38 protein-coding genes and 1 pseudogene are annotated in these 57671 nt (G+C 44.5%); 18 read left to right on the top strand and 21 right to left on the bottom strand.

Annotated features, from left to right (window positions below):
• Nucleotides 1–238: 238 nt before the first annotated feature.
• The 3 genes from HMPREF9999_RS00705 to ruvC all read right to left on the bottom strand — a co-directional run bounded on the left by HMPREF9999_RS00705 (nucleotide 239) and on the right by ruvC (nucleotide 3463).
• Nucleotides 239–1756 carry an OmpP1/FadL family transporter gene (locus tag HMPREF9999_RS00705; protein ID WP_009436331.1) on the bottom strand — a complete coding sequence of 506 codons (1518 nt, stop codon included), beginning with the start codon at nucleotides 1754–1756 and terminating at the stop codon, nucleotides 239–241.
• Nucleotides 1757–2132: 376 nt separating this feature from the next.
• Complete coding sequence (locus HMPREF9999_RS00710; RefSeq protein WP_009436332.1) at nucleotides 2133–2690, bottom strand: hypothetical protein; 558 nt, start codon at nucleotides 2688–2690, stop codon at nucleotides 2133–2135.
• 149 nt (nucleotides 2691–2839) lie between these two features.
• The gene (gene ruvC / locus HMPREF9999_RS00715) at nucleotides 2840–3463 is read right to left on the bottom strand and encodes a crossover junction endodeoxyribonuclease RuvC (protein WP_044062826.1); all 624 of its coding nucleotides are present in this window, start codon (nucleotides 3461–3463) and stop codon (nucleotides 2840–2842) included.
• Between the two features lie 137 nt (nucleotides 3464–3600).
• On the opposite strand from ruvC, the gene HMPREF9999_RS00720 reads away from it, so the two are divergent.
• The 3 genes from HMPREF9999_RS00720 to HMPREF9999_RS00730 all read left to right on the top strand — a co-directional run bounded on the left by HMPREF9999_RS00720 (nucleotide 3601) and on the right by HMPREF9999_RS00730 (nucleotide 6816).
• Nucleotides 3601–3990, top strand: coding sequence for a DUF1573 domain-containing protein (locus HMPREF9999_RS00720; protein WP_009436334.1), 390 nt, complete (start codon nucleotides 3601–3603; stop codon nucleotides 3988–3990).
• A gap of 64 nt (nucleotides 3991–4054) precedes the next feature.
• A complete protein-coding gene (locus HMPREF9999_RS00725) occupies nucleotides 4055–5116 on the top strand; it encodes a mannose-1-phosphate guanylyltransferase (RefSeq protein WP_044062805.1) in 1062 nt (353 codons plus the stop codon).
• Nucleotides 5117–5220: 104 nt separating this feature from the next.
• Complete coding sequence (locus tag HMPREF9999_RS00730) at nucleotides 5221–6816, top strand: sulfatase-like hydrolase/transferase (protein WP_044062806.1); 1596 nt, start codon at nucleotides 5221–5223, stop codon at nucleotides 6814–6816.
• A 647-nt stretch (nucleotides 6817–7463) separates the two neighbouring features.
• On the opposite strand, the gene HMPREF9999_RS00735 is transcribed toward HMPREF9999_RS00730, so the two are convergent.
• The 5 genes from HMPREF9999_RS00735 to HMPREF9999_RS09775 form a co-directional block, all read right to left on the bottom strand.
• Nucleotides 7464–7913, bottom strand: a complete 450-nt coding sequence (locus tag HMPREF9999_RS00735; protein WP_009436337.1) for a MarR family winged helix-turn-helix transcriptional regulator — start codon at nucleotides 7911–7913, stop codon at nucleotides 7464–7466.
• 286 nt (nucleotides 7914–8199) lie between these two features.
• On the bottom strand, nucleotides 8200–8748 hold the full coding sequence (locus HMPREF9999_RS00740) for a glutathione peroxidase (RefSeq protein WP_044062827.1): 549 nt from the start codon (nucleotides 8746–8748) through the stop codon (nucleotides 8200–8202).
• Between the two features lie 283 nt (nucleotides 8749–9031).
• Nucleotides 9032–9616: a uracil-DNA glycosylase family protein gene (locus HMPREF9999_RS00745; protein ID WP_009436340.1), complete on the bottom strand. Its 585-nt coding sequence runs from the start codon at nucleotides 9614–9616 to the stop codon at nucleotides 9032–9034.
• 157 nt (nucleotides 9617–9773) lie between these two features.
• Nucleotides 9774–10820 carry an alpha/beta hydrolase gene (locus HMPREF9999_RS00750; RefSeq protein WP_009436341.1) on the bottom strand — a complete coding sequence of 349 codons (1047 nt, stop codon included), beginning with the start codon at nucleotides 10818–10820 and terminating at the stop codon, nucleotides 9774–9776.
• 202 nt (nucleotides 10821–11022) lie between these two features.
• Nucleotides 11023–11421 (bottom strand): hypothetical protein, encoded by a 399-nt coding sequence (locus HMPREF9999_RS09775; protein ID WP_009436342.1) that lies wholly within the window; start codon nucleotides 11419–11421, stop codon nucleotides 11023–11025.
• Nucleotides 11422–11880: 459 nt separating this feature from the next.
• Here HMPREF9999_RS09775 and HMPREF9999_RS00760 point away from each other — a divergent pair, with 459 nt between their 5' ends.
• A complete protein-coding gene (locus tag HMPREF9999_RS00760) occupies nucleotides 11881–12420 on the top strand; it encodes a TIGR00730 family Rossman fold protein (RefSeq protein ID WP_009436344.1) in 540 nt (179 codons plus the stop codon).
• 150 nt (nucleotides 12421–12570) lie between these two features.
• Nucleotides 12571–13758 (top strand): A/G-specific adenine glycosylase, encoded by a 1188-nt coding sequence (gene mutY / locus HMPREF9999_RS10555; protein ID WP_009436345.1) that lies wholly within the window; start codon nucleotides 12571–12573, stop codon nucleotides 13756–13758.
• Between the two features lie 90 nt (nucleotides 13759–13848).
• On the opposite strand, the gene HMPREF9999_RS00770 is transcribed toward mutY, so the two are convergent.
• From HMPREF9999_RS00770 to HMPREF9999_RS00795, 6 genes are all read right to left on the bottom strand, one after another.
• On the bottom strand, nucleotides 13849–14367 hold the full coding sequence (locus HMPREF9999_RS00770; RefSeq protein ID WP_009436346.1) for a nitroreductase family protein: 519 nt from the start codon (nucleotides 14365–14367) through the stop codon (nucleotides 13849–13851).
• Nucleotides 14368–14381: 14 nt separating this feature from the next.
• Nucleotides 14382–14951: a GNAT family N-acetyltransferase gene (locus HMPREF9999_RS09780; RefSeq protein WP_009436347.1), complete on the bottom strand. Its 570-nt coding sequence runs from the start codon at nucleotides 14949–14951 to the stop codon at nucleotides 14382–14384.
• Nucleotides 14952–15431: 480 nt separating this feature from the next.
• A complete protein-coding gene (locus HMPREF9999_RS00780; RefSeq protein ID WP_009436349.1) occupies nucleotides 15432–15896 on the bottom strand; it encodes a type I restriction enzyme HsdR N-terminal domain-containing protein in 465 nt (154 codons plus the stop codon).
• 378 nt (nucleotides 15897–16274) lie between these two features.
• Nucleotides 16275–16898: a helix-turn-helix domain-containing protein gene (locus HMPREF9999_RS00785; RefSeq protein ID WP_009436351.1), complete on the bottom strand. Its 624-nt coding sequence runs from the start codon at nucleotides 16896–16898 to the stop codon at nucleotides 16275–16277.
• 1850 nt (nucleotides 16899–18748) lie between these two features.
• The gene (holA, locus tag HMPREF9999_RS00790; protein WP_009436352.1) at nucleotides 18749–19774 is read right to left on the bottom strand and encodes a DNA polymerase III subunit delta; all 1026 of its coding nucleotides are present in this window, start codon (nucleotides 19772–19774) and stop codon (nucleotides 18749–18751) included.
• A 240-nt stretch (nucleotides 19775–20014) separates the two neighbouring features.
• Nucleotides 20015–20788, bottom strand: a complete 774-nt coding sequence (locus HMPREF9999_RS00795) for an AMP nucleosidase (protein ID WP_009436353.1) — start codon at nucleotides 20786–20788, stop codon at nucleotides 20015–20017.
• Nucleotides 20789–20918: 130 nt separating this feature from the next.
• Between HMPREF9999_RS00795 and HMPREF9999_RS00800 the strand changes: the two genes are divergently transcribed.
• The 4 genes from HMPREF9999_RS00800 (at nucleotide 20919) to HMPREF9999_RS00815 (ending at nucleotide 24994) form a co-directional block, all read left to right on the top strand.
• On the top strand, nucleotides 20919–21704 hold the full coding sequence (locus HMPREF9999_RS00800) for a Nif3-like dinuclear metal center hexameric protein (RefSeq protein ID WP_009436354.1): 786 nt from the start codon (nucleotides 20919–20921) through the stop codon (nucleotides 21702–21704).
• Between the two features lie 166 nt (nucleotides 21705–21870).
• Nucleotides 21871–22701, top strand: a complete 831-nt coding sequence (locus HMPREF9999_RS00805) for a zinc ribbon domain-containing protein (protein ID WP_009436355.1) — start codon at nucleotides 21871–21873, stop codon at nucleotides 22699–22701.
• A gap of 529 nt (nucleotides 22702–23230) precedes the next feature.
• Complete coding sequence (rlmH, locus tag HMPREF9999_RS00810; protein WP_009436357.1) at nucleotides 23231–23704, top strand: 23S rRNA (pseudouridine(1915)-N(3))-methyltransferase RlmH; 474 nt, start codon at nucleotides 23231–23233, stop codon at nucleotides 23702–23704.
• Between the two features lie 234 nt (nucleotides 23705–23938).
• Complete coding sequence (locus HMPREF9999_RS00815; RefSeq protein ID WP_009436358.1) at nucleotides 23939–24994, top strand: endonuclease/exonuclease/phosphatase family protein; 1056 nt, start codon at nucleotides 23939–23941, stop codon at nucleotides 24992–24994.
• A 210-nt stretch (nucleotides 24995–25204) separates the two neighbouring features.
• Here the strand turns inward: HMPREF9999_RS00815 and HMPREF9999_RS00820 are convergent, their stop codons facing one another.
• Entirely contained in the window at nucleotides 25205–26377 is a 1173-nt protein-coding gene (locus tag HMPREF9999_RS00820; protein ID WP_009436359.1) for an FprA family A-type flavoprotein, read from the bottom strand.
• A gap of 124 nt (nucleotides 26378–26501) precedes the next feature.
• Nucleotides 26502–27425, bottom strand: a complete 924-nt coding sequence (locus tag HMPREF9999_RS00825; protein ID WP_009436360.1) for a tRNA dihydrouridine synthase — start codon at nucleotides 27423–27425, stop codon at nucleotides 26502–26504.
• An 85-nt stretch (nucleotides 27426–27510) separates the two neighbouring features.
• Here HMPREF9999_RS00825 and HMPREF9999_RS00830 point away from each other — a divergent pair, with 85 nt between their 5' ends.
• The 6 genes from HMPREF9999_RS00830 (at nucleotide 27511) to HMPREF9999_RS00855 (ending at nucleotide 39928) form a co-directional block, all read left to right on the top strand.
• Nucleotides 27511–28503, top strand: coding sequence for a DMT family transporter (locus HMPREF9999_RS00830; RefSeq protein ID WP_052316445.1), 993 nt, complete (start codon nucleotides 27511–27513; stop codon nucleotides 28501–28503).
• 73 nt (nucleotides 28504–28576) lie between these two features.
• Nucleotides 28577–29902, top strand: a complete 1326-nt coding sequence (locus HMPREF9999_RS00835) for a hypothetical protein (RefSeq protein ID WP_009436362.1) — start codon at nucleotides 28577–28579, stop codon at nucleotides 29900–29902.
• A 6-nt stretch (nucleotides 29903–29908) separates the two neighbouring features.
• On the top strand, nucleotides 29909–31153 hold the full coding sequence (locus HMPREF9999_RS09785; protein WP_052316446.1) for a GSCFA domain-containing protein: 1245 nt from the start codon (nucleotides 29909–29911) through the stop codon (nucleotides 31151–31153).
• A gap of 420 nt (nucleotides 31154–31573) precedes the next feature.
• On the top strand, nucleotides 31574–34969 hold the full coding sequence (locus tag HMPREF9999_RS00845; RefSeq protein ID WP_009436365.1) for a SusC/RagA family TonB-linked outer membrane protein: 3396 nt from the start codon (nucleotides 31574–31576) through the stop codon (nucleotides 34967–34969).
• A gap of 12 nt (nucleotides 34970–34981) precedes the next feature.
• Nucleotides 34982–36772 (top strand): SusD/RagB family nutrient-binding outer membrane lipoprotein, encoded by a 1791-nt coding sequence (locus HMPREF9999_RS00850; RefSeq protein WP_009436366.1) that lies wholly within the window; start codon nucleotides 34982–34984, stop codon nucleotides 36770–36772.
• A gap of 129 nt (nucleotides 36773–36901) precedes the next feature.
• Nucleotides 36902–39928, top strand: coding sequence for an endo-beta-N-acetylglucosaminidase (locus HMPREF9999_RS00855; RefSeq protein ID WP_009436367.1), 3027 nt, complete (start codon nucleotides 36902–36904; stop codon nucleotides 39926–39928).
• Nucleotides 39929–40848: 920 nt separating this feature from the next.
• On the opposite strand, the gene HMPREF9999_RS00860 is transcribed toward HMPREF9999_RS00855, so the two are convergent.
• The 5 genes and pseudogenes from HMPREF9999_RS00860 to dnaK all read right to left on the bottom strand — a co-directional run bounded on the left by HMPREF9999_RS00860 (nucleotide 40849) and on the right by dnaK (nucleotide 51251).
• Nucleotides 40849–44151 (bottom strand): hypothetical protein, encoded by a 3303-nt coding sequence (locus HMPREF9999_RS00860; protein WP_232301265.1) that lies wholly within the window; start codon nucleotides 44149–44151, stop codon nucleotides 40849–40851.
• 139 nt (nucleotides 44152–44290) lie between these two features.
• Nucleotides 44291–48586, bottom strand: a complete 4296-nt coding sequence (locus HMPREF9999_RS00865; protein WP_009436370.1) for an AAA family ATPase — start codon at nucleotides 48584–48586, stop codon at nucleotides 44291–44293.
• Nucleotides 48587–48630: 44 nt separating this feature from the next.
• A complete protein-coding gene (locus HMPREF9999_RS00870) occupies nucleotides 48631–48813 on the bottom strand; it encodes a helix-turn-helix domain-containing protein (RefSeq protein WP_044062836.1) in 183 nt (60 codons plus the stop codon).
• 150 nt (nucleotides 48814–48963) lie between these two features.
• Nucleotides 48964–49197 (bottom strand): annotated as a pseudogene (locus HMPREF9999_RS10130) (hypothetical protein); the annotation flags it as partial.
• A gap of 149 nt (nucleotides 49198–49346) precedes the next feature.
• Nucleotides 49347–51251 carry a molecular chaperone DnaK gene (gene dnaK, locus HMPREF9999_RS00875; protein WP_009436372.1) on the bottom strand — a complete coding sequence of 635 codons (1905 nt, stop codon included), beginning with the start codon at nucleotides 51249–51251 and terminating at the stop codon, nucleotides 49347–49349.
• A 561-nt stretch (nucleotides 51252–51812) separates the two neighbouring features.
• On the opposite strand from dnaK, the gene HMPREF9999_RS00880 reads away from it, so the two are divergent.
• From HMPREF9999_RS00880 to HMPREF9999_RS00890, 3 genes are all read left to right on the top strand, one after another.
• A complete protein-coding gene (locus HMPREF9999_RS00880) occupies nucleotides 51813–54356 on the top strand; it encodes a bifunctional UDP-N-acetylmuramoyl-tripeptide:D-alanyl-D-alanine ligase/alanine racemase (protein ID WP_009436375.1) in 2544 nt (847 codons plus the stop codon).
• 252 nt (nucleotides 54357–54608) lie between these two features.
• Nucleotides 54609–56057, top strand: coding sequence for an MBOAT family O-acyltransferase (locus HMPREF9999_RS00885; protein WP_009436376.1), 1449 nt, complete (start codon nucleotides 54609–54611; stop codon nucleotides 56055–56057).
• A gap of 39 nt (nucleotides 56058–56096) precedes the next feature.
• Nucleotides 56097–57575: a DHHW family protein gene (locus HMPREF9999_RS00890; RefSeq protein WP_009436377.1), complete on the top strand. Its 1479-nt coding sequence runs from the start codon at nucleotides 56097–56099 to the stop codon at nucleotides 57573–57575.
• The last annotated feature ends 96 nt before the right edge of the window (nucleotides 57576–57671 follow it).

Raw genomic sequence — 57671 nt, forward strand, 5'->3', positions numbered from 1 at the left:
GCCTTTCTATTCTACATAAGGAGTGCTTCACCTTATAGACTAATTAAACGTCGAGACAACATAAGAGTTCTTCACCAATCATCCAAAAACCCTCGCACGTCTCACGACGTACGAGGGTAAAGAGATATAGAAAACCTATTAACATTTTTGAGTTGAAGCTGCTCCTCTAGGTTAAGTTGCAAAATGATGAGGAGGATACTCACCCAATGCCCCTAAAGAGGAAGCAGGACATCACGAATTAGAAAGTGAGTTCCACGCCGAGACCAAACACTTGGTTGGTACGAGTGAAATCGTCAGATCCTTTAACAACACCAGATTCTACCAACTGCTTAGCACGCTCTGCACCTTCTGCCACTCCGATAATGTTGGCCGCGTTGTTGTAGTTCTGAGAGTCCTTGTGGTAAGTGTCGTAGAAAGTCTTGAAGTATCCAGCGTTGATCTTCACCATGTCGTTCACTTGATAACCAACACCCAATCCGAGGCTGGTGGAGTTGGCAGTAAACGTGAGATCATTCATGTAGGCATCAGTATTAGGATAGAGGGTACGTTGTACACCTGCGCTGATTTCCCATTGCTTCGTCAAATCATACTCCGCACCGAAGAGATATTCAATAGTACCACCTTTGAGCAAATCGTTGCGGTATGCGCCTTTCAAGCCAGACTTAGCCTGTTTGTCAAAGTAGTGGTGGTAGCCCAAGTTGAGACGAAGGCCTTCTACTGGACGAACTTGTGCACCAACGGTGAGCAATGCTGGAATGTCGCTGCGCACTTGAGCATCATCCTTGTAGGCTGCAAGGGAAGTTAGATTGTTTGCACTTGCACTATTGGCCGACTCGTTCTCGAAAGCGATGCGTGTGCGGAACTCATATTTAGCAGCTAAATCAATGTATTTGCTGTGGAAGTGAGCACCTACGATAGGGGCAAAGCCAAAACCGCTCTGATCTGTATTAAGAGTTACGTCTTGTGTCGCAGCAGCGAGTACGCCCAACTGACGGAGACGGGGTGCCAAAGCAGGATTGGCAGCAACAGCTGGCTGAAGTGACTTAGCAGCCTGCGCGAAGAAAGCAGGAGCAGACACAAAGTTATTGCCACTTCCTGGATTGATTTGGATGTTCTTCAGATATCCATAGTAATGAGCTGTAGCATAAACGCCACGAAGTCCGCCATATACGGAGAAATTGTCGTTGATGCGATAGCTAGTACCGAGTGTTGTACCAAAATAGTACTGCTTTCCGTGCATGTAAGCATCAACTTTATACTTGTTGAAGCCTAGAGCAGGCATAATGGCTGCCATACGCTGACCCACCAGTCCGAGAAGTGCTACTTGACTCTCGAAAGAACCCATGCCTTGCTCAAACTCAGCCTTTCCACCTCCACCGACGAGGGCAAAATTAAATTGGAATGCCCAGCGATCCTTCACCCAAGCGGCTTGCACTGATGGGATGATGGGGGCAGAAGCAGTGGCTTTGAAGAGCTTTGTATCACTTGTATTGTTGGCACCAAAGGCAAAGGGAGCAAACTTTGACGTCACTTCGCGTGTTTGGAAGGCTGCTTGCCAGTTGAGACCTACGTGGAATCCTTGCTTCATAAAGGAGACACCAGCAGGATTGGAGTAGACACCATTGAGGTTAATCGCTGCGTCCTGTGCTGGGTTACGCAAGAAAGCTACACTTTGATTGGTGTTTGTAAGATAACCACCCGCAGTAGCGGTCAAAGCTGCACCCAAAAGGGCTACAGACATCACGATTTTTTTCATATACTTCCGTTCGATTGTTTAATTTCACCGACAAAGGAAAGACATCTTTTGCACAAAAGCAAGAAATATGTGCAGATATATTGATTTTACAAGCCAGAAACACAGTATTTGCAACCTTTATCTAGCAATCCAATAGGATAAATCAACTGATTCTCACAAAAGGTGGAATAGAACAAACCAGAAGTAATAATGTAACAATAACTACAAAAACAGCACGAGATCCTTAAGTTCGAACTTATTTCATGGAAATCCCTACTACATAAACGCCTCCGTCGCTGTATCTTCATGGTGAGACACAGCGACGGAGGCGAAGAAAAGGGTTTGAAAATACACTGATATTCAGAAAGTACTACAAGTTGTCTACGAGTAACCTTGATTAGTCCTCATTGGAACAACTAAGTTTCTTCCGAATATCTTGATACTGCTCAACTATCCATTTGTATTTGCTTTCTAAAAGCTCATTTTGGATTTTTTGATAAGCCTTTGGCCAATCCGTATCTAAGGAGAACGGCGTAATCTTACTCTCTTCAGGGAGCACGAATTGCAGTGTAATACCCTCATTAGCATCGTAGAAGCAGGGTGTACTTAGGGAGACATCCCTAAAAATCAGCCGCAACACTTCATAATCTTCCCCTGTGAGCGTATCATTCACAAAGCTCATGTAATAAAGACTCAAAAAATCGGCCATATTCAAGGCTTGAGTGTCTAGCCAATGGAGGTTGATACGCATCGTGTCTCGAGTATTTTGCTGTTTCTCGCGAAGATAAAGCAAAGCCACCTCTTGAAACTGAGCAAACTGCACTGAGATATAATTAGCTCTTCCGCTTCGCAGCGTGCGCTGTGCGCATTCTAGCTCCAACTCAAACACAGATTCCCCCCGTGATATGGTAGGAAGTGCCAATAACAACAGGAAGATAAAGAAAAACTTCTTCATGACCTTTGAATATAAATAAGCTAGTGACTAATTGAAGAACTGCAATATATCCTTCTTTAGATGAGCAACTCCTCGATGCTAGATGAGCAACTCATGTAAAAGAAGAGGGATAATTATATAACTAACTTGCCTAATATCTACTCACAAGACTAAGAGCGAATGCGGTGCGCATTGAGCTTCACAAAGTCATCCCACGAAGCCGACCTGCCACTAGTGGAAGATCTCTTCGCTTTCTGCTGCGCGGGGAGCAATCCCTTCACACCATGCTGCGTAGTATTCACAAAATGACAGTAGGCAGCCGCTAGCGCATCCGTAGCATCTAGGTAAGGCAGCATCCGTTCATCCGAGATTTTGAAAGTGCGCTGCATAATGCTGGCCACTTGCTCCTTAGAAGCTGCCCCATTGCCCACAATAGCCTGTTTAATCTGCATAGGCGCATATTCGTGTATAGGAATCTGCCGCGCTATAGCTGCGGCAATTACCACCCCTTGTGCACGTCCAAGTTTAAGCATCGACTGAACATTCTTGCCGAAAAAGGGAGCTTCAATGGCCAATTCATCAGGATGAAAGGCATCAATTACCCCCATCACACGCTCATAAATGCGACCAAGCTTCAGATACACGTCAGACACCTTGCGCAAATCTATGACTCCCATGGCGAGCATTTGTGTTTCCTTGCCCGTCACAGCCACAAGACCATAGCCCAATACGTTGGTGCCAGGGTCAATGCCCAAGATGATTCTATCGTGCTGCGTGAGAGATGCCTTATTCATGAAGCAAAAATACATCATTAACGACAAAACTAGAAGAAATCACTATTAAAGATTACTATTCCAAGCATTTTCTTACCATATACCACGGATAAGTGTTATATTTGCAGTCACATTTCATTGAACAAAATCACAACATTATGATTAAACGTCTTTTTTCTACGCTCGTGTGTGGCCTCGTTTTGGGCATCACCACTGTTGCTGCACAAGCCGTAATCACTTTCAAGCACACAGAACACAACTTTGGCAAGTTCAAAGAAAGCAAGGAGCAAACTTTTACCTTCAAGTTTAAGAACACTGGCGACAAGCCTCTTGTCATCGAACAGGCTGTAGCTTCTTGTGGTTGCACCATTCCCACCTACACTCAAGCCCCTATTGCTCCTGGCAAAAGTGGAGAAATCAAGGTGGTTTACAATGGTAAGGGCAAAAGTGCTGGTGAATTCAAGAAGGTAATTACCGTGCGTTCTAATGCTTCCAATGAATTAGTGCGTCTTTACATCATGGGCGACATGGAAGCAGCTAATCCCTAACTTTAGTTTACTGCGCTTCTCTCCCTTCTTCATTCGGATTATCCACCTTTAGGACTCTCTCACTATGACCTCACATCAACACCTTGTCATCATGGCGGGCGGTATTGGTAGCCGCTTTTGGCCAATGAGCAGCGTGGAGCGTCCCAAGCAATTCCTTGACATCTTGGGATGCGGTCGCACCATGCTCCAGCTCACCGTAGATCGCTTTGAGGGCATTGTGCCAGCCTCTAATATATGGGTGGTAACCTCCGAACATTATGCCGACATCGTGCGCGAACAGCTCCCTGATGTCCCAGCAGACAATGTGCTTCTCGAGCCTTGCATGCGTGGCACTGCGCCTTGTATCTGTTATGCTTCGTGGAAAATCAAAAAACGCGACCCAAGAGCTACTATAGTTGTCGCACCTTCCGACCATAACATCAAAGATGTCAGCCACTTTGGCCAATGCATCGGCGAATGTCTCGAATTTGCAGCAGAGACAGATGCGATAGTCACTCTTGGCATCAAGCCCAACTTTCCGGCTACTGGCTATGGCTATATCAAAGCCGACCTTTCTTACTCCTCTTCTCGCAAGCGAAATATTTACGCTGTCGATAGTTTTAAGGAAAAACCTGAGTTGGCCGTGGCGCAACAATACGTGGCGCAACCCAACTTCTTCTGGAATGCAGGGATTTTCGTGTGGAGCGTGACCACCATTGTAAATGCTTTCCGCGTATACGCCCCTAAAATCTCGAGCATCTTCGAAGGTTTGCTCCCCTATTACGACACTCCCGAAGAAAAAAGTAAGATTGCCGAGCTATTTCCTCAGTGCGAAACAATCTCCGTGGACTACGCCATCATGGAACATGCTGAAGATGTGTTCGTGCGCCCGGCAGATTTTGGTTGGAACGACCTTGGCACGTGGAGATCACTCCATGGAGAACTACCACACGACGCATATAATAATGCCGTAGTCGGAGAAGGTGTAAAGCTTTTCGAGAGCAGTGACTGCATGATACACGTTGCTCCTGGCCGAAAAGTCATCGTTCAAGGCTTAGAAGGCTACATCGTAGTGGAGAAAGAGGATGCTTTGCTCATCTGCAAAATGAGCGAAGAGCAGCGCATTGGCCTCTTCCAAAAGAACTAAACACAACATTACAAGCACTTCTTCTCTATTGTCAAAGGTGAAGAAGTGCTTTTTTTTTAGTATCCTCCTCTCATTGGGGGCTTTCATTCCCTTAAGTTGCATTCATGAATCCTTCCCGCCTCATCTGTTCTATGGCCGCGTTAGTCAGTGCTGCGGCTGCTCAGGCGCAAACCTCCAAGCCCAACGTCATTGTCATCATGACCGACGATGTGGGCTATGGCGATTTCTCCTGCTATGGTGCCACTCGTATGAGCACTCCTCACATAGACCAACTCGCAGCTCGCGGCACTCGCTTCACCGATGCCCACGCTTCGGCCTCCACTAGCACTCCTTCACGTTACGCCTTCCTAACAGGAGAATACCCCTTCCGTAGATTAGGCACAGACGTGGCTGCAGGCAATGCAGGAATGATCATTAAACCCGAACAGTTCACCCTAGCCGACCTCTTCAAACGTGCTGGATATGCCACAGCAGCCATAGGAAAATGGCACTTAGGTCTAGGAAGCAAGACAGCTCAACAAGACTGGAACGGCCAACTTGACCAAACACCTGCCGATTTAGGCTTCGATTACAGTTGCATCATGGCTGCTACGGCCGACCGAGTGCCTTGCGTGTTCATAGAAAACGACCATGTCAAAAACTATGACCCATCCGCTCCCATACAAGTGAGCTATCGCCAGAACTTCGAAGGCGAACCCACCGGAAAATCTAACCCAGAACTCTTGCAACTTCAGCCTTCGCATGGTCACGACATGAGCATTGTCAATGGCATTTCGCGCATAGGCTATATGAAAGGTGGCGGAAAAGCCCTATGGAAAGACGAAGATATTGCCGATTCTATCGCCTCTTATGCTATCAACTGGATAGAAGAGCGTGTGAACATGGCTAAAAATGCCCCCCACTGCCGTAAGGGAGAATGTGATCACACTAGACGCAGTGAAGCTAACCTGCCCTTCTTTATGTATCTCTGCACCAATGACATTCACGTACCGCGTTGGCCACACGCTCGTTTCGCAGGAAAGAGCCCTATGGGCTCGAGAGGTGATGCCATTCTTCAGTTGGACTGGACAGTAGGTCAAATCACAGCTGCGCTCCAACGCATGGGCATCGCAGACAACACCCTCATCATCCTCACGAGTGACAATGGGCCCGTCTTGGACGATGGATATGCAGACCGCGCAGAGGAACTTGCAGGCTCGCATCGTCCCGCAGGACACTGGCGCGGCGGTAAATATAGTGCATTCGAAGCCGGAAGTGCCGTGCCCTTCATAGTGAGTTGGCCAGCTGGTAAGGTACCGCAAGGCAAAACTAGCCGAGCTTTGGTGAGTCAAATTGATGCTATGCGCTCTCTGGCTGCAGTCGTAGGTGAGCAATTAGCCGACAGTTTAGGCATTGATAGCAGAGACCACCACCGCACCTGGTTAGGACTATCTTCTAAACCCCGTAATTATGTGGTGTCAATGGCCTACAACCGTTCGGTGTCAATCCGAACTCCTCAGTGGAAATACATCGTTCCAACCAAAGGCCCTGCCATGGTGCCATGGGGGCCTCACATCGAAACAGGATTTACCTCTACAGCACAGCTCTATAACATGCGTGGAAAGCAAGGAGAAACGACCAATATGGCTGAGAAACATCCCAAGATTGTGAAGCAACTTGACGAACAACTCAAAAAGGAATTGGAATCTCCGCAGCGATAAACCCCAATGATTGGTGCCGATGTCCTAGGCGCACACAATTCTTTGGTACAAAACAACATAGGTGGAAGACTAGTTGATCTAGTCCTCCACCTATTTTTCATGGTGTCTCACCGACATTTTAACTCAAAATTAAGAAAACTCCGCGCAAAATGCCCTATGGTTTAACACTATATTCGCAAAGAGCAGAGGGGATGCACTTGGAATTGGCGCAACCACTATTACATAGACTCTCATCATTTCGCCAGAGTCATCAGTCCATCTACCTATCGTTCTGTCACTTTTTCCTTTCATACTGCACTATATTTCGGTATTCCATCCCATAAGTTCCAAAGCTTACAGGCTAATAGCAGAGAAATGCAGAAATATGCGTCTTCTATCAAAGGATTTTCTCCTAGTTTCTAGCCCATTATCTCGGAGGAATATGAAAAGTTCTCAGAGATTTTCTACAAACTCTCGGAGATTTCCTATTATACTCTTGAAACGCACCGCAGTAAAAGCCAAAGAAGGGCAAAGTCTTCTCCTAGATTGAAGAAAACTCTGCCCAAATTCCATTTTCAATTTTAACAGTTCACCTGCCGAACTGCTTCACCTTTCAAGAAAGAAATATGCAGCCTTTACGGACTGCTAGCTCAGCATACTAAACTGGGCTACTCTACCTTCTTCTTCAAGCTCGCAATTAGTTCGTCGAGCAAGGGGAGAATCTCAGAAATAGATTGCTCAGGCACACCATTATTGCAGAGAAGGTCTAGCATACAATTGGGAATGCCGACAGCTTGCTCGCGGAGTCCACGGCCATGCTCGGTGAGGGCCACTATGGTTTGGCGAGTGTCCACCTTACCCTTGGTACGCGTCACGATACCTTCGCGCTCCATGCGCTGAATTAACGGAGTTACGGTGTTAGTCTCCAAAGAAAGTTTCTTGGCGATGTCGTTTACGGGCAAGGAATCCGTCTCCCAAAGCACCATCAACACGAGATACTGCGGATAAGTCACGCCCAATCTGTCTAGATGTGGGCGATAAGCCTGCGTAATCAAGCGACTTGCCGCATAAAGTCGGAAGCAGAGCTGGTTGTCAAGTTTGAGTTTATCGTAATTCATGAGTGTAGCTTTCAAACTAAAATAGGGGATTCCGTATCGCCACTACCTCGCAGTCTCTGACTTCTGAGGATACTAGCACAGCACATCGCGATTATTCTGGCACTCTTCACAAAACCTTCCTTGCTAGAAAAGGGAACAGCCAGATGATGATTTGCTAATGCAGTGCACTCGCTTGGTTGTGCTGTGCACAATATATCGGAGTGCGCGGGGCATTGAAACGGAAGAAGCCGACACGGAAAATGCATGATCCGTGTCGGTCTTAAGGATTTTCTTGAATCTTAATGACTTAGAAGAGCTTTTCAATCTGCTTTTCGATGTCTTTAATGTCGTGTGTGGGCTCGAAGCGCGCCACAACTTTACCTTCACGATCCACGAGGAATTTGGTGAAATTCCACTTTACATCGCTAGATTCGCGCCAACCAGGGAGATTCTTGTCGAGGATGTCTTCGAGAATGGGCGTGAGTTTGTGGTTCTTGTCAAAACCCTTGAAAGGTTGCTCAGATTTGAGCCAGGTGTAGAGGGGGAGTTCGTTGGCCCCATTCACCTCTGCCTTGCGAAACTGAGGGAAGTCTACACCGAACTTCAAAGAGCAGAATTCGCTGATTTCGGCATCAGAACCAGGAGCTTGTCCACCAAATTGGTTGCAAGGCACATCGAGAATCTCAAGACCTTGGGCCTTGTGCGCACGATAGAGGGCTTCGAGTTCTTCGTACTGAGGAGTGAAACCGCATTCTGTGGCTGAGTTCACAATGAGCAATACCTTGCCTTTGTAGTCTGCTAGGCTTACTTCGTTGCCTTTCTTGTCGGCAAGTTTAAAATCATATACTGTTGCCATAGTCTTTTGCTTGTTTTGAACCTGTGCGTCCCAAAGGAGTGTTCGCTCCATTGTGTTTTCTACAGGAACACAAGGCGTGGGAGTCGCTACCATGTTGTTGTGTTGAAATAATATTGTTGTAGTCTATGTCCGAGAGATGGCTTCTTCGAGAGCTACACTCGGATGTTGTTAGTGCAAAGATACGATTTTCCTCATCTGTCGCAAGCGATAGTCGGAAGAATCTCACTATCATTTTACACTTTTTGGGATTGACTTCTACAAAAGGCCTCTTTTTAAAGCCTCATCACTCAAAGAGGCGTGCATAGTATTCGGCTTTCTTCTCCAATTTCAGAGGATAAGCCCGTGAACTACTGGGCATGCGCCAGAAAATAATGTCACGCCCGAGGCTGTGTTGTGCTTGAGGACAAAACACAAACTCGCCAATCTTTGGAAGTTGCTCTACTCCCAACATGCGACAAAGCGTTTCGCCAGCTAATCCGCCCGTGGTGATGATGTTTTTGCAGGAGGGCATTGCTGCTAGAAGGGAGCCAACGTCGGTGGGCTCTATGATTTCTAAGAAAGCATCTGAGGCGTTCCCTTTCAACCGCCTTACTTTGGTGGCTGTGTCAAAGAAAGCAAAACCTTTGTCGCGAGCAAAGGCCTCTATAGCTGATTGATCGAAACGCTTTTCTCCTTGCACCACAAAATACTCTCGGTCATCAAAGAAAAGATACCCCATGATGCGCCAAAAATCATTGATAAAATTAGGGTAAAAGAAAAGCATACTCCAGCGCGCCTGCGGAGGGGGAAAACTTCCAAGGAAGAGCCATTGCGCATGCTCTGGGAGAAAGGGCTGAAGAGGATGTGTTTCGATGGGAAGTTCGGACATAGTTGTGGATTAACACGACGATAGATAGGAAAAATAAAAATCTATATTCTAATGGTAGTTGGCCTGTTACTTATGCAAAACGAGGAGTAACACGCGGCCACTTTCAACAAAGAGGGTGGAAGTTTGCACCCTGACTATAGGGTTTTCCCCTTTCAGCTCACCAATAAGGTGCAAGGAAGGAGGCAACTCTTTGGGTGTATTCCACTCGATGATCATGATAACTGTCGGCATGCCCAGAATGCGGAGCAACCCAAATAGATTTTGGCTGAGGTTTAGCTGCATACAACTTATAAACCATCGCGGTGGGTACAAAGGTGTCTACGCCACCATGAATGAAAAGCATGGGTTGTCGGCAACGGCTCACAGACTTCTGGGCATCGGCTTCGCGAAACGACCAGCCGTAATGCCATTTGCTGAGCACACTTGTGATGTGCATCAGCGGAAAAGCAGGGAGATGATAGCGATGCGCTAGTTCGCTCTGGAATATGTCCCACGCAGAAGTATAACCGCAATCTTCGACATAAGCGCAAATAGGAGGAAGACTGTCTGTGCCACTTAGCATCATCGTTGTGGCAGCTCCCATGGAGATGCCATGCACCACCAAGTGAGGAGAAGGACTCTGAGAGGGTTTAGAAGAGGTGAGCGCAGAAAGTGAGGCAGAAGAGTCTGATTTCAAACCATTACCAAAGATTTCTGACACCTTCCAAGCCCATTGTCGCACATCCAATCGGTCGTTCCACCCCATACCAATGCTTTTTCCAGCAGTCTTGCCATGATAGCGCAAATCGGGCATCACCACATTCGCCCCCAAATCGTGGTGATAAAGATAGGCTATGTGGAGCATACGCAAGGCTGCATCCTGATAGCCGTGGACCAACAAGGCTACACGCTGAGTGGGCTTTGCGGCAGGAAGATAATAACCATGTAGCTGTGTGCCATCGGGTGCGAGAACTACAGTGTCACGCAGGGCATGATGAGCCTGCAAACTGTCTACCCACGGCCGAATATGCGGATAAAGACGGAGCATTGTGTCAAGAGCCACCTGTGTCTCACGATAAGAACTTGGCACGGGACGCAGAGATGTTTTGAGCATAAACTCACCTACACCCCACAAAAGCACAAGAAGGCTCAAAACACCCCCTATTATCAATTTCCAAGCTCGCAAGGTGGTCACCTTGTATGGCTGTGATTTAGATGAAATCATGGCAAACAGACGTAAGAAACCAGAAAGAGTTAGTACGATCCTCAGAGAGGACTATAAAGAGGCTCCCTCCCCTGAAAAGTGTTTTCAAGAGAGGGAGATAAAGAAGTGGCCATTCACATATCATCATCTGCATAGCTATAAATCACCAAATGGTCTTAAGCTACAGAGACATGGTAAAGGCTCGAAAATTCTTGGGCAAGAATTACTTGCGCTTGAGGTCGTACTTCAAGCCAGAAGCGGAAGGTGCGAGGGTAGAGTCTGCAGATGCAGAAAGAACGCTGTCACCATTGTTAGCGAAGAAACGCACGTCATTCTCAGAAATGATGAGCTTGTAACCCTTCTTTTCACCAGCGGTTACTTCTTCGTACATACCAGTAGATACAGTGCTGTCCTCAGCGAGAGTGAAACCCTTGGTGCTATCTTGAGCAAGAGCAAGCTTCACAGCCATTTCACCACCATCAGCGTTGGGGAATTGACCTTCGAACACGAGTGAATCAGCAGTTTGTGCAGTGAGAGAGTCACCAGCTTGCTCAGATTGAGCCTTGTTGCCGCAAGCCATCAATGAGAGGCAAGCAGCTGCGAAAAAGAGAACTTTTTTCATTGTAAGTGATTGTATTGAGTATTTTGTGTGATGTTCTTGTCACTGCTCCTCAGAAAATGGGCTTCTTTCTTGGAAGAAAGATGCCTCGACGTATACTGAGATTTCTAAACAGCAGGAAAAAACGAGAAATAGCTGTGTTGTTTGCGAGCAAAGGTATACACTTTTATAGACTCCATGCACATACATAATCTTAAAAATACCAAACAACACGATAAAATGAGCATTATCCCTTCTTTTAGGTCTGAGAAATCCAACTAGACACGGCAGATTCCTCAGATTTCTTTGTATCTTTGCTCTATGTTTTGCCAAATGCTTAGGATTTTAGACGGAAACTCTCCTATATTTTTACCACCTTCTTCCTGGAGTGCTCCCATAGTATAAAACCTATAGCTCTAAAAATCAAGGAGCAACCACTGAAGCTAGCGTGCAAAACATACCTCATTCTCATATCTATTCTCTATGCAATATATTGGAGTCTTCCTATCTTCTCATGATAATGTGCCTACGTCTTTCCGTAACGCGACGGAAGAGGTGGGAAAATGGATTGGCCAATCTGGACGAACCCTCATTTATGGTGGTTCGGGGATTGGCATGATGGAGGTGCTTGCTCAGAGTGCCAAACAAGCAGGTGCTAAAATCTATGGCATCGTTCCCCAATTTGTAGTGAACCGCAATGTGGTCAGCGACACCCTTGACGTGGAAATCCGCACTGCTGGCCTAGCCGACCGCAAAACAATCCTTATCGAACGTAGTGATCTCATGATAGCACTGCCTGGAGGTGTGGGAACACTCGACGAAATCTTCACTCTTTTGGCCGAAATCACCACTGATGGCACCCGCAAACACCTTGCTCTATATAATGTAGATGGATGTTGGGACATGCTTGTGGCTATGCTTGATCAAATGGTAGAGACCAACTTGGTAGACCTCTCGGTACGTAACAAAGTCCACGTAGTAGAAACTACTGAAGCTCTCGAATCGCTCTGTCAGTCACTTTAACAACCCTCTATGTTTCTCTGGAGGTAGTGGCCAAACTTTACAAAATACGAGCCTGCCACTCTGAGAAAACGCAGACTGAAAATGCTCCATAGCGTGAAGAATAGTCTGATTCCTACATCTATTCCTACACAAAAACAACGATAAACTACGGTGACAGAACACGAAAAGACGCTTCCTCCCCACCCTTTCTCACAACGCCTTCTAGATTGGTATGATGAATTCGGTCGCGAACTGCCTTGGCGCAACACTCGCGACCCTTATCGCATCTGGATCTCGGAGATTATTCTCCAGCAGACTCGCGTAGCACAAGGATATGACTACTATCTGCGCTTCATCGAACGCTTTCCCACCGTAGAAATTCTCGCAGCCGCATCGCAAGATGAGGTGATGCGCCAATGGGAAGGGCTTGGATATTATTCGCGCGCTCGCAATCTTCACACTGCCGCCCAGCAGATTGTGGAGCAAGGTGGCTTTCCCACGGACTATGAAGGGGTGAGAAACCTGAAAGGGGTAGGTGACTATACTGCAGCTGCCATCTGCTCTTTTGCCTATGATCTCCCAACGGCTGTGGTCGATGGCAATGTTTATCGCGTGCTTTCGCGAGTTTTTGACATAGACACTCCCATCGATAGTACCGCAGGGAAGAAAGAGTTTGGTGCGCTAGCTCAAGAACTTATGGTTTCTCAACGAGCAGCCGACTACAACCAAGCAATTATGGATTTCGGAGCCTTGCAGTGCACCCCGCGCAGTCCGCAGTGTTTGCTCTGTCCTATGAACGAAGACTGTGCTGCCCTCGCAGAAGGTACAGTGGAATCACTGCCTCTAAAAGCAAAAAAAATAGCGATTTCTCATCGCTACTTTGTCTACATTTGGCTATTGGAAGGAGAAGCCAATGAGAATGATGGAGACACAAAAGCAGCTCTAGACTCATCACACTTGACTACAGGCTGTGCAACTCATCACTCTCCGACTTTTGTTCATCCTCTTCACACTTGGATTCACCGCCGAGGGAAGGGCGACATATGGCAAGGGCTTTACGAACCACTTTTATTGGAGTTTCCCACGCCTCCCACTATAGCAGAAGTGCTGCAACATCCGACTTTGCAGCCGTTCCTTTCGGAACAGTCTACGCTACAATCGGTGGTGACCGGTTTGACACACCAACTGACCCACCGCAAACTCCACGCTGATGGTTACATACTACGGGGGGATTTCGCAAATGCCTTCGACACTCACCCCGAACTCACAGATGATTTCATCCGTATCTCATGGACAGAGCGTGAAAACTACGCATTCCCTCGTCTCGTACATCTAATAATGGAGCGTTTCCCAGCTTGAAAAGTTAGGAAACGCTCCATTTCTTCATTTAATATCAGAGGACGTGAGATTCTTCACTTAGGATTTTCTCTCCTTAAATCTACGCTCACACTATACCAAATCTACAAAAATTTCCTCCGTAGTCTTACGTTTTCGGCCTGTATCTTGGTGTTTCTCTCCAGGATAACCTATAGGAGTCATCGCTACTGGCTGCCATTCCTCAGACAAGTTCAAGAGTTCAGCACAGGCTTTTGTATCAAAGTTGCAAATCCAGCAAGTACCGAGACCTTCTTCTGCGGCAGCCAAGCACAAATGCTCCACTGCGATGGCCAAATCAATGTCGCCATGAGCATGATTATCGGCAGGGCGCACCCAGTTTTCTGCCACATTCTTCACAGCAACAAAGAGAGCTGGGGCAGTGGATAGCCAAGGACGAGGATAAGTTTGGAAGAGCTGTGACAACAGCTCTGGATTAGTGACATAAAAGAACCGCCATGGCTGCTTGTTACAGGCAGAAGGCGCAAGTCGAACGGCTTCTTTGATGCGATCTATGGCTTCTGCTGTGGGAAGTGTGGGCAGATAATCACGCACCGACGCACGTGTATTGCAAAGCATTAGAAAGTTATTCATGACTCGTCAAAAAATTAAATGTGTTCCATGCGATAAAAGTTCACTCCAAAAGCATTAACACGCCCTTCGGCACGGAAACCGCTACGTTCATATAAGGCTTTTGCTCTAGGATTCTCAGGATCAACCAAGAGGGTGGCCAACATCTGCTGATCTTTGGCACGATTTACCACTCGCTCCAAAAGACTCTGAGCAATGCCGCGCCCACGATAGTCTGGATGCACAGCAAGAGAGTCAATGTAAAGTTCACCAGCTCTCGTCTCGTCCTCCATAGCTGCTATTTCTTCTGGCGTGAAAAAAGGCAATTGATTGAAGGTGCGCTCACGAAATTCTCGAAAGTTCTCCCCTTCATAACTGAGTAGCATGGCCACAGGGTGGCCGTTATGCTCTGCAATCTCAGCATGTTGGTAACTATATAACACTCTGGTTTGTTGCACCACGGGCACTACTACATCGACCGACTGCTGCTGTTCGGCTGTAAGAGGTTGTTCCAGATCTATTATGTGGAAGGCTGCCATTACAAATCTGGCTATAAAATCTGCATCTTCAAGATTTGCAGGACGGAATGTAATATTTACTGTAGACATTGATGGATGATTTATGACGGAAAACGACTGATAAAAATGAGAAGACTAGGGATAAAAAGAGAATCAAGGAGAGAACATACTTCATGACACAGCCGAATAATAAAGAATGTGTTCTCCCTTATTGCTATAATGATGATAGAGCTTCAGAAAAGGTTTATTGGAAGAACCAATGGGAAAAACACACGATACACAACTATTTTCTCTGTAGAAATGGCGGCATCGGTGGAGAACTATCTTCAAGCTCTCCCTAAGTTGTAAACAATATCTCAGAGATTTCTCAGAAAAACTCGGACTTTTTCTAAATTATCTCCGAGTTTTTCCAGACACTCTCAGAGAGCTTTGGAGAAATCTCCAAGAAATCTATTGATACGCCAGAGATTTGCCTCTTAAACATCAATTCGCATCCTTGAAAATCCTATACAACGGACTACAACTCCTCTATCTTAACTACACATTACGCACAGACTGCTAAAACTCTCCTTACAAATCTTCGTAACGAGGGATTTCAGAGAGAAACTCCACGCGATGGTTTACATAATCTATTCGACAACAGAAATGCTGTAAACCATTGCTCACAATGAGATAATCGGCACGGAGCACACTATTGTAGCTTTGCACTTGAGTGAACACAGCCTCGGTGATTGCTACCTGTGGAGCTTTGTATTCAACAATAAGACGGGGCATGCCACCTTCTCGAGCGTAGAGCACTGTATCGCAACGTCTAGACACACCTCCTACGTTTATTCCAATCTCATTAGCGAGAAGACCTTGAGGATACCCTCTTTCAGCCACTAAAAAAGCCACGAAATGCTGGCGCACCCATTCTTCGGCTGTAAGTGTCACAAAGCGTTTCCGCAATTCGTCATAGACTTGCGGTCTGCCATCGGCACTCTTGCGCAAACGCAAAGCTGGAGTGGGGAGGTTTAAGGGAGGAAAAGAAAGCATCAAGACTCTAATTATGTCGAAGGTGTAGAAGTATCCTATCAAGAAGTTGGCAAAGCTAATAGATGAAAACAAGCCACTCCCATCACATTAATAGTAAATTAAAGACATTGGCTTACTTTACCTATTATATAAGCTTACGATACTATTATAGTTCTATGCTACTTAAGCAACCATAATCATAGGCTACTCGAGCTACAACTATGAAGGCCACGTTGCATTGCTCAGGGGGCTTTTACTAATGCGACTAAAGATTCACACTATTTCCAACTGATACAACTACAAAGATACGCATTTCTCTAGGAATTACTCCTTCAAACCGAACGGGAGAAATGGTTTTTACCTCCCAGCATTCTTCTTTCATCTGCATGAAGAACCGATTTATTTGCTAGAAGGGGAGAAAACTTCAAACGTGCCATCGTCATAAAACACGCGAATCTCCTTAATCTTACGTATCTTTTTGTCCATTAAATTCGCGGCTTCTAACATTCCCCCATATTGTTGGGCTAGAACAGATCCTTCTCTGCGTATTCCGCGGGCGTTTCCCCCCATCATAGAGGCATGCATTCCAGCATTCCCAGCTGTTACTCCTACACTAACACCAGGCATCTCCTCGCCAAAGAGAGTTGTTTCAGGGAGTAGAGTCGCAGATTTACCATTTCCTTCTACGTCCTCCACCGTTTCCTCCCTTTTTCCATCGAGTGATAGCAGCATTTCTCCCTCCCCAAACATCAACCAATTGGTATCTATCTCGGGAAAAGCTTTATGAATGGCTTGAACATGCTTATTGGTCGGGTTAGTACGCCCAGTAAAAATACTAGATATTGTGGCAGGCGCAACTCCTAACTGAGCTGCAAAGTTTTGTTGACTCAGACCATAGTGGTCCATAATTTGACGTATTCTTTCTTGCATTACGATAGTCTGAAAAGTAGTTCCTAAGGAACAATGAAAGAAGGCAAAAACAGCGATATAAAATCGCATGTATTTCAGCTCGTAAAAGAGCATTTTCTGACTCTATAATAAGAAAACTCTAAGAGAAACACTAATGAGCAATTGGTACAACTCAACGAAGTAAGAGAGACTGTAGGACTGTCATTACACATGCACTTAACCTTGTTCGACAAAGAGTCAACAAAGAGTAAGATTTCTCCTATGTCTGCTTCTTTCCTTGAGGGACTCGTACAGAGGATGTCACAGCTGCTTCACCGAGTATAGGAAATATACAACTCAATATACACAAATCCTTCCGAAAGACGAGCTTAAGAAAACAGATTACTTGCGACTGAATCGCAACTTACAGACTATTGAATTCAAGCATTTCAGGGATGGTTGATCTCCTTGTCTGAACAGCACAGAAGAAGTCACCAACACGTTTGCTTCCTCTCTTAGAGCTTTTACTTAGCCACTACAAAGGTAGTGATAAAAAATCAGACAAACAACATTCTAAATACAAATATCAAAATCAAAACACCATCACATTTCAAAACACAAATATAAATATCCAAATCAACAGTACATGAAAAGCTCTTCACATTTACATATCACAGTCTAAAAGAACTATTGTACATCTATAAAAAACAATAGTACACAACCGCATAAACACTGGCTTTCAAACAGATATAAGAAGATCTAACGACTTTACAGCTACATACGACAAACATCTACCTACACACAGCCAACAAACAAGGACAACACACCAACAAACACAACATAGAAATCTGGTTTACAACGAATTAAAAGACAAAAAGTTGGATTGCATAATAATAGATTTAGATTTCACAATTCAAGAAGTAAGACTACAAACACAAACTCAACAAAGGGTTTACAGGATGTAAATCATGCCTAATAAGAGAACTATGAGATACATTTTTAAATCACATTGTAACACACCACAAAACTCAAGCAATAAAATAGAATGCAAACAAAACCCAACTCTAAATCTCGAAATATTGAGAAAAGGCCATTTGTACGAATTTTAGCTCATTCCCACACCTTATCCTAATTATCGGAATTTACGCGATTCTCAGAGCTTACAAATCCATCTATTCTACTATAAAACAAAAGGTTATACACATTTTCTGTATCTCAATCCAAGAACGTTCTAGCACAAAAAACAAGGTTTTTCACTCCCTAAAACGTGATTTTTCACCTCAACATCCTGGTTTTACTCGTAAAAATAGGAACTTTGAAGGCAAATTTACGCTAGATCATGCTATTTCTACTACATTTTCACCACTCTCCCCCATTCTCACTACATCCCCTCCATATTTCTCTTTACTTTTCCACAGTCTTCAGAGTACTAAATCGGAAATTCGCAAACAGAAGCCCAAAAGGTCTCGCAAAAAATCACACCTACTAGAAAATACCTTCAAGAACAGTTTATACACTTTTCTAGTTGCTTCTTTAAAACAGGAAGAATGAAGGGCTCTCTTCCTAAAGATACAAAGACACCCTCTAAGACTCCGAATAATTCTTGCAAGGGGAACACCCATCAACCGGAAAAACACGCACCACTCTCCTACCCTACAACAACTCACTCCCAAGAGAGAAATGAAAACTCTAAGAAAACTCAGCCACTCTAGGAAGCGAGTTTGTTCATCTCCTAGATTATAACATCAACCTCCATGACATCACTTCTAAAGCCATTAGTTTTCACATTTACACAAAGCCCAAAAAAATACTTCTCCCTACCATCCTTAAGACAGCAGGGAGAAGTATGCAGCAATACTCCAAAGAGAACAAAGCTAAAGATAAAGATCCTGGAGAGTTTTCTTAGACAACCTAAGACAGCCCCTTAAGAACTACCAGACGAAATCATAGACTTCAGCAGGTAGAGTAAACGCGATGCAAACAAATCAATGGAGAATAAAAAAGAGCAATTCCTTCATCAGATCACCCGACTCAATGGCAGGGTTGTCTACCCCCTTACTTTTGGCATCCGTACGGCGAATTTGCCCTATTATATCCATTACCTTACGACCAGAATACAGGCGCATTGCAGGAAGGATATTGCGCTCTGCTTGCCAATCGCTCACGCCTACCCATGATGCAATCTCGCGGGGGCTTTTTGTTCCGGGCGTATAATAAGCGAGCATCAACTGAGAGAAGAAACGAAACAAGGCAGGAAGCACCATCTGAATAGGGTTTTTCTTCGGATTTTTATCAAAGTAGTTCGCGATTCTATTGACTTTTACGACATCTTTTTTGCCCAGTGCATCCAGCAGTTCAAAAATATTGAACTCCTTACTCACTCCAATATGCTCTTGAACCAACCCAAGACTGATGATAGAAAGTTTAGCAGAGAGTAGCAATTTATCGATTTCTCCCGAAAGACGACTGAGATCAGCCCCGACAAAGTCGGCAAGCATCTCAGCGGCTTGGGGTTCGATGGTAGCCTTTTTGCGTTGCACATAGTTTTTCACCCAAGTGGCCAATTGATAATCGCGGAGCTTCGCGCTCTCCATTAAGACACCATGCTTCTCCAATAGCTTCACCACGCCCTTACGTCGGTCGAGCACCCCATTCTTATGGCAAAGAATGAGCACCGAAGTAGGCTGCGGCTGTTTGAGGTACGCCTCAAGCGGAGCAAGATCTTTGAGGTTCTGCGCTTCTTTCACCATGACCACCATTCGTTCTGCTCCCATAGGAAAACCCATAGCAGCTTGCACCACTGCCGTTGCATCAGTTTCGGCTCCAAAAAGTGTGATGAGATTAAAGTCGCGCTCCTCAGGACGGAGTAGACTATCAAGGAGAAAGTCAGCCACATGGTCGATGTAATAACTTTCTTCTCCCATGAGATAGTAAACAGGCGCAATATTTCCAGCCCGCACATCAGCAACAATCGTCTCGTGTGTTGCACCCGTAGGATTTTTTTTCGCCATATTATATATTAGGTATAGAAGTACACACCATGCACCTTAGCTTTTTTTCAAGAGAAAAGAGCAAAGCCGCATAAAGTTTCTCCTATAAGCAGATCAAAAACAAATACAAGCTAGCCATAAACTGATACGGCCCAGCTAAATAATAAATCAGGAAGGCCGTAAACTACAATGAGCAAGCCATAAATTAAAGAAGGCGCAGCGAACATTCGCCTGCGCCTTATCCTATTATAACAAGAGAGATTACCAATCAAACTTCAAGTGGCGCACCGTCTTTCGGTCACCTTGCAACAAGCGCAAGGAGGCGATACCCAACTGTACATGTGTTTCGGCAAAATTACGCGTTACATGATTATCAGACTTCTCCGTCTTCACACCTTCAGGTTCCATAGGGTTGTCGCTCACTAAAAGCAAAGCTCCCGTAGGAATATGGTTATAAAATCCACAGGAGAAGAGAGTGGCGGTCTCCATGTCAATGGCCATGGCGCGAGTTCTGCGAAGATAAGCCTTAAACTCTTCGTCATGTTCCCACACTCGGCGGTTCGTTGTATAAACTGTTCCCGTCCAATAATCTAAAGAAGCATCACGAAGCGCAGTAGAAATAGCTCGCTGCAACATGAAAGCAGGGAGAGCAGGCACCTCTGGTGGGAAATAGTCATTACTAGTTCCCTCTCCTCGAATCCCAGCAAGGGGAAGAATATAGTCGCCCAGCTGAGTTTTGTGGGAGAGTCCTCCCGTCTTACCCAAGAAGAGCACGGCACGAGGTTTCACGCTTGAGAGCAAATCCATGATAAGCGCAGCATTAGGCGACCCCATGCCAAAGTTGATCATGGTGATACCCTCTGCAGTAGCTGCGCGCATGTTAGCATCGAAGCCCACCGCAGTCACATTCATCTGCTCACAAAACATGTCCACATAATTGTTGAAGTTTGTGAGAAGAATGAGATCGCCAAACTCTTCAAGTTGGACTTTCGTATATCTTTGCAACCAGTTGCCGCAAATTTCTTCTTTCGTCATATTATTCTGTTGTAGTTTAGGAGCAAAGTTACAAAATTATTTGTGAACGAGTTGTCCACCTGCTGAGAAAATCGTAACTTTGCCGAAAATATCTGCGGTCACTTCCTATCGACCGCCAAAGCAATGCGCTATGCAGATCAAACAAATCGCAGCAGCCCTTGAAAATTTCGCTCCGCTGCCCCTGCAAGAAGGCTACGACAATGCCGGCTTACAGTGTGGATTAACAGCGAGTGAGTGTTCAGGGGCATTATTGTGCCTTGACGTCACAGAAGCCGTGGTACAAGAAGCCGTGGATCGTGGCTACAATCTCATCGTAGCTCACCACCCTCTCCTCTTTCGTGGGGTGAAATGTGTGAGCGACAGCACCTATGTGGAGCGAACCCTCCGAATGGCTATCCAAAACGATGTAGCCATCTATGCCGCACACACCAATCTTGACAATGCCGTGGGCGGTGTTAATTATGAAATCGCCCAACATCTCGGCCTGCAAGACATAGCCTTTCTCGAAACTCTCGGACGTGGTGACCAACCTGCGGGAAGCGGGTTAGTAGGAAATTTGCCTCAACCTATGGATGTGATGGATTTCCTCCAACTCCTCAAACGAGAATTTAAGGTAGAAAATCTCCACTTCTCTCGTGGTCCTCAGCAGACTGTACAGCGCATCGCCTTTTGTGGCGGTGCAGGCGACTTCTTGATTGGTCGTGCACAAGCCGTTGGAGCTGACATTTTCTTCACGGGTGAAATCGGTTACCATTACTATTTCGGTCACGAAAATGAACTTTGGCTCGCAGCTCTCGGACATTATCAAAGCGAACGCTACACGATCAATCTTCTCCAGCGCATTCTCCAAGAGCAATTTCCCACGCTCCCCACAGCGATGACGACGATTGATACCAATCCTATACAATATCTATAAGTAGCGCAACGATAATTTTAACCGCTGACCTACCATATATATAAGGAGTCCTTAGGCATTTCAACATAGCCTCTCTATTATACTAAGAGTAATTGCACGACTCATATACATAGATATAAATAAACATTACCCATCGCTTCCCACTACGCAATAAAATTCCACCATAATGGCAACAAAGAAAGACAACACTTCCGCAGACATGTCTGTAGAACAGAAGCTGAAAAACCTCTACTCTCTCCAGACAAAGCTCTCTGAAATTGACGAAATTAAGACGCTCCGTGGCGAGCTTCCCCTTGAAGTGCAAGACCTTGAGGACGAAATCGAAGGTCTCTCACACCGTCTCCACAAGTATGAGGAGGAAATCGAACATATCAAGGGTGATATTGCTCACAAGCATGAGAGTATCAAGGAAGCGCAAGAGATGATGACGCGCTACCAAAGCCAACTTGACGATGTGCGCAACAACCGCGAATACGACAACCTCTCAAAGGAGATCGAATTCCAAAGCCTCGAAATCGAGTTGCTTCGCAAGAAGATTAACGATGCTGAGCGTTTAATTAACCTCAAAACGGGTGATCTAGAAAAAGGTCGTGCAGCACTTGAATCTCGCCAACAAGACTTGGATCAGAAGAAGGCAGAGCTTGATGAAATCGTAGCCGACACCAAGGCTGATGAAGAAAAGCTCCGCGAAAAAGCCAAGGCTATTGAAACCACCATCGAACCTCGTTTGCTCACGGCTTTCAAGCGTATCCGCCAAAGCTCACGCAATGGTCTCGGCATCGTCTACGTTCAACGTGACGCTTGTGGTGGTTGCTTCAACAAGATTCCCCCTCAGCGTCAGCTCGACATCCGCATGCGCAAAAAGATTATTGTGTGCGAATACTGCGGCCGCATCATGATTGACCCCGAACTTGCTGGTGTGAAGATTGAACGTCCTGAAGAAAAGCCAAAACGCCGCGTTTCTCGTCGCAAAAAGACTGAAGAGACAGAAGGATAATCTTGCGCTATTCGCAAAGGTATTTGCACCCTTCGCTCACAAATCCTTACTGAATCATCCGTGCAACCACCTTTATTAGAACTACATCCGCCCTTTTGCCCTCTCCATTTGGGCAGAAGGGCGATGTGCTTTCAATAGGCTTATCTCAGAATGGTGACCAAAATCACGTAGACCCGCGAAAAATACTCCGCTCACTAAGTCTATCTCTGGAACCACTTGTTAGTTCCTCCAGAAAGAGAACTAGGTTGTCCTGCGTTATAGGAGAATCCCCTGGTATCTGAAGGATAAAAGCAACCTCCACTGATGGCGAATCGCAGCAATATAAAGGAGAATCGCATTTTTTAAAAGTGCGAATGCTTAGCTAACAACGGTAAATATCATCCTTCTAAAGGCAGATGCTAGTCTATTAAAAGCTTATAGCAATCTTCTAAAAGCGAATGGCAGCCAACTAAAGGCGAATGGCAACCTTCTAATGTCAAAGTACTAAAGTCTCACTACTTATTTCCCACATCTAAAAGTCCACACTCCCTTGAAACTTCACCTTCTTGTTGTCGGTCGCACCGTCGATGCCCACCTCAATGCTTTGATCACGGACTATGTTTCTCGCATCAAACACTACATTCCCTTTGAACTTGAAGTGATTCCCGAGCTCAAAAACACCAAAGCGCTCAGCACTGCACAGCAAAAAGAGCGTGAAGGTCAACTCATTCTCAAGAGTTTGAAAGAAGGAGATTGGGTAGTGCTCATGGACGAAGGCGGCAAAGAATATCGCTCCATTGAGTTTGCCGACTACCTCCATCGACGTCAGTCGTCAGTCTCCAAACGAATGGTGCTGATCATTGGCGGTCCTTATGGTTTTTCATCTGAGATTTACGCACTTGCCAAGGAGAAACTCTCCCTGTCTAAGCTAACTTTTTCTCACCAAATGGTGCGACTCTTCCTCACCGAACAGATTTATCGCGCCATGACCATCCTTCGCGGTGAACCCTATCACCACGAATAGCCCCCTTTTTCCCACATCCATACTATGAAATCCCCTTGTTCTCCTCAGTCTCCAGTTGTGCTCTGGCTGCTGCCTCTTATCGTTAGCTTATATTCTTTTTTATGGGCTAACGTTTTCTCTATATCTGCGCAGAATCCTTCGATCTACTCCTCAGCTAGAACGACAGACCAACAGTGGCAACCTCATCGGAACTATGCTCGCTCTTGGAAACGACTTCGCGTTCTCACTTGGAATGTGGAAAATCTTTTTGACACGCTCCACGATGACGGATTTCACGACGAAGAATTCCTACCTTTATCTCAACGAAAATGGACTTCTCCACGCTATTGGCGCAAACAAGGTGCCATAGCTCGCACACTCGTGGCCGCAGCAGACCTACAACCGATAGACCTCATCGGACTTTGCGAAATAGAGAACGACTCTGTGATTCATCATCTTTGTCGCCGCACTCGTTTAGCCCGTTTGGGCTACGAATATCTCGTCACCCACAGTCGCGACCAACGTGGTGTCGATGTTGCCCTTCTTTATCAACCCTTCACTTTGTCGCTGATTTCGCACCAGGCTCTCCGTGTGCCATTCGATTCTCTCCACGAACGCCCAACGCGCGACATACTCCATGCCACTTTTCGCGCGCCACGCGGTGACACTCTCGATGTTTTTCTTGCTCACTTCCCATCTCGCCTTGGAGGAGCAGCACATTCCTCTCCCTATCGTGAGCGAGCAGCCAATCTTATTGCTCACACAGCTGACAGTCTACTCCACCTGCGGCTTCATCCTCATCTCATTGCCCTAGGAGATTTCAACGACGAACCCTCTGATCCCTCCATCGCTCGTGTACTTTCGCCCTATCTCTACGCCCTCACACCACATGCAACGCCCTATCCTGGGCCATCTTCTCAAGAACCTTCTAGGAAGCCTAAAGCATCGAGAAGCATTGATACAAATGCCACAACAACTGTTCATGCCAAGACTCCTGAATCATTCGATAATAGCTCGGTGATGGGCACCTATTTCTTCCGACATCAGTGGGGCCGCATCGACCAAATTCTTGTTTCACACAACTTTATCACAGAAGAACGTCCTACTTCTCCGCCACATGACACTCGATACGCAGCGAAGAAAAACCAATTTCTCACACGTCCCTCTTGCGACGTTCGCATTTTTGCTCCCTCCTTCTTGCTAGAATGCTCCAAGTCTGGCGAACTACATCCGCACCGCACCTACCTTGGCACCTACTATCATGGAGGCATCAGCGACCACCTTCCCCTATTTGCCGATTTTTGGTATTGACTTTTCTCTCCTTCTCAAAAAGACTCCCTCCCATCTCTTCTCAGAAATGGGAGGGAGTCTTAATTATATATGAGGAGGATGATAGACCAACAAGAACAACGATGAACGATAAAAGAAAGGACACCCAATATCTACCTGGAGTCTTGAGTGCACTCAGGCCTTAATAATTGGCGCATCGCCTAATCTATTCGGTCTAAAACCCAATGCTTTTTATGCCATTACAGCATCTGCGAGAGCTTCGAGGGCTGGAATATCAGCTTGTTTCAAAGCACTCTTGATAGAAACTACATCTTCGAGTACTTCAAGGTTCTTGAAATTAGCTAACTCAGCCTTGATAGTCTTAGCAGCCGTAGGAGCCCAAGTCGTATTCTCCATGATGGCCACGCGACGCTTGATAAAACCTTTGAGACGAAGTTTGTGTGTGAAGTGGTGCATGGGTGGGAAAACTTCAGAGTCGTAACTAGAAGCAGCAAGGACGAGCTTACCCAAACGGAATGCATCGGCAAGAGCGTGATCAATAGAACCACGGCAGAGATCGTGAAGCACCACTTCTGAAGCTCCCTTTTCGCGGAACACCTCAGCTAAACGGCGAGCAGCGACCTTGGTGCCTCCGTGAATGCTGGCAAAAGCAATGACAATGCCATCAGGATTCTCGGGTTCATATTTAGACCAAAGACCATAAAGACGAAGGGCCTCAGCCATCTCACCATTGCGAAGGAGCGTGCCGTGGAGAGAGCAAATCACTTCTATGTCAAACTGCGCTGCTTTCTCGAGCACCTTAGACACTTGCATACCATACTTACCGCAGATGCTGAAATAGTAGCGGCGAGCTTCTTGCGCCCAATCGTTGGGGTGAGCGTCGTATGTACCAAACTTACCGAAAGCATCGGCAGAGAAGAACGCCTTGTCACCATCATCATAGGTCATGATCACTTCAGGCCAGTGCACCATAGGAGCCGTGATGAAGTGGAGGTTGCGGCCACCGAGGTCGAGTGTGCTACCATCGGTCACTGTGATGGTGCGGTCGGTCATATCGAGACCTTCGTTGAACTGAGCAATAAAGGTCAAAGCCTTTGCGCTAGCCACGACTTTCAAGTTAGGATACTTGTTCATCGTCTCAGCAATGGCACCAGCGTGGTCGGGTTCTACGTGCTGAACTACAAGGTAGTCTGGTGTGCGACCCTCAAGAGCCACTTGGAGATTCACCTTCCACTCCTCAACGCAGCGTGCATCGACAGTGTCCATGATGCAAACTTTCTCATCGAGAATCACATAACTGTTGTAGCACATGCCTTCGGGCGTGCGATATTGGCTCTCGAAGAGGTCGAGATCACGATCATCAGTACCAATGTACTTGATGGTGTTTGACACAAAAGGAATCATATCAATTTGTTTTTTATAGAATGACAGAAATACTTTCTTGTGGTATGATGAGGAAGGAAGAGAGAAAATTCTGTATGATAGCAGAAGCTAGTTTAGTCATAAAATGGCACACACCCTAGGAGCATTACACCACCTCGGCAACAGCGCGAAGATAATTGCGAAGATTGCCAGCCTTGTGCACAGCTTTGAAGGCTTTACGTCCGATTTCTGGTTCGAGATAATCCCAAAAAGTGCGGAGTTTCTGGTGCAGTTGCGCTTCTCCAGGTATGATGCGAGCATAGTGAGCATGGAGGGCATCGTGCAGTTGATGGAGCAATGCAATGCGCTCATGTCTAGTCCATTCACGCTGTTCACGAAGCTCTGCACCTAATGAAGGACGTGCCAAAAGACCGCGCCCTACCATGATCCCAACAAGTTGTGGAAAACGCTCTTGTATCTGCAACACCTCTTCTGGCGAAGTGAGATCGCCATTGTACACTAACGGCTTCTTGCATTCAGAAGCAAAGGCAGCAAAGGCTTCCACATCAGTCGTTCCTTTGTAGCCTTGTGTGCCGATGCGCGGATGCAAAGCGACCTGCATGAGTGGAGCTTCGTTGATGAGGGGCAAAAGCAGTTGCGCCACAGTGGGATTGTCCCACCCTAGGCGGAGCTTGATGGAAAATTGCACTTCAGGGTGCTGTTTCATCTCTGCAAACATTGCTGCAATCTCGTCAGTCTGCGCCAAAAGTCCGCAGCCACGTCCATGTTTGGCTTGAAGCGGAAAAGGGCAACCCATGTTGAGGTCCAGGCGACGATAACCATTCTCCCTAATAAGGTCAGTGAGTGTGCGAAACTCCTGCACATCGGCCGCAATAATCTGTGGCACCACTGGCACATGCTCATTGTGTGCTGGGAGAATGTCGCGCAAATCTTTAGAGCGCGGTGAACCATGCTCGAGGCGCACAAAAGGAGTATAATAGAAGTCCACCCCACCTACGAGTTGATGGTGCAAACGTCGATAAACATCGTCGGTATATCCCTGCAAGGGAGCGAAATGCAACGCAATCATACAGCAAAAATACAACTTTCTTCTGAGATTCACCTCTTGTCCGACAAAAATGACCTAATTTTGTAGCCTAAATCTCCATAAACCTATGTCTTCTCTCTCTTCTATCCCTTATTTTGGTGAATCTCTCTCGCTCATTGTGGCCACCATGTGGACCGCCAGTGCGCTGTTTAGTGAGGTGGCGACGAAACGCTTGGGAGCAAGTGTGGTGAATGTTTGGCGCATGATTCTGAGCATGTCGATGATTGCTGCGTTGCTCTTTGCCTTCACTGGTAGTCCGCTTCCCCCTCCTGCTTCAGCCACCACATGGACATGGCTCTTGCTCTCAGGGATGGTGGGTTATGTGTTTGGCGACTATTGTTTGTTCAATGCCTATCACCTCATAGGTTCACGCTTTGCACAGCTGTTTATGACCATTTCTCCAGCCACGGCGGCCATAGCAGGATGGTTGTTTATGGGGCAAACAATTTCACCACTCGGCATTGTGGGCATGACGGTCACTAGCTTAGGCATCGCTCTCTCTATTCTCGGAAAAGCCGACAAAGATGCTGCCGACCATCAGAAAAGAAAACGCGTGGAACTGCGCCTCCCCTTGCGAGGAGTGCTCTATGGATTAGGGGCAGGTGTGGGACAAGGACTGGGTTTGGTGCTCTCAGCCAAAGGTCTTTATCATTACGATTTGAGCCTGCAATCCTTATCTCTGTCGTCTGAACAACTCGACACTTACAAAATGCTCTTGCCCTTCGCAGCTACTTTCATGCGTGGCGTAGCAGGGCTAGTGGGATTCACCTTCGTTCTGGCTTTGGCACGTAAGACTCAGCAGTTCACCGCTAGTCTTCGCGATGGGCGTGGCTTGAGCATCCTCTCTTGCGCCGTAGTTTTTGGACCATTTGTGGGAGTTTCTCTCTCGCTCATGGCCACACGCTACACATCTGTTGGAGTGGGCATGACACTCATGTCGCTCAGTCCGATTTTGATACTCGCACCTGCCCATTGGATATTCGGACAGCGCATCGCCACACAAGAGATTATCGGTGCTTGTGTGAGCGTCCTAGGCGTGTCTTTGTTCTTCATCGGTTAGCTGCTAGAGGCTTTAACGCACCATCATACCATTATATATTAGTCAACATCCTTCTCAACATAACTCTCGTGTCATGAATCTTACCCATTATCTCGTAGCGGCGCTCTATTGCTCTTCATTAGTTGCCCAGGCACAAGAACTCTCTCTGCAAGAAGTGCCTGCTGCTCAACGCTATATTTGGAACTCTTGGCAGCAACAAGTGAAATGCTCTACTTCAGCTTTCTCGATTTTTCAACAAGCCACGCTTCCTTCGCTCAGGCAGCCTACGACACAAAGTCAGCTTCTTCCTAGTCAATTAGAAGAACATGCAGAACTCCAATTCTACGTTGGCACCAAAGGTGAACAACCTAAGAGTGGTTATCCCCTCTTTCTCTATTTGCATGGTAGTGGTCAGGCTGAGCAGGAATGGACTACTGGACTGAGTTTGTCGCAAGGATTTGATGATGCGCCTTCTACCTATGTGGTTCCTAAGATGCCTAATCCCACTGGAGAGTGGTATCGCTGGTATCAACAGTCTAAACAATGGGCTTGGGAGGAAATGTTGCAGCAAGCCATGGCTTCTCCCAACATTGATCCCAACCGCATCTATGTATTTGGTATCTCCGAAGGGGGCTATGGTTCGCAGCGATTAGCTTCTTATTATGCTGACTATTGGGCTGGTGCAGGTCCAATGGCTGGAGGAGAACCTTTGCGAAATGCGCCTGCGGAGAACTGTCAGCACATTGCTTTTTCTCTTCTCACGGGTAGTCAAGACTATGGTTTTGGACGCAACCAAATTACAATGGTAGCTAAGGAGGTGTTCGACCAACTCGAACAACAATATCCTAATACATTTAAGCACCGCATCGAGCTGCAACAAGGGCGTGGTCACGGCATTAACTATAATCCGACCACAAGTTGGCTGAAAGAGTATCGCAGAAATCCTCGTCCCCAAGAATTCCTTTGGGAGAACTTCCCAATGGGTGGTCGCTATCGCAGTGGGTTCTACAACCTTCGTGTGGACGAATCGCCGAAGTTGCCCGAAGTTGCCGCCACTAGCCCTGGTGCAACCAATGACTATGACGGAAGATCCAACCGCTATTTCCATCATCTGAGCATGGCAAACAATGAGGTGCGCCTTACCGTAAAAGAAGTGACGTATACGGTGACGGAAAATGTGCCTGGAACGAGCATTCCGATGAAGTTTAATCGCACTTATTCTCCAGCAAAGTCGGGCACTTACACCATTTTTTTGGACAACACTTTGGTGAACCTTGCACAGCCTGTGAAGGTGTGGGTAAATGGCAAGAAGGTGTTTGAAGGCACCGTGAAATGCGATGCAAAGAACATCCGCGAAAGCCTTGAGCTTTTCCACGATCCTGAAAGATTGTTCCCTGCTGCAGTGCAAGTTAAACTCTAAATCGTGATGAGATTTTCCACACCGATTGAGATTTCTCCTCTTTCCTTCCAACTGACACCACAGTCACGCATCGTTGTGCTTGGTTCTTGTTTTGCCGAGCACATCGGGCAGCGGTTGGCGCACGCGCTTCCTCCTGGCAGTGTGTGTGTCAATCCGTTTGGCGTGCTCTACCACCCCATGGTTTTGGCGCGCGCCTTGGCGATGATAGCCTTTGCACCTGATCTTCCCGAAGATGTTTTCTTTGAAGGGCGTGATGGACTTTGGCATAGTTGGTGGCACTCTGGAGCTTTTACAGCTCCCACTCAGGAAGGGTGCATACGCCAAGCGGAAGAGGCTTTGAAAGAAGCACAAGCGGTGTTGGAAAAGGCTGATTTACTCATTCTCACCCTCAGTACGGACCATGGGTATTATCTCAAAGAAACACTCAGCTGCGGCAGTTTGGTGGCAAACTGTCATAAGATGCCCAGTAAGATGTTTGAAGAGAAAGTCACTTCTTTAGACCAATCTATCAGTGTGTGGGAGTCGTTGTTGCCTCTCATCAAGGCTAAGTTTCCGCAACTCCATCTCCTTTGGACCGTTAGCCCTTATCGTTACGCCAAACATGGGATGCACGAATCGCAACTCTCGAAAGCTCGCCTACACCTCACGATTGACCATCTCATACACTCCAAAGTAGCGAACGCAAATTCTCTTCACCAAGAGAACGAATTGATGGGTCTTATGGATAAGTCAATGCTGTGCAAGAAAATCTCGGAGAGTTTTGCTAAAAACTCGGAGATTTTTGGAAACTGCTCGGAGTTTTTTGAAAAAATGTCGGAGAACTTATTGAAAAAGTCCGAAATTTCTTCTTCAAACATAGGAAGAGACCAAGAAGATAGCTTACCCTCCATGCAAAAAGCTGCAGAGGAGAGTTCAGATGTAGTTACATCTTCCCTCGCCTCTACTTGCGACACTTGGCAACACTACTATCCAGCTTATGAAATTCTTCTCGATGAACTTCGAGATTATCGTTTCTTTGCCCCCGACATGCTCCACCCTTCTGAACAAGCAGTGGATTACATTTGGGAAAAATTCCGTTTAGCCGCTTTTTCTCCAGAATTGCAGGACTGCGCATCACAACTTTATTCAATTCGGCAAGCTCTTTCTCACCGCCCGCTTCACCCCGAAAGTGAAGATTATCGGCTTTTTTATACACAAACACAACAGAGAATTGAGAAGTTCGCTCAGAGGTTTGGTTTTATCCCCAAATAAAGACCAAAGAACGCCCCAAAAGACACAAAAAAGAGAGGATATATTGCACTTTTCTATCAGAAGAGCAATATATCCTCTCATTTTGTCATCTCCATCTACGACTAAGCACTTCTAAAAGGTCGGAATCTCATGACACTAAAAAGCAAGAAAATTCAGAAAAAATGCAACCACTGATTAAGAAACGCTCATCGTTCTATATAACAATAAGTTAGCAACGAACTAACACCTCCATTTTTACTCTTTTTCGAAGCCTTGAGTCTAAAAAAAAATTGCAGAACATTTGGAAGTAAGATTCTTTATCCGTATCTTCGCTATACAAAAATGCTTACTGAACTTAGCAAAATTGCATACAAAATTCAAAATATCAATCTTTCCTGCATATAAATACGGCAGAGAATTTAAAAATAAATACAACATGCTATGATTAAGCCTATGCTATCTGTGAGAGCTATGCTCTTGATTGCAATGCTGACTGGTGGGGCAGGTGCCTTTGTCCCCACTACGCTTCATGCAGCTACTTCAAGTGTACAACAGAAATCCGTTGTTAAAGGACGGGTAATTGATGCTACAGGCGAACCTGCTGTAGGTGCTTATGTCATCGTTGTAGGTGCCGGCATCGGTACGACTACCGAGCTGAATGGTTCATTCACGATTAAGAATGTCAAGCCCGGTGCTACTATCAAAGTCTCGCTTATCGGTTACAAGTCGCAAACGGTGAAATGGGATGGTACCTCAGAACTTAACTTTACCCTTGAGGAAGAAACCTCCAACCTCAATGAGGTGGTTGTTACAGCCATGGGTATCACCCGCAAAGCAAGTTCTCTGACTTATTCCACGCAATTGCTACGTTCAGATGAATTGATGAAGGTGCAAGACCCGAACTTGGTAAACAGTATCGAGGGTAAAATTTCGGGTGTGACCATCACTCCTTCTGCTGGTGGTGCTGGTGGTGCTTCTAAAATCACACTTCGTGGTAATAAGTCTATCCTTGGTAACAACGCTCCTCTCATTGTGGTGGACGGTGTGCCTATGACCAACAACATTCGTGGTCAAATCTCTGGAACAGGATTCGCAGCTGAAGGTAGAACAGAAGGCTCTGACCCTCTCTCTATGATTAACCCTGATGACATCGAATCGATGAACATCTTGAAGGGTGCCAATGCTGCTGCTCTTTATGGTTCTGCCGCTGCAAATGGTGTTGTAATGATTACAACGAAGAAAGGTAAGGAAGGTAAACTCGATGTAAACTTTACTTCTAATGTGACCTTCGACACCCCATTGCTCACTCCTCAGATTCAAAATGTATATGGTGGTTATGACGGAAACGCCCTAAATGTACATAGCTGGGGTAAGAAGCTGAGTGGTGAGGGTGGTGGTTACAAAATCCACGTTCCTAATGGTGGCGATATCCAAGGTAATGGTCGTGATGTATATCTGCGCAACTCTGCTGCGGATGATATGAAAAACTTCTTCCGCACTGGTTTTACCACCAATAACTCTGCCTCTCTCTCTGGCGGCACGGAAAAGGTACGCACCTATTTCTCTTTCGCTAATTCGCACTCTGCAGGTATGATTGAAAGCAATACCTATAATCGTAATACTATTGCTTTCCGTCAAAACTATAAATTGTGGGAACGCGTATCAATTGATGCGAATGCCAACTACGTACAAACTAAAACACGTAACCGTGTGGGTGGTGGTGTAGCTGGTAACCCTCTATATGACCTTTATACCATGCCTCGCGATGTAGACTTCGGATACTATCGCAACAATTACGTTGGTGAAGGTAAGTGGCTCTCACAACGACAAAACTACTACAAACTTCTCAACGGAAGCTACACTGCTACACAAGGCCAAGCAGAACTGTCTGGTCCAATGCAAAACTGGGCATTCCAATCTCCTGGTAAAAACAACCCCTATTGGTTGCTCAGACAGAATAGTGGTGTCAATCGCGAAGACCGCTTCTATGGTTCATTGCAAGGTAAGGTTGATATCTATGATGGCCTAGCTTTCCAAGCTCGTGTCTCACTAGATCATACGAAGTACAATTCTGAATCTAAGCGATATGCTACGACTTGGGATCCTGCTTCTATGAATGCTTATGGTCGTTACTGGTTGACCAACAGTCGCTCTAGCGAGATTTATACAGACTACTTGCTTTCTTACAACAAACAAATCCAAGATTGGAGCGTTTCTACCACTGCTGGATGGGTGGGCCACGTCATCAAAGGCGAAACTACTTCAACTGATGCTACAGCTACGTTTGACATGACCAAGAATGGTATCATGACGGAGCTACCTACAACCATCAACCACTTTGAGCCCAATGCTGGTGGTGCAAGCGTTACCAACAAGTCTAGAAGCAGTAACTGGGACAAGGCAGCCCTTTTCACTACTCAGTTTGGATGGAAAGAGCGTGTTTACTTTGACGCTTCTTATCGTCATGACTGGTATCGCACCTTTCGCCAATTCTCATATCTTGGAACGAAGGATAACTATGGTTATTTCGGATTTGGTGCTAATGCCATCATCTCTGAGCTACTCAACATGAAGAACGAATACATCAAGTATCGTTTGAGCTACTCAGAAGTAGGTAACTCTATTCCTAACGTGGTGATGAATGCCGTTTCCTACGATCCTCGCACAGGTACTTACACCGTAGGTGGCAGCAACTCTTTCGATCCTATTCCAGAGAAAACAAAGTCATTTGAGACGGGGCTTGAAATGCAATTCTTCAACAACCGACTCAACGTTGACGTTACTTACTATAACTCTGCCATGCACAACCTCTATCTCAATGTGCGCGGTACAAATGGAAAGTCCCAACCTGTCAACTCTGGACGTATTCGCAACCAAGGTATCGAAACTACCTTTGGATACGACTGGCAAAATGTTCTCCCAGGTCTCCGTTGGAAGACTAGCGTGAACTTCTCTTATAACTTCAACAAGATTGAACGCACTTATCGTGACAAGAATGGTTTCAGTCAAGATTTGCCACTTGATATCGCCAATGGTCTGCAGTTGAAGTACATCGAAGGTCAGAAGTATGGTAACGTATACGCAAGTGACTATACACGCTGGGCAACTGACGTATACCAAACTGATGAGGAAAAAGCCAAGAATATATACAACACGGAAGGCAATGGTAAACTAGTCCACAAAGCTGGTGACATCTTCGTCAATAGCAATGGTACTCCTTCTTTTGATGGAAACACCAAAACTATTTCCAACTCTGGACGTGTATTAACCAAACCTGGACGTAAATATGGTCGTTTCTTGGGAAATATGAACTCAGACGTTCAACTCTCTTGGAGCAACACATTCTTCTATAAGAACTTCTCGCTCTACCTTTTAATCAATGGTCGCATCGGTGGTAAGGTGATTTCACTCACAGAAAGCTATCTCGATCGTTTAGGCCTTTCTGAGCGCACCGCTAAAGCACGCCTCAAGGCTGAAAAGGAAGGCATCAAAACTGCTAATGGAGCACCTGGCATGTACATCAATGATGGTCGCGACATCGTACCTATCAAGGAATACTATGAGGCCATCGGTACAAACGATGCTTCAAGCTATGTTTACAATGCCACAAACTTCCGTGTACGTGAACTTTCATTAGGCTACACTTGGCGTAATTTGTTTGGTGAAAACAAGAACTTGAGCGTTTCTGCAGTTGCGCGTAACCTCTTCTTCATCTACAAAGATGCACCAGTAGATCCAGATATCTCACTCTCAACTGGTAATGGATTGAATGGATTCGAAATGTTCAATATGCCTTCAGCACGTTCTTTCGGCTTCAATGTGAAACTCAATTTCTAATCTTCGACGATCATGAAACTTAATTTATATTTTGCCTCTGCTCTCATGTTAGGAGCTTGCAGCCTGCAATCCTGCTTGGATTATGACAATCCTGGTGCAGAGTTCAATTCATTGCAAACGCAAGAAAGCCCTGAGAAGCACCAAGGTAATGTAGACAAGATAGACTTCTCAAAACTTGCCACTCAAGAGGAAGTAGCAGAAGCACTCGAAGCACTAAAAATCAACTTGGGACAGAGCAAAACTGCTCAGTATTACTTGAGAGGGGGTAAAGATGGTAAAACACCTGCCGCTCACGCCTATCAGTTCCAATACAACTTGGGTATTGATGCTTATGCGCAGTATCTCGTGGTTCCTCACAAGGACTTCCCTTACAGCAACACGACATTGACTTCTTCTTATAACATCTCTGAGAAGTTTAATGGTGGGCCTCATGGAGGATATGGAGGTGCTAAAAATGCACTGATGCCACTCTTGAACCACCCAATGATTGACCGCGTGCCAGAGCTGAAAGCAATCAACCTGCTTTACTATTGTCTTGCAGCACAAGAAAGAGCAGACCTTTCAGGACCTTTCAGTTATTTGGAAGATAAGCAGAATTCAGAAAATCCTACGATTTATAATGACCTGCCCACCATCTATAATGGTATCGTGAGCAATCTTAATACGATTGTGGCATGCCTCAAGAATTATGAGACACGTCCTGATTGGTACAAACAAGAGATAGCAAAAGCGCTCAACCAATATAATGTTACAAGTCGTGCTAAGCTCATGGGTAAGCCAGGAATTGAAAGCTATATCGCTTTGGCTAACTCACTTAAACTTCGTATGGCTATGCACATTGTCAAAGTAAATCCTACATTGGCTAAGCAATGGGCAGAAGAAGCTGTAGCTTCGGGTGTGGTAGAACGTGTAGAAGATCAACAAGGTATTTTCCAATTGATCAGCGGTTTCTCACATCCTCTCGTAGAACTAGCCAACAGCTGGAACGACACTCGTATGAGCGCATCATTCGAAAGTCTCCTGATGAGTTTGGATCACCCCATGACCAAGTACTTCTGGAAAAAGAACAGCTTGGACATCAAGAACCCTCGCACGGGTGAAGTTCTTGAGAAAGACCAACGCATCGTCGGTATCCGTACGGGGACTCGCGTAAAGGATGGTCAATCTCCTGAAAGCAATGAATACGAGCGTTATTCTTCGTTCAATTCAGATCCTATTGCAGAAGCTCCTCTCTACTTCGTCAAGTATGCAGAAGTTTGCTTCTTGCGTGCTGAAGGTGCACTACGTGGTTGGAACATGGGAGGCACAGCCGAACATTTCTACAACGAAGGTGTCCGTCACAGCTACTTTGAAGACCCAGAAAACTTGAATTATTCTGAATTCCCACAATACATTGACGAATATCTCAAGAAGGAACAGCCAACTCCCTACGTACAAAAGGATCCTATGGGAGGTGAAGACTGGGCATCAGTCACCAAGATTGGTGTGAAGTGGAACGAAGCTGATGATCGTGAAGTGAAACTCGAAAAGATTATCACTCAAAAGTACATCGCACTCTTCCCACTCTCTACTGAAGCTTGGGCAGAGCTTCGCCGCACAGGCTATCCTAAGCTCTTCCCAGTCCTCAATCCTGAGGATGGTGATGGAACACTAGATTATGGCGACATCATCCGTCGTGTACCCTGGTTGCCCACAGATCCACAAGGCCAAGCCATTGTTGACCGCAGTGGATTGCATGCTCTTGGTGGAGCAGACTTCCAAGGCACTAGACTCTGGTGGGACGTACCTGGTCCAAACTTCTAACATAAACACTCTGGATCTATAATTTTCTAAAGTGGATAAGAGGGGAATTTTATAATCTCCTTAGAATTCCCCTCTTTTCCCATTTGAGATATAATCCTATTATTCCCAACTAACACTTTAATTATTATCATGAGAAAGTTTACTCTTCTTGCCACTATGGCATGCGCTCTTCTAGGTTTGCCTAGTTTTGCGCAAACAATCTCAGCTGAGAAAGCAGCTTCTGCAAGTGTTTACGACTTTTCAGGTTTTAGCGAAACTAAAATTCTTGAACTCTTTGCCAAAGTCAAAGCAGAAGGTCGTGATTACCCCACTCTTGCCGAATTTAAAGAAATCGGTATCCTTCCCAGTGATTTGGCCTTCGTACGCTCACACATGCGCCCTCGCAACTTGTTGAGCCAAGCCAATCGTGTGGTACAAAGCACTCGCGAAGGTCGCGATTTGTGGATGAACATCCCCATGGATGCTGGTAAAGGCGGAGACGTCGGTTATCCTAGTGGTAAGTTTGCAGCAGATGTATACTCCATGTGGAACTACACCAACTTGTTTGGTTCTTGGAATCATGGTCTCTTCACAGCTCCTGGTTGCTGGGTAGATGCTGCTCACAAGCATGGCACAGACATCTTCTCTGGTATCAAGTTCTTTGACACAACGGGAGGACGTAATGGTAGTTCTAACGCTTGGGAAGCTTTCATCTTAGCCAAAACACCAGAAGGTAAGTTTACCTATGCTGAACCTCTCATCAATGTATTGATGTATTTCGGTTCTGATGGTATCAACTATAACTGGGAAGATTCTGGTTATGACAGACCTGAAATAGTAGCTTTCCACCAGGAACTCTGGAAAATTGCAGCAAAGAAAGGCTTCAAAAACTACCACTCTGGTATTTATACTAGCCAAAGCAGCTTGAGTGAATACAATGCTAAAGCCTTGTTTGGAGATCTAGCAAATGGAGGAAAGACTCACGATTTGATGCTCAATTATAGTGGCGACAACTTCATACCTGTATCCACAATGGAACGCTCTGTTAATGCAGCTAAAAAAGCAATGGAAACAACAGAAGGACTATACGCCAGCACGTGGATTGTAACGATGAATCGTTCGTGGAGTAACCTTAGCAAGAATAACGATATCAACATCTGTCTTTGGGGTGAACATGGTGAAAGCCGCTTCATGAGCTACAACAAGGGTAAAGATGCCTTTGATGCACAGCGCAACTACCAACGTTTGCTAGAACGCGCTTTCTCTGGTGGTAACCGCAATCCTATTAAACGTCCTGCAGTAAGTAATACAGGAAACAACTGGGAACAAGAAGGAGATAAACTTCCTCTCCAAACCTTCTGTGGTCTTGCAGAATTTATTCCTGAACGTTCTACAGTTCAAGGAAATCTTCCCTTCGCTACTCATTTCAACTTGGGTAACGGAGAACGCTTCAACTATAAGGGTAAGAAGACAGCTGGTTCTTGGTACAACATGGCTGCTCAAGACATGATGCCCACCTACCGTTGGTTGGTTTACAACGCTGGAACGAAAAATATTTCTACTGCTATCCAACCTGAGTTCTCTCATGACGATGCCTATATTGGTGGTTCTTGCCTCGAGCTCAAGGGCGATGCTTCACAAGCTACAGACATCGTACTTTACCAAACCGACCTAAAGGTTGGTGCAGCTAATCCTGTTGTCAAACTCGCTGTTAAGAAACTTGCTGGTGCTGGTCAATCTAATCTCTCAGCTATCCTTAAAGTAGGTGAAAACTGGGTCGAAGTTCCTTATGGTGAAGTTAGCGGTAATACTTGGGAAGAAAAGAAACTTCCAGTAAACCTCACTCAAGGTAGCACCATCACCGCCATCGGTCTTCGTGTGAAAGATGGTTCTGACAAGTACCTGCTCAATGTGGGTAAACTTGAGATTAACGACGACAGCTTCTTGAAGCCCGCTGAGTTGAAAGACCTTTTGGTTGAAGTCAAAAAAGAAACCAACAAGTCTATGACTGCTAAGCTCTCTTGGGGCGTGGATGCAGAAGCTAAGGATCGCAAAGCCAATGATCTTCTCTACAATGACGAAGCTAACATTGATCACTTTGAGGTGCTTTACAAGAATGGCCAAGATGGTAAAGTGCAAGTAGTTGGTCTTACCTCTCAATGGGCTGCAGTTGTTCCTGACTTCGAGTTGGAAGATGGTGCAGAACCATACTTCGGTGTTCGTGCAGTTTCAGCTGACCTCAAACAATACTCTACAGTTCAATGGCAAAAGGTAACTCGTGATCCTAACGCTCCCAAGATTCAAGAAGTAGATCCTTACGGCATTTCTGCTATGAATCCCAACTGTGATGGAGCTGACATTGCACGTCAACAGCGCTATGTAACAGCTGTTACCACTACTGGAGCTACTCAAAATCTTAACTATCACGCAGACGCTCCTGTTGCTGACGGAAGCCAGTATGCTGATGCTCGTAACCAAGTGCTCAAGGTGAAGCAAGGTCAAAAGGTAACACTCACCATCAAGTGCTTCGACACTAGCAACCTCTCCAAGAAAGACGGTCTCCGCTGGTGCTTCGCTGGTGGTTGGATGGATCTTGATGGTTCTAAGTCTTTCAACCCTGATGCTATTGACGAAAATCCCAAGGAAGGAGAACGAATCTTCAAGGTAGGTAAAGTGCGTGCTGGTACTCCTGAATTTGAAACTCAAGGTATCTCTACTACTTTCGAAGTTCCTGCTGACGCTCGTCCTGGTAAGAGCCGTCTACGCATCGTCTTCTCTGATGCTTGGTTCGCTGGTGCATTCTTGCCCACAGGTCTCCACAACAAGGGATTCTCCATCGACTTCGGTGTAGAAATTGAAGGTACTAATGCTGGTCGTATGCCTAATGACTCGCACGACCAAGGTGCTGCTGACGAACCCGATCGCATCAAGGACGAAAAGCCCAACTACCCCACTGCAGTCAACAAGGTATTTGACGAAGTAAGCCGCGCAAACTATGCAGATGGCGTACTCCAATTCACCAACGTACAACAAGCATGGGTATATGGTGCAGACGGTAAGTTCGTTGTTGGATCTAACGGCGAAGCCATCAACACGCAAGACCTCGTTCCTGGTGTTTACCTCGTGAAGATGCAAAACAAGGGCGTTATTCGTTCTACTAAGTTCGTAGTGAAATAATCTCCCTCTTCTCTATCTAATCGCCCCCATTTCTCCTCTGAAATGGGGGCGATTCATGTTTCTAACATCATTGATTCTTCATTCACTCTCGCACACCTCTGTATATAGCCTACCTAAATTTCCTCAATGAAACACATTATGCATACACCCCCAATTATCTTCACAAACACCCCTCTCATATATATGGAAGGATATAAGACGTAAGAGTGAAAAAACAGCAGAAAAATGACAGACATTCTCCATCTTTACTCCATTTTATCAAACAGACAAAGCAATTTAAGATAATTATCAGGTTATTACTGGAAGATGATTACGCTCTATCTTCCTGCAGTATCGAAAAACCAATAGAGAAGGATAGAGAGTTCCAAAGAACAATGAAAGAGTAGTAAAAGCTAAGGCCACACTCACACTTCCCTATCAGAGAGAAGCAACATACAATGCATCTGGTACAGCTGAGCATTTATCTCTGTACCCCATTTTTCATACGCTCTTCCTCTACGCTCGTTATTATCTGACCAGCAAATCCATCTTCTGCTCATACTAGAAACATCTACAACAAACTAGAGAGGCTCTTTAGCAATCTGTTATAATACCATTCCCCATCGAGACTCTTCAATTTTAAGACAAACAATCCCCTAGCAACTATTGCAAGTTGCTAGGGGATTATATTTTAATTATAGTGTCGTTAAATGCTTACTTCTTCAAATATATTCTACACTGATTATCAATGATTATATCCGTATAGTACAAATAAGGAGCACTATAAGCCTCCTTAAAGATAGGAATTAATAATCATCGAAAACAATCCAAGCTCTCAGTTTGCCAACTGTATCTATCGTTTGTTCTGTATTACTATTGTAGTTGCAAAGGTACTGAGATTTTTTGACCTGCAAATTACTCTTGGCTCAAATTACTTTCTTTTACGCAAATACGTTCATTGGATTATCCACAATCTCAATAGCAGAAAGGAAAATGATGTCATTTTCCTGTTCATGTTCGAAGTATTTATAAGCATTCTCATGATATGTCAAGAATATCGTTTTAACAGAGTATTCGGCATCGACTTCAGGAACATAGAGTTTAAACATATCAATATTATCCTTACACCACACATCTCTTTCAATGACATGGGAAAGTTCTTTAGACACAATTTTCCGGTTCTGCTGTATCAATTCGTATGCTGTTCTACTCTCCGAGAATTTTTTTGCCTCTATACAAACAATCTGCTTTGTTTTTTTATTTATAAGGAGAACATCAATATCTCCAAATTGTTTAGTGGCATTGAGAGGTTTGCCTGGCATAATCTCAACCTCGGAATCCACATATAAATGGTCAAGAGACAGACTTTTATATAATTTCTTTACATTTATAGTGAACTCATGACCTTTTTCATTATTTACCTTTGATACAAGAGCCTGCATTTCTAGGGTAGTATTAACCACAGTTCCATTATTCAAACGTTCAACTCGAATCATCCAACTCTCACAAAGTGTTTTAGTTGAATAATAGATGTAGCCATCAAAGAGTATCCAGGGCCGTGCTGTAACTTGTACTGGACGATTAAATCTCTGAACCCATTTGTCACTAAACTTAAGATCACCATTATTGAGATCCTCCCTAAGGACAAAGTTAGCCTTAAATGCTTTAGCATTCTCTTCATCAAAAATGCCATTACAAACCGTTTCAAAGAACTCCTTCTCTGATACTACCATTACAGGTTTCTTATTATAGCTGGCATAATCAATAGATGCCGTTAGAACTTTACAATACGTCTCAAATGAGATGCCGAATTGCGCTTTATAAGCCTTTATAAATATTTCATCATTTTTATCGATGGAGGATGTTGGCATCAGATTATGTAATTTTGTGTACAATTCTGGATTACTCATAGACAACTCTCTCAGCCTATAAAAATAGGAGTTTAGTTTATCAATCATAGGCTTTGGCATAACAAGTCTTCCATTTTTGAGAATTGTCAACTCTGAACCTTTTATTTTTTCTCCTAATTGATCCATATATACACCCATTTTCAAACTAAAGTGCATAAGGGCAAACAGGCGATCCAGCTTCTCTAATCTAGGTTTTCCTCCAGTATTGTGAATACCATTCAGAACAATGGTTTCAATCATACCTTGTGTTAATGTATTCATCTCAGAATATTCATTGACATAATCAAGCTGATTATCAAATGTCGCATCTAAAAAAGAATAGGCCTTGCTTAATGACTCATACCTTCGTTGTGTCAGCTTCGACCAATAGATCATGGCATGATGGAGTTCGAGAAGACTTGTAAGAAGTTGTTTTGTATCCATTTCTGCCAACAGTTTTTGTACATCAGCAAGGATATAATCAGATACCCGAATCATGATTTTCTTTGACTCTGCAAAATCAAAAATTTGTTCAGTCCCCTTCATGTTTAGGAAATCAGCAACCTCAGAAAGAACTTTGTCACAGTATCGGGAATTGACGTAATAGCATGAGTCAATACCATCCTTCTCGTCAATAATAGTTATATTTTCACTCTTGCCAACCTGAATAAATCTACCTGGTGCAGAATCAAACAATTGCATACCAACGTCCAATAATGACTCGTTAGAAGAGAATCCACAATCTTTAATTGCTTTGAAAAATTGGCCTACTAACTCTCTCTCCAAAGTAGTTGCATCCGAACTCATTATTTTTTCTGGTACACAAAATACCATAGTATTGTCATTTGCCTTTTTCCACTCGTAATCACTAATAGGCAAAATACGTAATTCTACATGGAGAGTCCGACTAATACTATCTATGCATAGCTTTTTCTCTACAGTAAACATCCAATTCATTAAGGCAATGGTTGCCTCTTTACCAAATATGCGATGCTCCTCTTTGCATTCTATGTGAATCCATAAATTATAGTTTTGCAACTCAATCATAAGAAGGCCCTTCACCATCATGTATGGAGCGTAGATAGGTATCTGCTTTGGTATGTCAGCATAGTGCTTGACCATCACATAGCTACTTTGCGGTGCATATTGTACTATATGCGCATCCTGGCCGCACAAATATTTCTCACGCATTGATAGAGCGTAACCTATTTCCACGACCATGATATCTGGCATTTCATCCCGATAGAATGTATAATTATTAGAACAGTAGTACGCAAATCTATCAATTTCCTGGGTAAGAAGAGCAAAGTTTTGATCCAATTTATCTTGATCATAATAATATAGATTCAGCAGATTCATCCTACTCTGGCTCATGACGATTTTCAGTTCTTCAACCGAAAAATAAGTTATATCACGACCAATAGTCATAAAGAGACCTTCCTCTGCCATCTCTTGTGTGACCAAGAATGTAAATATGGTTATATGTGGGTAGGCTTTATTTATTGCAGTCTCTGAATCCTTGACCGCTTGATCCAGTTTTGTTCTCTTATCTGCTAAGACAATTCCAATATTTGCAACCTTATCTTCATCAAAACGGAACCAAAGAAAAGGTGTGTCTTGATAATTATTTTGTCCTATAAATGATCCATGACCATTTTGCAAGAGAAATCCAATTTCTTGAATCATCTCTTTTTCTATTAATGAAAGAAACGTTTTCTTGCCTAGTTCCTTTACAAGAATGCCATAGCACAGTCTGTAAGCTAGCTTTAAGAGATTAGCCGGGAACATAACCAAATATTCTCCGTTATCAAGTTTTAGGAATGGGTGCAATTCGAACGTATCACTATACCCTAATTGAGAGAATTCTTTTATGTATTCTTTCTTTTTCAGGCATAACAACAATGGCTGCAGATGCTTTTCCTCAACTTGGTATTTTGCCAAGATAGAGTTTACCTCAACTTTGCTAAAACAGGTACAGGATTCATACTTGCCATATTCTTGGTAGTTTGAGGTATAAACTGATTCTGCATTGTATTTTCCACATACATTACGGGCATAGTTGAATTTATCTGCTATTCCATTGGAAATTTCCAATATTGCATAAACAATTGCCAACTTACTTCGATCAATCTTTTCCTTATGAGCCAAAAACAATAACTGGCTGAGAAGATACTTATAAGTCAAATTGAACGCAGAAAATATCTTGTAAGAACCAATCGGAGTATTTACAGTTTCAACAAACAATCTCTCTTGTGGATCTTCTAACTGAGGATTGCCATACTCAAGAAATCTATCAATGTGGCTCCAATCATACTTTCTTCTTCTCCACATCAAATATGCTTCGACCAATGCCATTTCCAACCTATAAGAGAAACTGGAATTTTCCTGTAACACAGACAAATAGGAGAGATACTTAAGTACCTTCTCTCTCTTCAAGTTATGATAGAATTTATTTTTCATTATAGTACTATTCATTTAACTACAAAATAGTAAGTTATATACCTAACTTTTCTATTGCATCATTTATAATATAAGAATTCGCAATGACATATTCATCAAACAAGTCCATTATTTTGTTCATTGCGTCCAAATTATCCTCTTCTTTCATTTGCTTATATATGCCTAATAAAAGTTTCACATTTTTTTCTCTAAGATAAAAATCATTAGCCTGTAAGAAGTCATGTGCTTTTATATACATGTAGCAATCTAATGGTAGCATATTAGCACATTTTTCTAGGTATTTAATCTGAGAAAAACGTTCCCTATACGTTGTATTATTCCAATTCTTTGTAATCTTCTTAAATAGATTAAATTCTTCTACAGGTAGGTCATCTATATGATATTCATATGATTTTACAATCTCTTCTCTATTATCAGCTATATGATATAGCACAATATCATTTGCTGTTTCCCTATAACAAGGTTCAGAAATATTTTTTAAAGAAAGTCTTACCATCAGCGCTATGATTTTTTCATCATTCAACGACAAAATTTTATTAAGGTTTTGCTTACATACATTCCTTATGTCTTTATGGTATAATCCATAAAAGAATATCTGAGTTAATATCTCATGGCATCTATTATCTTTCATAAGATCTGCAATGTATGTATGCACAGAATCTGTTTTAAAATAATAATATGATTGTATTACATCTGCTCTCACCATTAGCCCATAGGCTCCACAACCAGATAAATAAATAGAGAATAATTTATCAGTTAGCACTTCATCATAATATTCCTTATAGTATATGTAATATAAAACCTCTAAGCACAATTCTGTTGCTAAGTCCTTATATAGTAGGTTTAAAAGATTATAGATCTGGGTACGACGGGTGGATAACGCACAAATAGAAATAAGGATCTTCAATGCACAACCTTGGAAACTGTTAATAGCAACATTCAACTTGTGTTGTATAATATCAGCTAAGCTTTTAATATGCTGCTCTTCTTGATCGTCTTTTAAAAGTAATGGCTGCTTTATTGCTTGTATAAGTATCGGTATCAAATCATCTATCACACCATTTTCTTCCTTAGTATAGTTCATAGCAAGTTGTTCAAAAGTATATGCGTTATTTTTAATATAGTCCACTTTCATATACCTTTGGAACAATGGGACTAACTCTTTTTTATTAGTTCCACCTAAAAATAATCCTAATAATCCTGCTTCTTGGTACATAGATTTGATATTTGGATTATCATGTAAAGAGAAGATAAATTTCTTATACTTTTCTGGAGAATTCTCTACACATTTAGTAAATGCTTCTGCATGTGCTCTTAAACTAATTGGTGAAAAATTGCCTTTGCGGAAAGTAATTCGTTCATCTAATTTACCAAAAGAGGATAGCCAATTATCGGGAGAGAAATGATTATAAACTTCTTGCGTTGTTATACCTCCACAAATGGATGCAGCGGTTACATGGTGGTTAGGTTTCTCATTGACATATACACATTTGAATCGCCGACAAAGTTCTTGCTTATATCGCTTAGCTTCTTTCGTCAATGTAGATTCTAAAATAGTACAACATAGTAACTGCCATTTATGCCAGCCAAGATAAGGTAGCACAAGTTTATTGTCACTTCTATCACTATGTATGTTGTCTCTTTTTGACCTATATTTCAAAATATACCCCTGATATTTTACTTGTTCTTCATGCGAAACTGATAGATACCATTTAGATAGAGCTTCTAAAAAATAATATCTCACATCATTAAATTCAATAAACTTATCTAATTCTTCGTTATGCGAGACTAAATTCTTTATATATCTATCAAAAAGAGTTGGTTTTGCAGCAATTACCTTGAAAGACAAAATAAATGCATACTCCTCCTCTAGAGATAATAATTTTTCCACCATAGAGGTATCAAAATCTTGCTCACCAATATATTGTATAAGGAGATTTCCTAACCAGTCAAAAAACTTTTCTGCATAATCAGACATATAGTTACTAAAAATCTCATTTGTCGAATACCACTGATAGCTTTGTTTTCTTGTTTTGGAAACTATTTGTACAAAACAATCGTATGCTATCATCAAAAAATCTTTCGGATATTCTTTGTAGAATCTTTCACATATCTGTTCAAACAACTCGTAATCGTAATGCGACTTATGCTTATTGTTATTAAGAAAGTAGTAGTTAATGAGAAGTTCCTTCGTCTCTTCCAAAGCAAAATTCAGATTGGTATCAATTGCATCCATGACACAACTTGCCAAATCGAAATTGGGTTTTACTTTTAAGTTAATGTAACTTTCTCTTACTTTCTCATTGGAATAATCATTATGATTTCGCAACATCCACATCGTTATATTCTCTTTAGTAGAACTGTCCTTTATTGTCTCTACCATGTCATAAATGTCGTTGGGAAATTTCGAGGCATAATTCGAAAACAAAATTCGCAGAGGGTCAAAATAATCGTTTTCGGTGGTAAGGTCAGCCACTAAAGGTTGTATCAAGTCCTTTATTGTCGGGAACCATAAAGGATTCGCAGTTGTCGAAAGGAAATAAATAAATAATTGGTGACTGAGTTTGGGCAATTTCTTAATGATATCAATCTCGAACTTATATATAGCATCACTATATGAGAGTATAGAAAGAGCCAGTTGTTTCAGATGCAAACGAATATCATCAGAGAATATTATTGTATTAATATCTTTTTTATACAAAGAGTCAGAATGTGCCCTCTCAAAGTCTAAGAAAATTTTAATTGAGGAACGTATCTCTAATCCTTGAAATTGTTTTTTCAATTCAGTAATAAAAGACTTCTTATTTGATGCATAATACCTTGCAAGTACATAATCGTAAAAACTTTGATGAAAGAACGAGATTCTTTTATTGTCATACTTTACGATGCACTCGCTTGCTAAATACCTTGTCGCATTATTGTTTCCAACCGTTATTAACCATGTTGGAGTTAAAGTTTCCGCTTCTTGAACAGACTTTGCAATTTCAAACATGACACCTTCCAAATTACTATAAGACGTATGTTCGCTTGCATAATTTATCAATGACAACCACAAGGCATCATATAACTCCATGTAGTTTTGATAATTGTATTCTCTAACATTGCCAGAGTCATATAACCTACAAAAGACATCTAGATATTGGGCAGTTTTTAGTATCGTAATTGTTTGGGATGTTAATTTACAATAAAGACCAGGATCTAATTTGTTAATAACACACTCAACATCCTTATCATCCAATCTATTCACCTCAATAGCAGTGCTATGCTCTTTTAATTGACTTAATGATGGGTCATATTCTAAATCATACTTCCTACAAGACACTATTATTCTTATGTCTTTGCTATACTCCTTTTTCCATGCAGCAATTACATTCAAGAGTATATTTAGCTTATCTCTATCGTTAGATAAATATTGGGATAATGCATCTATTTGGTCTATAATAAAAACAACTCTCTTATGCTCAGATACTAATAAATCCAGTGAAGCATGTAATCTCGCCAAAGAAAAATCAGAAGTTTCATTTTCTGTAATGTTGTAATAATCTGCCTTAATCGTCAGACACTTAATTCCTGTTGCGGTAAGTTTATCCAGTAAATCCTTAATGATAACAGTTTTCCCGACTCCTGCATTTCCAACCAAAAGTTTTAATTGACAATCTTTAGATGTCAAATCGCCTTGTATCCAATCAAATAATAGATCTGTTTCTTTTCTAGCTATATGAGATTCTTTTAATCCATAAAATGTAGTCGTTATTCCTTCAAAAGATTTCAGGTTTACATCTAAAAAATCTAATAGTTTTGACTTCTCATCTTTTAATGATAACATTTGCTCATGGTATAATGTTTCCCATAAATCAATGACCGAGTCAACATTATTTTCTGTAAGATTTTCATTGTCTTTAAAATAATACCTGTAAGTCTGTTGAATATTTTCTGAGTTAGCAATTTGACTTTCAACAAATACTCTGTCAATATACTTCCAATAAACGATATCGTTGTTAGTATCACAAGTGATAAACAAAACAACTTCTCCTTTCATTCTATGGGCATACGCAAGAAGCGATGTCGGGATGTCATAACAGACACCCTTTTCACTAATAGCGTTGTTATTATAATGCTTTATCTGCACTGTAACTTTTGCGACAATTGTATCATCGACATCCAAAATACTAATATACCCATCTGTATTTGCTTCTGTTCCACCTTCTTCAATGTTAGAAGTGTCAACCCTTTTATCTTCTAAGATTTTCCGTAGTAGCCGAACAGATTTTTCATCCAAACGTTTTGAAGCCCAAGATGATTTATTGGGCTGTAAACTCAGATCTTTCATTTAAGTTGCTCTTTACTCAATTCCTTATCTACAAACACTATCAATTACTTTGGATTAACCTGCAAGATCTCTGCTATCTGAAATAGCAATTCTAGGATTGGCTGTCGACGATTGCAAACGTAGGAGTTCACAATAGTGAAACTCTTACCGAGTTTCTCTGCAAGCCATGTTTGCTTAATCCCTTTCTCGATAAGCACCTCTTTAATTCTATTAGTTGGACTTTCCATAAATATCATCTGATTGTTTGCAAATATAGTAAATTTTCTTGTATAAAATATTTAATAAGAGGGGAAATTCCCCTCTTATTAAAGTTTATGTGTTCAACACTATTTACTCTTCTTATTTTGCAGGTTATTCTGCATCAAACTATCTGCCTTTTACTTCAATTCCATGTCGTAATCATCGGCTTTTTTCTTGATTAGCTTGATAATCTTTTCATTGCGATGAATGTCTAACACATCGCTGAGGCATAGGATTTCCTTTGGGCTGCAACCTCCTCATACTCTGATGATACGGAATTTCAAGGCATCATCCTTGTATTGCTGTTTACTTTGCCACAAGAAGTAATTGCCAACCAAAGAAACAAAACAGAGGACAGAAACTGTAACCGCATCGGTAAAGATTCACAACGACTTGATTTCTAAGTATTGCTTTCTTGTGCCGTTTGGAAGTTTACCGGACAGCAGTAAAAACAAAAATAGCAGTAAGTTATTATCTTACTGCTATTTACTATTTGTTTGATGCTCTTTTGTGAGCGGAATTACTTCACTTCTTCAAAGTCAGCATCTTGGATGTCTTCTTTGCCGTCTTGTTGAGCACCTTGTTGTGCACCACCTTGGGCAAAGTCAGCAGCACCAGGTTGAGCACCGCCACCAGCTTGAGCGTAAAGCTCTTGAGTAGCAGCATTCAAAGCAGCAGTAGCTGCATCAATAGCCGCAACGTCTTGCGCCTTGTGCGCTTCCTTCAATTGGTTGAGCGCAGCTTCTACCTTGCCCTTCACCTCAGCGGGGAGCTTATCACCATTTTCAGAGAGCATATTCTCCGTTTGGAAAATCATGCTGTCAGCTTGGTTGATCTTTTGGATGCGTTCAGCCTCAGCCTTATCCGCAGCAGCGTTAGCCTCAGCTTCAGCCTTCATGCGGTCGATTTCCTCTTGAGAGAGGTTAGAAGAAGCCTCGATGCGGATGCTTTGTTCCTTACCAGTAGCCTTATCCTTCGCGCTCACGTTGAGAATACCGTTAGCGTCGATGTCGAAAGTAACTTCGATTTGAGGTACACCACGGCGAGCAGGAGCGATACCAGCGAGGTTGAAACGGCCGATGCTCTTATTTTGAGCAGCCATAGTGCGTTCACCTTGGAGCACGTGGATGGTCACTTCGGGTTGGTTGTCCTCAGCAGTAGAGAAAGTCTGGCTACGCTTGCAAGGAATCGTAGTGTTAGCCTCTACGAGCTTAGTCATCACGCCACCGAGCGTTTCGATACCCATAGAAAGAGGAGTAACATCAAGGAGCACGATGTCAGATACACCACTTTCCTTGTTGAGGATAGCACCTTGGATAGCAGCACCCACAGCCACCACTTCGTCAGGGTTCACGCCCTTAGAAGGAGCCTTACCGAAGAAGTTTTGCACAAGTTCTTGCACAGCAGGGATACGGCTAGAACCACCTACGAGGATAACCTCATCGATTTCGTTCTTCTCGAGACCAGCATCGCGGAGCGCGTTTTGGCAAGGCACGAGACAAGCTTGGATAAGACCGTGAGCCAATTGTTCAAATTTCGCACGAGTGAGGGTCTTCACCAAGTGCTTAGGCACACCACCTACGGGCATGATATAAGGAAGGTTGATTTCGGTAGAAGCAGAGCTAGAGAGTTCAATCTTTGCCTTCTCAGCAGCTTCCTTCAAACGCTGCATTGCCATGGGGTCGGCAGTGAGGTCAGCACCTTCGTCGTTCTTAAATTCTTGTACCAACCAGTCGATGATCACTTGGTCGAAGTCGTCACCACCGAGGTGAGTATCACCGTTTGTAGAGAGCACTTCAAACACACCGCCACCAAACTCGAGAATAGAGATATCGAAAGTACCGCCACCAAGGTCAAACACTGCAATCTTCATGTCCTTGTTAGCCTTGTCCACACCATAAGCAAGTGCAGCAGCCGTTGGTTCATTTACGATACGCTTCACTTCGAGGCCAGCGATTTGACCAGCTTCCTTGGTAGCTTGACGTTGTGAGTCAGAGAAGTAAGCAGGCACGGTGATAACTGCTTCTGTAACTTCTTGTCCGAGGTAATCTTCTGCGGTCTTCTTCATCTTCTGAAGGATCATCGCAGAGATTTCTTGTGGAGTGTAGTTACGACCATCGATAGCCACGCGTGGAAGACCACCATCGTTCACCACCTTATAAGGCATGCGACCAATTTCCTTGTCCACTTGACTGAAGTTTTCACCCATGAAACGCTTGATGGAGTACACCGTGCGCTCGGGATTGGTGATGGCTTGACGCTTAGCAGGATCGCCCACCTTACGTTCACCATCGCCAACAAAAGCTACGATAGAAGGAGTGGTGCGCTTACCTTCGCTGTTAGCGATAACCACAGGTTCGTTACCTTCAAATACGGAAACACAAGAGTTGGTGGTTCCGAGGTCAATACCAATAATTTTTCCCATAATAGTATATTCTTTTTTTTTGTTATTCAATGTGAGTTACAGCCTCTTGCAGCGCATTACCCTCGAGAAGAGGAAATAGGGCATAGCGTAAATCCTTTTAGAATCATCCATGCTTGCGTTGAGGAAGCGTTACGCCCCTCTTATTGCAAGCCGTGTGCCAAAAAGAAAATGCCATTCTCATCATTTTTCTCTCTGACAACTTGTCAGAAAAAATGTCATATTCATCGTTTTCACGTCGCATTCTATACCATCTCTGCTATTTCTAAGCTATACCAATGCTTTGTTTGATTCGTACTTTCCCTACTATTTGACACACCTAGCAGACAAGATAGACCTTGAAGGCACAAACTAAAAGGGAAAGGAGAAGTACTCGTTTGCATTATAGTTTGTTTTGTTTGCCCATGTGGTGCATAGTCCGTAACTTTGCGCGCACATTATATATATATATACGTCGCGGCTACGGCCAACGCCAACCCATATTGTCTGGGTGACTTACGCAATGTTCAACTGCACACCACCCTTGTCTTGACGCACCGCTGCCCACATTTCTGCTCAATACCTATGTCCTATACGATAGCACAAGTTGCAAAAATCATTGGCGCATCCCTTGATGACGCAAGGGATTACGATACCGCTGCGCTCAACACACAGATTGACTGGTTGCTCACCGACAGTCGCTCGCTTGCCTTCCCCGAAACTTCACTTTTCTTCGCTCTTCGCACAGCCACTGGCGACGGACACCGCTACATCTCTGCGCTTCTTCAGCGTGGAGTTCGCAATTTTGTGGTCAATGATGACTATAATCTCGCTACTCTTACGGCAGACTCTGCACATCCTCTCGCAGCCGATGCCCATTTTCTACGTGTGAAATCACCACTTCACGCTTTACAGCAGTTGGCCACTGCCCACCGAGCACAATTCTCTCTGCCCGTTGTTGGCATCACAGGCTCGAATGGCAAGACGATAGTCAAAGAATGGCTCTATCAGCTCCTATGCCCATCCGAACAAGTAACACGTTCTCCTCGATCTTTCAATTCACAGATAGGAGTTCCCCTCTCGGTATGGTTGCTCAATGCGCAAAGCCGCATCGGCATCTTCGAGGCAGGCATCAGCCGTAAGGGCGAAATGGCAAAACTGCGCGACATCATCCAGCCCACCATTGGACTGATCACCAATATCGGCGCAGCCCACGAAGCCAACTTCTCCAGTATGGAGGAGAAATGCGCGGAAAAATTGCAACTCTTCACCCATTGCGAAGCCTTGGTCTATTGTGCTGACGACATCCTCATCGGAACTACGCTCGACAAAATGGGATTTGAGGGCAAGCGCATCACATGGTCGAAAAAAGGTAAGCCGGCACAATATCACTTCTCCACCCACGTTCTCTCCGACAGTACTGAGATATCCTTCCAGCTTGCAGAGATTTCGGAAGATGGTTCCTACGTTTTCAGTCAGAATCAAGAGAGTGTCCAATTTTTCATCCCTTTCACTGACGAAGCCTCCATTGAAAATGCCATTCATACGGCTGTTGTAGGACTAGAACTGGGCGTTACCCCCATACAACTTGCTGCGCGGATGCCCCAACTTCAGTCTGTGGCCATGCGCCTAGAGGTAAAACCCGGTGTACGAGGCTTAACCCTCATCGATGATGCCTACAATGCCGACCTCACCTCGCTCGACATTGCACTCGATTTCCTGCATCGCCGCAAAGAAGCCCACCACAAGTCTGTGCTTGTGCTAAGTGATTTCCAACAAACGGGCATGCCAGCAGCTGAACTCTACCAACGCGTAGCCACACTCATCGCCTCGCGCCCTGTAGACATGGTCATTGGCATTGGGCATGAAGTGAAACGCCTGCAAGGACTGCTGGATTGTCGAATGGAATGCTTCGACAACACCGATGCTTTTCTAGCTAGTTCCTGTCTTGCTTCTTTGTCAGATGCTGTGGTGCTCCTCAAGGGCGCACGCGAATTTGCCTTTGAGCGCATCGCTGATGAGCTCCAATTGAAGGTACACGAAACTACTTTGGAAATCAATCTCTCTGCCCTTGCAGACAATGTGCGCTTCTATCGTTCTCATCTTCAACCAGGAGTAAAACTCACTTGTATGATTAAAGCCGGAGCCTATGGTTGCGGCAGTGTGGAAGTAGCTAGAACCTTACAAGACCTTGGTGTAGATTATCTTGCGGTCGCTGTAGCAGACGAGGGAGCAGAACTGAGAAAAGCGGGCATCACTGCTGGAATCTTGGTGATGAATCCCGAGATGAGCGCGCTCCACACGCTGTTTAAGTATCGGCTTGAACCCGAAGTCTACAATTTCCGTCTACTCGATGCCCTCATCGCAGCAGCGCGACATGAAGGCATCACACAATATCCCGTGCATATTAAGCTCGATACGGGGATGTGTCGCCTTGGTTTCAATCCAGAGCACGACATTCCTGCTCTCATCGAGCGTTTCCGCCACCAACAAGCCCTGCGACCTCGTTCGGTGTTCTCGCACTTTGTGGGAAGCGACAGCCCAGACTTCGACGATTTTTCCGCACAACAGTTTTCGCGCTTCGACCGTGCATCACTCGAACTCCAAGCGGCGTTTCCCTTTCACATCATGCGCCACATCTGCAACTCCGCAGGTATAGAGCGTTTCCCCGAACGACAACTCGATATGTGCCGTTTGGGACTAGGGCTCTACGGCATTGATCCCATCGACAATCGCACCCTCGAGCACGTGGCAACCTTGCGCACCACGATTCTTCAGATTCGCGAAGTCGCCACTGGCACCAGTGTGGGCTATAGTCGGAAGACCATCGTGCAACGCCCTTCTCGCATTGCGGCCATTCCCATCGGTTATGCCGACGGCTTAGACAGACACCTTGGCAATGGACGAGGCTACTGCTGGGTCAACGGACACCCTGCCCCATATATGGGAAATATCTGCATGGATGTCTGCATGATCGACGTGACCGACGTGCCTTGTCGCGAAGGGGACTCCGTAGAAATCTTTGGCGAGCACCTGCCGGCTGCACGTCTCGCCGAATGGCTAGACACCATTCCCTATGAAATTCTCACATCGGTCAGTGATCGTGTGAAAAGGGTCTTCTTTGAATAAAGCTCTCCTCTGTTACTGCTACTCAGTGATCTGGACACTACAGCTCTTTTCCCACACATTATATATTAAGATGTTGCGACATCATCTTCAGAGTTTGCCGTGATATATCCATTTTCTACCACCCTATTTTTTCCTACTTGGATTCATCCCTACCCATATATGGGGTAGCTATCCTACCAAGAGGACGCCTATCGTCCCCCCTTCCACGACATCCAAACACAACCACTATTTTCTCAACGCTAACACGCTCACATGGTCTTTTCTGATCTCTTTTTTCTCTTCGTTTTTCTCCCTAGTTGTGCCATTCTCTACCTATTGGCTGGGCTGATTGACAGAAGATCCTTGCAGCCTAATGGACGTCCAACAAATACTATCAAGAATGCCGTGCTCGTGCTTTTCTCACTCATTTTTTATGCGTGGGGAGAACCTGTCTATGTATTTCTCATGTTGGGCTGTGTCCTTTGGAACTATCTCGGTGGACTTGCCTTAACCCACTTTTTCAATCATCGACGTCTTACTCTATTCTTCGGAGTCATGGGCAATTTAGCCATACTTGGCACGTTCAAATATGCAGGTCTTGTGGCAGACACGTTGACAAGTTGGGGCATACCAGTGGCGAATCCCCATATAGCCCTTCCCATCGGTGTGAGTTTCTACACCTTTCAGTCCATGTCCTACCTCATCGACGTGTATCGACGTGAGAGTCCCGTACAGAAATCTTTTGGCAACCTTTTGCTCTACGTGTCAATGTTCCCTCAATTAGTCGCAGGCCCTATCGTGCGCTACAGCACAGTGGCAGCGCAAATCCAAGACCGCCGCGTCACTGCCCACGATTTTGCCGAGGGTGTCTATCGTTTCCTCATTGGACTGGGCAAGAAAGTGATTCTCGCCAACCAATTCTCCGAAATCGTTTCGCAGTTCTTAGGAGGAAATCTCCAACATCTCACCACCTCTGGGGCGTGGTTGGGCATCTTGGCTTTTACATTCCAAATTTATTTCGATTTCTCTGGCTACAGCGACATGGCAATTGGCATGGGACGTTGCCTAGGTTTTCACTTCAACGAAAACTTTTCTCATCCCTACATTAGCCGAAGCATCACCGAATTTTGGCGCAGATGGCACATCTCCTTGGGGAGCTTCTTCCGCGACTACGTCTACATTCCCCTCGGTGGCAATCGTCGCCACCAATCTCTCAACATTTTAGCGGTGTGGTTCCTGACAGGACTTTGGCACGGTGCGAGTTGGAACTTCGTCCTCTGGGGCATGTATTTTGGTTTCATCGTGATGTTGGAGAAATACACCCTACTTCGCTTCATCCATCGCGTGCCACGCGTGTTGCTCCATGTCTATAGTCTGCTGCTCATCGTGGTGGGTTGGGGCATTTTCTACTTCGACGATTTCACTCGCCTCGGACAGTTCTTCCACACCCTTGTGGGAGGAGCGAGCGAACTGCACAGTTTCATCACCACAGGTGCTGTGTTCGACCATTTTTGGTTGTGGATAGCTGCTATCCTCTTGAGCATGCCGCTTCGTCATGGCGCACAATGGCTCACGGCTCGTGCGTTGGGTGGCGAATCATCAAGCGCCTATGCCGTGGTTTCCTCCCTCGGCAGAGTGGCACTCTCCGTGGGCATCCTCGCCCTCTCCGTGGCGTTGCTCGTAGGCGCTACGAACAATGCGTTCATCTACACCCGATTTTAAGCTGATAGCCTCTTTTCCACCTTTGACTTTCCTTTTCTCATGCGATATCCTCGTTTTTATCTCCTCATCGTTGGGCTAGTTTTTGCTGCTTTTGCTGTGGTCTTCGACACTTTCCCTCGCAGCACTTTCTCTCCTCTTGAGAAGCGCGACCTAGCCACCTTTCCTTCCTTCACGATGGATCGCCTACTCTCTGGCGCATTCACCAAAGATGTGTCCACTTGGTTCAGCGATAGCGAGCCTTACCGCGACCATTTCATGCAAATGAGCATGGAGACAAAACATGCACTCTCCTTCAATCGCGGGGAAGAAAATGTGACGTTCCATGCTGCTACTCCCGACGCTTCAGAACTGACGTCCAACGATGCGGTTGCCCAATCTCACGACCCTGAGATGCAGCAGTATGAAAACCACACTGCCGACGAGAATGCCAAGATTTCCAACGCAGGTATCATCGTCACTGGTTCGGGAAAAAATGTGCGCGCTCTCATGGCTTTCGGTGGCAGTAGCAAGGGGTGTGTGGGATATGCCCAGGCTTGCAATCTCTATCAACAAACTTTTGGCAAGGCGGTTCAAGTGTATTGCTTGCTCATCCCAACGGCGGTGGAATACTATTGTCCAGAACAGGCGAAACGTATCTCGCGCCCTCAATATCCTACGATTCGTAGCACCTATGCTCTGCTTGATCCTGCTGTGAAATCCGTAGATGCTTACACGCCTCTGGGACAACACGCGCAAGAAGACATTTATCTCCGCACCGACCATCACTGGGCTCCCCTCGGCGGCTACTACGCTGCAGAAGCCTTTGCCAAGACTGCGGGCGTGCCTTTCAAAGACCTCTCGCACTATGAGCGCAAAGTGGTGCGCAACTATGTGGGAAGTATGTACGGATATGCCAAAGATGTGGCCATCAAAAACGCTCCCGAAGACTTTGTCTACTACGTTCCTAAAGGCATCACCTACACGACCACCTACACAGACTATCAAGTGGACAAAAACTATCGCGTCACTGCCGAAGGAAAACCGCACAGCGGGGCGTTCTTCCAGCACTACCGCGATGGACACCCTGGAGCTTATTGCACCTTTATGGGAAGTGACCAACGTCTCACCGTGGTGCGCACCTCGACTCCCTCAAAACGCCGCCTGCTCATCTTGAAAGACAGCTTCGGAAATGCCATTCCTGGCTATCTCTTCTTCAGCTTTGGCGAAATCCACGTGGTAGATTCCCGCTATTTCCTCAAGAATATGAAGGACTATGTGGCGCAAAACAAGATTACGGACATCCTTTTTGCCAATAACATCTTCAAGGCATATTCTCCCAATATCTATAAGTCTTATCTGCGCTTCCTATCGCAACACGGAGTGGCTCCCACTGCCGCACCTGTAACCACAGAGAAGAGTGCGCCTAAAACGGACAAACCTGCCTCGACTTCCCCAGAGAAGAGCTTAGAAAAAGCTACACAACCAACCGCAGAAGGCGCTAGTGCTCATAGTGAGCCTGCTGCTGCCGCCACGGAATAGGATTTCTCTCTCGAGAACTGATACCTCCCACAGCAGTATTCCCCTTACTTGGTGTGGTAGTTCTGTCTTTTCTATAATACTCATTTGTGAGTATTG

It is taken from the genome of Alloprevotella sp. oral taxon 473 str. F0040 (assembly GCF_000318095.2).
Lineage (GTDB): Bacteria > Bacteroidota > Bacteroidia > Bacteroidales > Bacteroidaceae > Alloprevotella.

Coding starts and splice junctions, on each gene's coding strand:
- HMPREF9999_RS00705 (WP_009436331.1), bottom strand. CDS start 1,756: ATGAAAAAAATCGTGATGTCTGTAGCCCTTTTGGGTGCAGCTTTGACC.
- HMPREF9999_RS00710 (WP_009436332.1), bottom strand. CDS start 2,690: ATGAAGAAGTTTTTCTTTATCTTCCTGTTGTTATTGGCACTTCCTACC.
- ruvC (WP_044062826.1), bottom strand. CDS start 3,463: ATGAATAAGGCATCTCTCACGCAGCACGATAGAATCATCTTGGGCATT.
- HMPREF9999_RS00720 (WP_009436334.1), top strand. CDS start 3,601: ATGATTAAACGTCTTTTTTCTACGCTCGTGTGTGGCCTCGTTTTGGGC.
- HMPREF9999_RS00725 (WP_044062805.1), top strand. CDS start 4,055: ATGACCTCACATCAACACCTTGTCATCATGGCGGGCGGTATTGGTAGC.
- HMPREF9999_RS00730 (WP_044062806.1), top strand. CDS start 5,221: ATGAATCCTTCCCGCCTCATCTGTTCTATGGCCGCGTTAGTCAGTGCT.
- HMPREF9999_RS00735 (WP_009436337.1), bottom strand. CDS start 7,913: ATGAATTACGATAAACTCAAACTTGACAACCAGCTCTGCTTCCGACTT.
- HMPREF9999_RS00740 (WP_044062827.1), bottom strand. CDS start 8,748: ATGGCAACAGTATATGATTTTAAACTTGCCGACAAGAAAGGCAACGAA.
- HMPREF9999_RS00745 (WP_009436340.1), bottom strand. CDS start 9,616: ATGTCCGAACTTCCCATCGAAACACATCCTCTTCAGCCCTTTCTCCCA.
- HMPREF9999_RS00750 (WP_009436341.1), bottom strand. CDS start 10,820: ATGATTTCATCTAAATCACAGCCATACAAGGTGACCACCTTGCGAGCT.
- HMPREF9999_RS09775 (WP_009436342.1), bottom strand. CDS start 11,421: ATGAAAAAAGTTCTCTTTTTCGCAGCTGCTTGCCTCTCATTGATGGCT.
- HMPREF9999_RS00760 (WP_009436344.1), top strand. CDS start 11,881: ATGCAATATATTGGAGTCTTCCTATCTTCTCATGATAATGTGCCTACG.
- HMPREF9999_RS00770 (WP_009436346.1), bottom strand. CDS start 14,367: ATGAATAACTTTCTAATGCTTTGCAATACACGTGCGTCGGTGCGTGAT.
- HMPREF9999_RS09780 (WP_009436347.1), bottom strand. CDS start 14,951: ATGTCTACAGTAAATATTACATTCCGTCCTGCAAATCTTGAAGATGCA.
- HMPREF9999_RS00780 (WP_009436349.1), bottom strand. CDS start 15,896: ATGCTTTCTTTTCCTCCCTTAAACCTCCCCACTCCAGCTTTGCGTTTG.
- HMPREF9999_RS00785 (WP_009436351.1), bottom strand. CDS start 16,898: ATGCTCTTTTACGAGCTGAAATACATGCGATTTTATATCGCTGTTTTT.
- holA (WP_009436352.1), bottom strand. CDS start 19,774: ATGGCGAAAAAAAATCCTACGGGTGCAACACACGAGACGATTGTTGCT.
- HMPREF9999_RS00795 (WP_009436353.1), bottom strand. CDS start 20,788: ATGACGAAAGAAGAAATTTGCGGCAACTGGTTGCAAAGATATACGAAA.
- HMPREF9999_RS00800 (WP_009436354.1), top strand. CDS start 20,919: ATGCAGATCAAACAAATCGCAGCAGCCCTTGAAAATTTCGCTCCGCTG.
- HMPREF9999_RS00805 (WP_009436355.1), top strand. CDS start 21,871: ATGGCAACAAAGAAAGACAACACTTCCGCAGACATGTCTGTAGAACAG.
- HMPREF9999_RS00820 (WP_009436359.1), bottom strand. CDS start 26,377: ATGATTCCTTTTGTGTCAAACACCATCAAGTACATTGGTACTGATGAT.
- HMPREF9999_RS00825 (WP_009436360.1), bottom strand. CDS start 27,425: ATGATTGCGTTGCATTTCGCTCCCTTGCAGGGATATACCGACGATGTT.
- HMPREF9999_RS00830 (WP_052316445.1), top strand. CDS start 27,511: ATGTCTTCTCTCTCTTCTATCCCTTATTTTGGTGAATCTCTCTCGCTC.
- HMPREF9999_RS00835 (WP_009436362.1), top strand. CDS start 28,577: ATGAATCTTACCCATTATCTCGTAGCGGCGCTCTATTGCTCTTCATTA.
- HMPREF9999_RS09785 (WP_052316446.1), top strand. CDS start 29,909: ATGAGATTTTCCACACCGATTGAGATTTCTCCTCTTTCCTTCCAACTG.
- HMPREF9999_RS00845 (WP_009436365.1), top strand. CDS start 31,574: ATGATTAAGCCTATGCTATCTGTGAGAGCTATGCTCTTGATTGCAATG.
- HMPREF9999_RS00850 (WP_009436366.1), top strand. CDS start 34,982: ATGAAACTTAATTTATATTTTGCCTCTGCTCTCATGTTAGGAGCTTGC.
- HMPREF9999_RS00855 (WP_009436367.1), top strand. CDS start 36,902: ATGAGAAAGTTTACTCTTCTTGCCACTATGGCATGCGCTCTTCTAGGT.
- HMPREF9999_RS00860 (WP_232301265.1), bottom strand. CDS start 44,151: ATGGCATTGGTCGAAGCATATTTGATGTGGAGAAGAAGAAAGTATGAT.
- HMPREF9999_RS00865 (WP_009436370.1), bottom strand. CDS start 48,586: ATGAAAGATCTGAGTTTACAGCCCAATAAATCATCTTGGGCTTCAAAA.
- HMPREF9999_RS00870 (WP_044062836.1), bottom strand. CDS start 48,813: ATGGAAAGTCCAACTAATAGAATTAAAGAGGTGCTTATCGAGAAAGGG.
- dnaK (WP_009436372.1), bottom strand. CDS start 51,251: ATGGGAAAAATTATTGGTATTGACCTCGGAACCACCAACTCTTGTGTT.
- HMPREF9999_RS00880 (WP_009436375.1), top strand. CDS start 51,813: ATGTCCTATACGATAGCACAAGTTGCAAAAATCATTGGCGCATCCCTT.
- HMPREF9999_RS00885 (WP_009436376.1), top strand. CDS start 54,609: ATGGTCTTTTCTGATCTCTTTTTTCTCTTCGTTTTTCTCCCTAGTTGT.
- HMPREF9999_RS00890 (WP_009436377.1), top strand. CDS start 56,097: ATGCGATATCCTCGTTTTTATCTCCTCATCGTTGGGCTAGTTTTTGCT.